Origin of the sequence: Aureimonas sp. AU40, from assembly GCF_001463785.1 — a bacterium.
Lineage (GTDB): Bacteria > Pseudomonadota > Alphaproteobacteria > Rhizobiales > Rhizobiaceae > Aureimonas.
In genome coordinates, this window is record NZ_BBWL01000001.1 from 113,304 (window position 1) to 168,094 (window position 54,791).

44 protein-coding genes and 1 pseudogene (1 of these 45 only partly in view) are annotated in these 54,791 nt (G+C 67.8%); 14 read left to right on the forward strand and 31 right to left on the reverse strand.

The window, feature by feature from the left end; all coding sequences use genetic code 11:
• Positions 1-1,244, forward strand: the 3' portion of a protein-coding gene (locus AUL32_RS00520) for a mannose-1-phosphate guanylyltransferase/mannose-6-phosphate isomerase (RefSeq protein ID WP_062110960.1). 178 nt of this gene lie to the left of the window's left edge; the window shows 1,244 of its 1,422 coding nt (coding positions 179-1,422); its start codon lies off the left edge, out of view; it ends in the stop codon at positions 1,242-1,244.
• Positions 1,245-1,330: 86 nt separating this feature from the next.
• Here AUL32_RS00520 and AUL32_RS00525 read toward each other — a convergent pair whose 3' ends face one another.
• From AUL32_RS00525 to AUL32_RS00580, 12 genes are all read right to left on the reverse strand, one after another.
• On the reverse strand, positions 1,331-2,737 hold the full coding sequence (locus AUL32_RS00525) for a phosphomannomutase (RefSeq protein WP_061974024.1): 1,407 nt from the start codon (positions 2,735-2,737) through the stop codon (positions 1,331-1,333).
• An 83-nt stretch (positions 2,738-2,820) separates the two neighbouring features.
• Complete coding sequence (locus AUL32_RS00530) at positions 2,821-3,033, reverse strand: hypothetical protein (protein ID WP_061974026.1); 213 nt, start codon at positions 3,031-3,033, stop codon at positions 2,821-2,823.
• Positions 3,034-3,178: 145 nt separating this feature from the next.
• The gene (locus AUL32_RS00535) at positions 3,179-4,396 is read right to left on the reverse strand and encodes an OpgC family protein (protein WP_244497564.1); all 1,218 of its coding nucleotides are present in this window, start codon (positions 4,394-4,396) and stop codon (positions 3,179-3,181) included.
• Between the two features lie 461 nt (positions 4,397-4,857).
• Positions 4,858-6,666, reverse strand: a complete 1,809-nt coding sequence (gene mdoH / locus AUL32_RS00540) for a glucans biosynthesis glucosyltransferase MdoH (RefSeq protein ID WP_244497567.1) — start codon at positions 6,664-6,666, stop codon at positions 4,858-4,860.
• Between the two features lie 170 nt (positions 6,667-6,836).
• Positions 6,837-7,178, reverse strand: a complete 342-nt coding sequence (locus tag AUL32_RS00545) for a hypothetical protein (RefSeq protein ID WP_062110962.1) — start codon at positions 7,176-7,178, stop codon at positions 6,837-6,839.
• The gene (locus AUL32_RS00550; RefSeq protein WP_244497569.1) at positions 7,160-8,797 is read right to left on the reverse strand and encodes a glucan biosynthesis protein; all 1,638 of its coding nucleotides are present in this window, start codon (positions 8,795-8,797) and stop codon (positions 7,160-7,162) included. Before AUL32_RS00550 ends, AUL32_RS00545 begins: the two co-directional genes overlap by 19 nt.
• Before the next feature lie 255 nt (positions 8,798-9,052).
• On the reverse strand, positions 9,053-9,565 hold the full coding sequence (locus tag AUL32_RS00555; RefSeq protein WP_244497571.1) for a MarR family winged helix-turn-helix transcriptional regulator: 513 nt from the start codon (positions 9,563-9,565) through the stop codon (positions 9,053-9,055).
• Between the two features lie 164 nt (positions 9,566-9,729).
• Complete coding sequence (locus tag AUL32_RS00560) at positions 9,730-10,338, reverse strand: anthranilate synthase component II (RefSeq protein ID WP_062110963.1); 609 nt, start codon at positions 10,336-10,338, stop codon at positions 9,730-9,732.
• On the reverse strand, positions 10,335-11,768 hold the full coding sequence (gene pabB, locus AUL32_RS00565; protein WP_062110964.1) for an aminodeoxychorismate synthase component I: 1,434 nt from the start codon (positions 11,766-11,768) through the stop codon (positions 10,335-10,337). Before pabB ends, AUL32_RS00560 begins: the two co-directional genes overlap by 4 nt.
• A 136-nt stretch (positions 11,769-11,904) precedes the next feature.
• Positions 11,905-12,546, reverse strand: coding sequence for a LutC/YkgG family protein (locus AUL32_RS00570; RefSeq protein ID WP_062110965.1), 642 nt, complete (start codon positions 12,544-12,546; stop codon positions 11,905-11,907).
• On the reverse strand, positions 12,543-13,961 hold the full coding sequence (locus tag AUL32_RS00575; protein ID WP_062110996.1) for a LutB/LldF family L-lactate oxidation iron-sulfur protein: 1,419 nt from the start codon (positions 13,959-13,961) through the stop codon (positions 12,543-12,545). Before AUL32_RS00575 ends, AUL32_RS00570 begins: the two co-directional genes overlap by 4 nt.
• Before the next feature lie 26 nt (positions 13,962-13,987).
• Complete coding sequence (locus tag AUL32_RS00580) at positions 13,988-14,764, reverse strand: (Fe-S)-binding protein (RefSeq protein WP_062110966.1); 777 nt, start codon at positions 14,762-14,764, stop codon at positions 13,988-13,990.
• Between the two features lie 160 nt (positions 14,765-14,924).
• Between AUL32_RS00580 and AUL32_RS00585 the strand changes: the two genes are divergently transcribed.
• Complete coding sequence (locus tag AUL32_RS00585; protein ID WP_061974041.1) at positions 14,925-15,191, forward strand: hypothetical protein; 267 nt, start codon at positions 14,925-14,927, stop codon at positions 15,189-15,191.
• Positions 15,192-15,353: 162 nt separating this feature from the next.
• On the opposite strand, the gene cobS is transcribed toward AUL32_RS00585, so the two are convergent.
• Entirely contained in the window at positions 15,354-16,127 is a 774-nt protein-coding gene (gene cobS, locus AUL32_RS00590; protein WP_062110967.1) for an adenosylcobinamide-GDP ribazoletransferase, read from the reverse strand.
• 318 nt (positions 16,128-16,445) lie between these two features.
• Here cobS and cobT point away from each other — a divergent pair, with 318 nt between their 5' ends.
• Complete coding sequence (gene cobT / locus AUL32_RS00595) at positions 16,446-17,462, forward strand: nicotinate-nucleotide--dimethylbenzimidazole phosphoribosyltransferase (protein WP_062110968.1); 1,017 nt, start codon at positions 16,446-16,448, stop codon at positions 17,460-17,462.
• 52 nt (positions 17,463-17,514) lie between these two features.
• Here the strand turns inward: cobT and AUL32_RS00600 are convergent, their stop codons facing one another.
• The 3 genes from AUL32_RS00600 to AUL32_RS00610 form a co-directional block, all read right to left on the reverse strand.
• Positions 17,515-20,337: a family 16 glycosylhydrolase gene (locus AUL32_RS00600; protein WP_062110969.1), complete on the reverse strand. Its 2,823-nt coding sequence runs from the start codon at positions 20,335-20,337 to the stop codon at positions 17,515-17,517.
• 170 nt (positions 20,338-20,507) lie between these two features.
• On the reverse strand, positions 20,508-22,568 hold the full coding sequence (locus AUL32_RS00605) for an acyltransferase family protein (RefSeq protein ID WP_192847399.1): 2,061 nt from the start codon (positions 22,566-22,568) through the stop codon (positions 20,508-20,510).
• Positions 22,569-22,823: 255 nt separating this feature from the next.
• Positions 22,824-23,633: a metallophosphoesterase family protein gene (locus AUL32_RS00610; protein WP_192847400.1), complete on the reverse strand. Its 810-nt coding sequence runs from the start codon at positions 23,631-23,633 to the stop codon at positions 22,824-22,826.
• 344 nt (positions 23,634-23,977) lie between these two features.
• Between AUL32_RS00610 and AUL32_RS00615 the strand changes: the two genes are divergently transcribed.
• Positions 23,978-25,447 carry an O-antigen ligase family protein gene (locus AUL32_RS00615; protein WP_062110972.1) on the forward strand — a complete coding sequence of 490 codons (1,470 nt, stop codon included), beginning with the start codon at positions 23,978-23,980 and terminating at the stop codon, positions 25,445-25,447.
• Here AUL32_RS00615 and AUL32_RS00620 read toward each other — a convergent pair.
• The 4 genes from AUL32_RS00620 to AUL32_RS00635 all read right to left on the reverse strand — a co-directional run bounded on the left by AUL32_RS00620 (position 25,432) and on the right by AUL32_RS00635 (position 31,232).
• The gene (locus AUL32_RS00620) at positions 25,432-26,349 is read right to left on the reverse strand and encodes a hypothetical protein (protein WP_062110973.1); all 918 of its coding nucleotides are present in this window, start codon (positions 26,347-26,349) and stop codon (positions 25,432-25,434) included. The two genes, AUL32_RS00615 and AUL32_RS00620, sit on opposite strands and share 16 nt — an antisense overlap.
• Before the next feature lie 18 nt (positions 26,350-26,367).
• A complete protein-coding gene (locus AUL32_RS00625) occupies positions 26,368-28,662 on the reverse strand; it encodes a polysaccharide biosynthesis tyrosine autokinase (RefSeq protein ID WP_192847401.1) in 2,295 nt (764 codons plus the stop codon).
• A gap of 252 nt (positions 28,663-28,914) precedes the next feature.
• Entirely contained in the window at positions 28,915-29,928 is a 1,014-nt protein-coding gene (locus AUL32_RS24905) for a hypothetical protein (RefSeq protein WP_062110975.1), read from the reverse strand.
• A gap of 95 nt (positions 29,929-30,023) precedes the next feature.
• On the reverse strand, positions 30,024-31,232 hold the full coding sequence (locus AUL32_RS00635; protein ID WP_062110976.1) for a polysaccharide biosynthesis/export family protein: 1,209 nt from the start codon (positions 31,230-31,232) through the stop codon (positions 30,024-30,026).
• A gap of 377 nt (positions 31,233-31,609) precedes the next feature.
• Between AUL32_RS00635 and AUL32_RS00640 the strand changes: the two genes are divergently transcribed.
• The 3 genes from AUL32_RS00640 to AUL32_RS00650 all read left to right on the forward strand — a co-directional run bounded on the left by AUL32_RS00640 (position 31,610) and on the right by AUL32_RS00650 (position 35,731).
• The gene (locus tag AUL32_RS00640) at positions 31,610-31,963 is read left to right on the forward strand and encodes a hypothetical protein (protein WP_062110977.1); all 354 of its coding nucleotides are present in this window, start codon (positions 31,610-31,612) and stop codon (positions 31,961-31,963) included.
• Positions 31,912-34,854: a hypothetical protein gene (locus AUL32_RS00645; protein WP_062110978.1), complete on the forward strand. Its 2,943-nt coding sequence runs from the start codon at positions 31,912-31,914 to the stop codon at positions 34,852-34,854. Before AUL32_RS00640 ends, AUL32_RS00645 begins: the two co-directional genes overlap by 52 nt.
• A 301-nt stretch (positions 34,855-35,155) precedes the next feature.
• The gene (locus tag AUL32_RS00650) at positions 35,156-35,731 is read left to right on the forward strand and encodes a transglutaminase-like cysteine peptidase (protein ID WP_061974065.1); all 576 of its coding nucleotides are present in this window, start codon (positions 35,156-35,158) and stop codon (positions 35,729-35,731) included.
• Positions 35,732-35,743: 12 nt separating this feature from the next.
• Here the strand turns inward: AUL32_RS00650 and AUL32_RS00655 are convergent, their stop codons facing one another.
• The 3 genes from AUL32_RS00655 to AUL32_RS00665 are packed head-to-tail and all read right to left on the reverse strand — an operon-like array spanning position 35,744 to position 38,924.
• Complete coding sequence (locus tag AUL32_RS00655) at positions 35,744-36,679, reverse strand: DUF6492 family protein (protein ID WP_062110979.1); 936 nt, start codon at positions 36,677-36,679, stop codon at positions 35,744-35,746.
• A 38-nt stretch (positions 36,680-36,717) separates the two neighbouring features.
• Positions 36,718-37,890, reverse strand: coding sequence for a glycosyltransferase (locus AUL32_RS00660; protein ID WP_062110980.1), 1,173 nt, complete (start codon positions 37,888-37,890; stop codon positions 36,718-36,720).
• Positions 37,887-38,924 (reverse strand): glycosyltransferase family 2 protein, encoded by a 1,038-nt coding sequence (locus AUL32_RS00665; protein ID WP_061974071.1) that lies wholly within the window; start codon positions 38,922-38,924, stop codon positions 37,887-37,889. Before AUL32_RS00665 ends, AUL32_RS00660 begins: the two co-directional genes overlap by 4 nt.
• Positions 38,925-39,188: 264 nt before the next feature.
• Between AUL32_RS00665 and AUL32_RS00670 the strand changes: the two genes are divergently transcribed.
• The 3 genes from AUL32_RS00670 to AUL32_RS00680 are packed head-to-tail and all read left to right on the forward strand — an operon-like array spanning position 39,189 to position 42,604.
• Positions 39,189-40,229 carry a glycosyltransferase gene (locus tag AUL32_RS00670; protein ID WP_062110981.1) on the forward strand — a complete coding sequence of 347 codons (1,041 nt, stop codon included), beginning with the start codon at positions 39,189-39,191 and terminating at the stop codon, positions 40,227-40,229.
• A 32-nt stretch (positions 40,230-40,261) separates the two neighbouring features.
• Positions 40,262-41,272, forward strand: a complete 1,011-nt coding sequence (locus AUL32_RS00675; protein ID WP_062110982.1) for a glycosyltransferase — start codon at positions 40,262-40,264, stop codon at positions 41,270-41,272.
• A gap of 12 nt (positions 41,273-41,284) precedes the next feature.
• Positions 41,285-42,604, forward strand: a complete 1,320-nt coding sequence (locus tag AUL32_RS00680) for a lipopolysaccharide biosynthesis protein (RefSeq protein ID WP_062110983.1) — start codon at positions 41,285-41,287, stop codon at positions 42,602-42,604.
• A 137-nt stretch (positions 42,605-42,741) separates the two neighbouring features.
• Here AUL32_RS00680 and AUL32_RS00685 read toward each other — a convergent pair whose 3' ends face one another.
• Entirely contained in the window at positions 42,742-42,993 is a 252-nt protein-coding gene (locus AUL32_RS00685) for a DUF2171 domain-containing protein (protein WP_061974080.1), read from the reverse strand.
• 84 nt (positions 42,994-43,077) lie between these two features.
• Complete coding sequence (locus AUL32_RS24375; RefSeq protein WP_082639179.1) at positions 43,078-43,254, reverse strand: DUF2934 domain-containing protein; 177 nt, start codon at positions 43,252-43,254, stop codon at positions 43,078-43,080.
• 568 nt (positions 43,255-43,822) lie between these two features.
• Here AUL32_RS24375 and AUL32_RS00690 point away from each other — a divergent pair.
• The 3 genes from AUL32_RS00690 (at position 43,823) to AUL32_RS26380 (ending at position 47,443) form a co-directional block, all read left to right on the forward strand.
• Positions 43,823-45,733: a potassium transporter Kup gene (locus AUL32_RS00690; RefSeq protein ID WP_061974082.1), complete on the forward strand. Its 1,911-nt coding sequence runs from the start codon at positions 43,823-43,825 to the stop codon at positions 45,731-45,733.
• A 170-nt stretch (positions 45,734-45,903) separates the two neighbouring features.
• Positions 45,904-46,182: a hypothetical protein gene (locus tag AUL32_RS00695; RefSeq protein WP_061974084.1), complete on the forward strand. Its 279-nt coding sequence runs from the start codon at positions 45,904-45,906 to the stop codon at positions 46,180-46,182.
• Positions 46,183-46,318: 136 nt separating this feature from the next.
• Complete coding sequence (locus AUL32_RS26380) at positions 46,319-47,443, forward strand: methyl-accepting chemotaxis protein (protein WP_062110984.1); 1,125 nt, start codon at positions 46,319-46,321, stop codon at positions 47,441-47,443.
• Positions 47,444-47,698: 255 nt separating this feature from the next.
• On the opposite strand, the gene AUL32_RS00705 is transcribed toward AUL32_RS26380, so the two are convergent.
• The 5 genes from AUL32_RS00705 to AUL32_RS00725 form a co-directional block, all read right to left on the reverse strand.
• Positions 47,699-48,538, reverse strand: coding sequence for a glycine betaine ABC transporter substrate-binding protein (locus AUL32_RS00705; protein WP_062110985.1), 840 nt, complete (start codon positions 48,536-48,538; stop codon positions 47,699-47,701).
• A gap of 55 nt (positions 48,539-48,593) precedes the next feature.
• Positions 48,594-49,454 carry an ABC transporter permease gene (locus AUL32_RS00710; protein ID WP_061974090.1) on the reverse strand — a complete coding sequence of 287 codons (861 nt, stop codon included), beginning with the start codon at positions 49,452-49,454 and terminating at the stop codon, positions 48,594-48,596.
• Positions 49,352-50,590, reverse strand: coding sequence for a quaternary amine ABC transporter ATP-binding protein (locus AUL32_RS00715; RefSeq protein ID WP_244497575.1), 1,239 nt, complete (start codon positions 50,588-50,590; stop codon positions 49,352-49,354). Before AUL32_RS00715 ends, AUL32_RS00710 begins: the two co-directional genes overlap by 103 nt.
• A 260-nt stretch (positions 50,591-50,850) precedes the next feature.
• The gene (locus tag AUL32_RS00720) at positions 50,851-51,915 is read right to left on the reverse strand and encodes a GlxA family transcriptional regulator (protein WP_244497578.1); all 1,065 of its coding nucleotides are present in this window, start codon (positions 51,913-51,915) and stop codon (positions 50,851-50,853) included.
• A 139-nt stretch (positions 51,916-52,054) separates the two neighbouring features.
• Positions 52,055-53,101: a glycosyltransferase family 4 protein gene (locus AUL32_RS00725; RefSeq protein ID WP_061974094.1), complete on the reverse strand. Its 1,047-nt coding sequence runs from the start codon at positions 53,099-53,101 to the stop codon at positions 52,055-52,057.
• A 123-nt stretch (positions 53,102-53,224) separates the two neighbouring features.
• On the opposite strand from AUL32_RS00725, the gene AUL32_RS00730 reads away from it, so the two are divergent.
• A complete protein-coding gene (locus tag AUL32_RS00730) occupies positions 53,225-54,403 on the forward strand; it encodes an NAD-dependent epimerase/dehydratase family protein (protein ID WP_062110987.1) in 1,179 nt (392 codons plus the stop codon).
• Between the two features lie 27 nt (positions 54,404-54,430).
• Here the strand turns inward: AUL32_RS00730 and AUL32_RS25510 are convergent.
• Positions 54,431-54,791: pseudogene (locus AUL32_RS25510) on the reverse strand (MFS transporter); the annotation flags it as partial.

Consider the following 54,791-nt stretch of genomic DNA (forward strand, 5'->3'; position numbering starts at 1 on the left):
TCACGCATTCCGACTTCCGCTTCACCGTGGCCGAGCAGCTCGCCCGCAACGGCATCGACGCCGACATCGTGCTCGAGCCAGAGCGCCGCGATTCCGCCATGGCCGTTGCCGTCGGTGCCGTGATCGCCAGCCGCCGGGACCCCGACGCGCTCTGCCTCGTGCTGGCCGCCGACCATGTGATCACCGACGGCGAAGCCTTCACGCGCGACTGCCTGACCGCCGCAGAGGCGGCGCGCGAGGGGCGCATCATGATGCTCGGCATCCATCCGAGCTGGCCCGCCACAGGCTATGGCTACATCGCGCCCGGCGCGCCGCTCGGCGGCAACGGCCGCCTGTTCGAGGTCGCCCGCTTCGCCGAGAAGCCCAATGCCGAGACGGCCGAGCGCTACATTACCGAGGGTTACAGCTGGAACAGCGGCAACTTCCTGTTCCCCGCCTCGCTGATGATCGCCGAACTGACGGCCAACGCACCCGAGACGCTGAAGGCGGCCGAGGAGTCGGTGGACGGCGCGCAGCGCGATCTCGACTTCCTGCGGCTCGACGCCGCGCGCTTCGCCAGCGCGCCGCGCATCTCGATCGACTATGCCGTGATGGAAAAGACCACGCGCGCCGGCGTGCTCCAGGCCTCGTTCGGCTGGTCCGACGTCGGCTCGTGGGACGCGCTCTACGACATCAAGACGGCGGATGCCGACCGCAACGTGCTGGAAGGGCCGGTCTCGGTTCTCGGCACCACGGGCAGCTTCGTGCGCTCCGACGAGGTGCTGACCACCGTGGTCGGCCTCGACAACGTCGTCGTCGTCTCGACCCCTGACGCGGTTCTGGTGGCCGCCAAGGACCGGGCGGGCGACGTCAAATCGCTGGTCGCACAGCTGCATGGCGAGGGCCGGCCCGAGGCCGGGCAGCACCACAAGATCCACCGCCCCTGGGGCTGGTACCAGCGTATCGACATCGGCGAGCGCTTCCAGGTCAAGCATATCTGCGTGAAGCCGGGCGGCATCCTCAGCCTTCAGCGTCACTACCACCGTGCCGAGCATTGGGTCGTCGTGCGCGGCACCGCCGAGGTGACGGTGGACGGCACGGTGAAGCTGTTCCACGAGAACGAGGCCGCCTATCTGCCGATCGGCTGCACCCATCGCCTGCACAATCCCGGCAAGATCGACCTGAAGCTCATCGAAGTGCAGGTCGGCTCCTATACCGGCGAGGACGACATCGTGCGCATCGAGGACATCTACGCCCGCAACTGAGCGGGCTGGACCCCTCGGCGCAAAAGCAAAGGGCCTCCCTCGGGAGGCCCTTTTTCGTATCGGGTGCCTGTTCGTCGGGGCGGGGGTCAGAGAGCGCGCGCCGCGCGCTCCAGCCCGTCCGCCACCAGGGCCTTGGCGGCCTCCGGCGTTTCGGCCTCGGCATAGCAGCGCAGCTCCGGCGCGTTGCCGGAGGCGCGGAAATGCATCGTGTTGCCGTTCGCGAGCGTGACATGCACACCGTCCAGCCGGTTCACCGCGCCGGGCGCGCCGAGCCCCTCGAAGAAGCTGGAACGGAACGTCTCGTCGTCGGCGAGGCGCGCGAGGAACGCGCCGCTCTTCTCGCTCGGCACGTTCTGGAGCCGGTGCGAGGCGGCGGGCTTGGCACCGATGCGCTCCACCAGAGCGGAGAGCGGCACGCCTTCCCGGCGGCTCGCGACCAGCGCGCAAAGAAGCGGCAGCAGCGCGTCGCGCGTCGGTAGGGCCGGGATGCGCCGCCCGTCCACCTCGGCATCCGTGCCCTGGATGAAGCCGCCATTGGCCTCGAAACCGGCGACGCCCTTGCGCCCTTCGGCGAGGGCCTGCTCGATGCCGGCGATGACATAAGGCGAGCCGACGCGGGTACGCAGCACCTTGTCCACCAGCCCCGAGCCCTCCAGCGCGGAGCCGGAGGTGACGGGCGTCACGATCGTGTCGAAGCCGAGATAGCCCGAAGCAATGAGGCCGAGAACGTCGCCTCGGATCACCTCGCCGCGCTCGTCCGCCATCAGCGGGCGGTCGGCGTCGCCGTCGGTGGAGAGGATCGCGTCGTATCCGTCCCGCCCGGCCTCACCGAGGATTGCGAGGTCTTCGGGCCGGTGTGCCTCGGTGTCCACCGGAATGAAGCTGTCGGCGCGCCCGAAGGGCACGGCCTCGCCGCCCAGGGCCTCGACCGCCTCGGCCAGGAGATCTCGCGCCACGGAGCTGTGCTGATAGATGCCGATGCGCGCGCCGCGCAGCGCTTCAGTGCCGAACGCGTCCACCGCGCGCCAGAGATAGAGCGCCCGCGCTTCCGACGTGGGCAGGCTGGCCGGGGGCGTTAGGCTTTCGGGCGCGACGGGGCCGATCGCTTCGAAGGCGGCGAGAATGTCGGCCTCGTCCTCCTTGGTGATCTCGCCTTTCAGCCCGTAGAACTTCAGCCCGTTGCGGTCCTCGGGGATATGGCTGCCGGTCACCATCACGGCGGGCAGGCCGAGACGGGCCGCTTCCAGCGCGAGGGCCGGCGTCGGCACGGCGCCGGCGTCGATCGGCTCGAAGCCCGCGTCGCGCGCGGCGGCCGCCGCAAGGCCAGCGATCTCGGGGCTGCTGGCGCGCAGGTCGCGGCCGATCAGGAGGCTCTTCGGCGCGCCGCGCTCGCTCATCACCCGCAGAAAAGCGAGCGTGTAGCGATAGCTCGGCTCGCCGAGGAGATCGGTGACGAGACCGCGCAAGCCGCTGGTTCCGAACTTCAAGCTCATGAAGACCTGTCCTGCCGTTGGTTGAGGAAAGAATGCCGGAAGCCGATGCGTCTGCGCCGGGGAAGGGGCGCGGGTCTGAGCTGTCAGCGCTCGCCAGGCGGAGGGAGCGGCGGCTCGTCGATCGGCTGGTAGGTGATGAAGAAGATCCAGATGCCGTAGGCCCCGATGCCAGCCGAGATCAGCGCCCATGTCTGGCTGCCGGCATAAAGCTCGACGCCCGCCCAGAGAAAGCAGACGGCCACCACGAGGACGCGCCGCCAGAGCGGACGAAAGAAGGGATGGTGCTGGTCCTTCATGGCAGGCCTTTCGCCCAAGTCCCGGGATCGGCCGCTCTTATAGCCGATCGCACGGGAAACACGACCGGCTTTCGCGCGGCGAACACGCTGAAGTTCCCTGTTCGCTCAGCCCTCCGCCCGAGAGCGGACGGAGGGCGCGGGGAGATCAGGTCGTGCGGCCAAGCGAGGGGGCGGGCCGGGGCTCGGCGGCGGGCCGCAGGGGAGGGGTGGCCGGTTTGGCGTCTAGCTTGGCCTGCCCGTCGCGCTTGGCGGGCGCGCTCGCTCCGCGCCACCATTCCAGAAACAGCGCCAGAGCGAAATGCATCGCGAGACCAATCGCGATCAGGGTCGTGTCGAACAGAAAGGCGGGTTCCCGGTCGAGGCGCAGCGCCTGCGCCAGGATCGACAGGATCGTGCCCGTGGCGAAGATCGGCAGCGAATGCCGCCCCACGAGGCAGAGCGGATTGTTCGCTCCGATCCGGCGGAACACCGAGCCATAGGGCGCGTGGACGAAGACATAGACCAGAGCCGCCAGATGCAGAAGGCGCGGCAGGGTCACGAAGGTCTTGTCGAAGCCGGTCATCAGGAACGGGCCGGGCACCATGGCGGACCAGTGCCAGAGCTGGAACTCCACGAACAGGAAGGACAGGAAGAGATAGACCAGAGCGATCGTGTAAAGCGCCGGATTGTAGGCGACGAGCGCGCGGCCGCCGGCCTTGGCGAGACCCGCCGCAAGCCCAATGGCGAAGATCAGCTGCCAGGCGAAGGGATTGAACTGCCAGCCGCCGGGATTGGGATGGTTGGGCAGGTTGAAGCCGGTCGTGCCCGCGATGGCCCAGAGCGTGGCCGAGACGATCAGCAGGCCGTAGAGCCCGACGCGGCGCCCGATGGCGAGCATGGCCGGCAGCATCAGAAGGATGACGCAGTACATCGGCAGGATGTTGAGATAGGCGAGCTGATGCATCAGGCTCGCGACGCCCGCCAGCGTCTCGATCGGCTGGGTCATGAAGTAGCCGATGCCGAGCTGCATGAGATAGCGCCCGTCGCCCGTGCCCATCGCCGCGAAGGCGAAGATCGAGACGGTGATCATCGTCAGCGTGATGTGGACGAGATAGAGCGTGCCCGCCCGGCGCAGCGCCTTGACGCTCGCGACCAGCGCTGAAGCCTGCAGGAAGGGCCGACCATAGGCGAAGGCGGAGGCGAAGCCCGCCAGAAAGACGAAAAGCTCGGCCGAGTCGGAAAAGCCGTAATTGCGCGAGGTCAGGTGTTCCCACATCACGCCGGGCACGTGATTGACGAAGATCGTCAGAAGGGCGAAGCCACGAAAGAAGTCGACGCGATTGTCGCGCGCCGAGCCCGGCGCGCCAACCCTGGCGGATGTCATGGTCAGTCGATCCACTCCTTGCGCGTTCGCGAATGCGGGGTTCGCCCGGTCCGGCCGAACGGTCGCCGACGGGCAGCGCGGCCGGATGGTTCTGCCGGTGCCCATGGGCATCTCGCAGCGCTATCCGTCCGCTCCCCGGCGAACCGTCATGGCCGAGCCCGGTCGAAACCGCGCAGGCGAACTTGGGGCCGACCCTTCCCGAGGGACGGCGCGTTCCTGCTCCCGACCGAGGGAGGTTCCACTCGATAGGAGAGATTTAGGACTAGAGCCCGCCGCCTGAACCCCTGCTGAACGTCTTTTCCGCCCCGAATGGGAGGCGGCCAAGCATTCGGCGGCGCGGGAGGGCAAGGAGGCTCGGGTTGCCGGGGCGCGAATGGGTGGCCCTCCACCCCGACGCAGAAGGCCGGCTGCGCGGGGAGCGCAACCGGCCTTGCGAGACGACGACGTATCCTGATGGGCGATCAGGCCGACACGAGCGTGGCGGGTCCTTGCGAGGGTGCCGCATCCTTGGAAGCGGGGAGGTCGCGCCCGATGCTCTCGTCGGTGAGGCGACGACGCCACTTCTCCGAGGCGCGGATCACAGGCTCGGGGTCGAGCTCGAAGGGCGTTGCGAAGACGCCGGACCGACGCACCGCGTCGCCCAGCGCCGGGTTGCCGGTGAGCGAGATGAAGACCGGCGCGATCAGAAGCGGGATCGCGATCGGGCAGACCCAGAAGAAGAGTTCGAACGCGTAGAAGAAGGTGAGGAACAGAAGGATCGCGCCGGCAATCACCATCCACCAGGAGGCCTGGAAGGCGGTCTTCAGCGGCAGACCCTCGTCGTCGCGATCAGTGGATGGCCAGCCGCTGTCAAGGCCGAGCAGGATCTCCGTCACTGCTTTGGACTGGAACATCATCATGATCGGCGCGAGCGCGCTGGTCAGCACCAGCTCGACGCCGCCGCCGATCAGCGTGGTGAGCGTGCCGCCGAAGGCGGTGGAGCGGCGCGTGAAGGCGGTGTAGCAGGCGATCAGCGTCTTGGGCAGCAGCAGCAGGAGCACGATGCCGAGCAGGAGCAGCAGCGCCTTGCCGGTTTCGGGCTGCGGAAAGACCGGGAAGAGCGAGTCGGCCGGGAAGTAGTTGGGCGCCGGGCTCAGAATCGGGTCGAGCAGGCTGACCACGAGGAAGAGCAGCCAGATCGGCGAGGCCGCATAGGCCATGATGCCGGAGATCATCGACACTCGGCTCCAGAGCCGCACATTGGGCGCGGGCACAAGGCGGCCGTGCTGCAGGTTGCCCTGGCACCAGCGGCGGTCGCGCTTGGCGTATTCGATCAGATTGGTCGGCGCTTCCTCGAACGAGCCCTGAAGGTCGGGATCGACGCGCACCTTGAAGCCCGAGCGCGCCAGAAGCGCGGCTTCCACGAAGTCGTGGGACAGGATGTGGCCGCCGAAGGGCGGCTTGCCCGAGAGGTTCGGCAGGCCGCAATGATCGGCGAAGGCACGGGTGCGGATAATGGCGTTGTGGCCCCAGAACGGCCCTTCGCGCCCCTGGAGCGAGGCGATGCCGCGCGAGAAGACGGGCGAGTAGAGCCCGGCCGAGAACTGCAGCGCGCGGCCGAAAATGGTGCGCCGGCCGATGATGAGCGGCTGCGTCTGCAGCAGCGCCAGCTCGGGATCGGCGTCCATGCGCGCGACCATCTCCAGCATGGTCTCGGGCCGCATCAGCGAGTCGGCATCCAGAATCAGCATGTAGTCGTAGGCGCCGCCGCAATTGGTGACGAAGTCGGCGATGTTGCCGGCCTTGCGGCCGACGTTCTTCTTGCGGTTGCGATAATAGAGATGGCCGCCGGCCTCCAGTGCCGCGGCGACCGAGAAGGTCGCGCGCCGCTCGGCCGCCACGGCCTCGGCCTTGGTGGAGTCGCTGAGGATGTGGACGTCGAAATGGTCGAGCCGGCGGATCGCCTGCAGGCCCTCGATCATGGCGGCGACGCGCGCCAGAACGGCGTCGGCGTCCTCGTTGTAGACCGGCATGAGAATGGCGGTGCGGCTTTGCGAGCGGCGCCCGTCGGGCGCGGCTGTCCAGCGCCGGCCGCGCCGGGAGAAGATGCCGACCACCGCCGTGTTGAAGCCCCAGGCGAGCCAGAGGCAGCACACGATCAGGAGCAGCACCTGCACCACATGCAGCCAGGTCGTGCCGTTCGCGGTGATGACCACGGCGAAGAGCACGCCCGCCACCACGGCGAGGAGAAGCGCGAAGAGCGCGAAGAACAGTCTACCCAATACGATCACGGATGCGCTCGCTCACAAGGATGTTTCGCGGGACGGGGACACCATCATTAGACCTTGACGGAATCATGGGAGCCAGGCCGGCCCGGCTCTGCTGCCCCGCCGATAGCACATCGGGCGAGGCCGCGCTGCGGCAACGAGGACGGCGGCCCGGGAGGCCGCCGCTGGATCGTCTAATGGCCTTCGCCGACGCCGTGCGTCAGGTGCTCGCGCAGGATCGGGCGCACCGGCATGGCGAGCGGCGAGCGCGGCTGGGGCAGCACCAGCTTGCGCAGGAAGGCGAGCGCCTTGCGCTTGCCCAGGCGCGCGGCCTCGATCACCACCTGCGGCTCCGGCCCGGTGCGCCCGTCGAAGGCGAGCCGCTCGGCGATCGCGGCCAGGACCTCCTCTTCCGACAGGTCCGGCCGGTTCACGAGATAGCCCACGGGCCTCGAATCGAAGAAGCGATCGGCCTCCGCCGTATTGGTGCGCACCGAGAGCGTCTTGTCGCGGCCGATCACGGGCGTCCCGTCCATTGATAGAGCCACGTCTCGGAGATGATGCGCTGGTTGAAGGAAAGCTTGGCGCGCAGCTCCACCGGGCTGGCGTTCAGCTTTTCCAGCTCGATCGACAAACGCCAGCCGCCGCCCGGCAGACGCGAGATGCCGCTATGCACGAGGCGTGCGCCGTCCGGCACGTCGATGATCGGCACGACGATCGCGTCGCCCGGCAGGTTCTCGGCCGTGCCGCCGGCGAAGTTGATCTCGAAGCGGCGAAGACCGGTGTCGGACGTGTCGGCCGCGTTGCCGCCGACGCCCGCGAAGGTTCCCGCCACGCTCGCCACATGGCTGCGCATCTCGTCGAGATAGCCCCAGTGCATGCGGTAGCGGAACTCGTATTGCGAGCCGGCCTTGGGCCGCTCCTCGGGAACCCAGAAGGCGACGATATTGTCGTTGGCTTCCGAATCGGTCGGGATTTCGACCAGTTGGATGATGCCCCGGCCCCAGTCTCCCAACGGCTCGATCAGGAGCGAGGGGCGCATCTCGTAATGGGCTTGGACGTCCTCGTAGTGCGAGAACTCGCGGTCGCGCTGCAGGAGGCCGAACATCTTGGGCGAGGTCTCGGCGAAGTAGGAGAGCGCGAGATCGTCCGGGTTCTTGAGCGGGCGCCACAGGCGCTCGCCGTTCGGGCGCTGGATGAACAGGCCGTCGCTGTCATGGACCTCGGGGCGGAAATCCTCGCGCGTGGCGTGGTCGTTCTCGCCGAAATAATACATCGAGGTCAGCGGCGCGACGCCCAGCCGCTCCACCTCGCCGCGGAAGAACAGGCGCGCCGTCACGTCGATGACGGTCTGCGGACCCGGCTTCAGCAGGAAGGCGTAAGCGCCGGTGAGGCTCGGCCCTTCAAGCTCGGCAAAGATTTGGACGGTTTCGTCGGCCGGCTGCGGCTTCACGATGTAGAAGGCGGTGAAGCGCGGGAATTCCTCGGCCGTCGTGGTCGCCGTGTTGATGGCGAGGCCGCGCGCCGAAAGGCCGTAGCGATTGTTCATGCCCAGCGCGCGGAAATAGGACGCGCCAAGGAAGGACACGAGCTCGTCGTAGAGATCGGGCCGGTCGAGCGGATAATTGAGGCGGAAGCCGGCGACGCCGGGAAGCTGGATGTTCTGGAAGACCGACGGATCGAGCGGCGCGAGGAACTCGAAATTGGCGCCCGAGAAGACCTGCGGCTGGAAATGCGCGCCGTCGCCCACGTAGATGCGGGTGATGGCCTTGTAGAGGAAGCCCGGGAAATAGGCCTGCATCTGGAAGTTCAGCGGCTCGTTCGCCCAGACCGTCTGGTCGCGGCGGTAGAGGATGCGCCGGTAATGGTCGTAGTCGAGATCCGTGATCGGCTGCGGCAGTTCATTCGGCGGCTCCTGATAGGGCTGGGCCGCGCGGTTGCGCAGCGCCGCCGACAGGGCGTCGAACGAGAAGGCATTGAGATCGACCGTCGTGGGCGGAGCGGCGGGCTGCGCGGGCGCGGCCTGCTGCGGTGCGGCAGGAGCCGGCTGCGGCTGCGGGTCCTGAGCTCGGGCCTCGGCCCAAAGCAGGGTGAACACACCGCCCAAGCCGTATTTCAACGCCGTGCGTCGGGAAAGATGCGAGGGTCTCGTCACGGGAATGGCGATCTTCTTCTCGTTGAGGGCGCGCGCGTTTGAGCATATGCGAAAAGGCTTGAATAGCCTAGCTTTCGCTCAACTCGCCAACAAGGTCACCAGCTTTAGCCGGCCACACGCGGCAGGATTTCCGCTTGCCGCTCGCCGTCGATGGGACGACGTGCCGCAACCCTGCCCGCTGACCCCAGCTTTTGGGCGGAAATGAGGACCGCCCCGCGAACCGGACCCACACCCCCACGCGCCGAGCTCGCGCGTCTAGCGAAGCCGGCGCAGGCGCGCGCTCAGGAGATGGTCGACCTGCTGGAGCGAGGCGAGAAGCCCCTGGCGCTCGGGTCCTTCCATGGAATTGCCGAGTTCGGTCTCGAGCCGCATCCAGAGCGTGCGCACGCGCTGCTTGGCCGCTTCCCCGGCCGGCGTCAGCGTCACCATGGTGCGCCGAGCGTCGCGGCTATTGGACTCGCGCAGGACGAGGCTCTTCTCGATCAGGCGATCGAGCATCTTGGAAACCGTGGAGGGCCGAACGGCCAGCTGTTCGGCCAGGGCCGAGACGCTGACGGACTCGCCAGGCGTCAGGCGAACCAGCAGCTGGTCCTGGCCGGGATGCAGATCAATCTGCGCCAGGAGAAGGGCGAGAAAGGCGCGCGTCGACTTGGAGATCGACAGGAGCGCCGTGACCAGTTGCGCTTCGTCGTCCACCGCATTCGAAGGAGGGGAAGAGGCCATCGTGTCCGGCACGCCCTGGCCCCGCAAACTGATACGCTCGTTCATGCGAAACGATATGCAAGAAGCCCTGACGTTTCGCATTTAAGTAATTATAAGCTGGCTGACGACCGAGGCGATAAAGTGGCCTTGTTTGATCGAGCGTTCAGCCCCATGGGGCGCTGTGGGGCTTCAAGCCTCTGAGACCTCTCGAAAAATCCGCAAAAACGGGGTCAAGCCCTCTGATCCGACGTGGAATCGACCCGTTTCCGACCAATCAATGTCCTGAAGTTGGCCAGTATCCGGCTGCCCTGCGGGGTCAGGACCGATTCGGGATGGAATTGGATTCCCCAGGTCGGATGGCCGAGATGTCGCAGGGCCATGATCTCGCCCTCCGGCGACCACGCGACCGCGCGAAGGCTCCGCTCCATCTCCGCCGTCGAGCGCACGATCAACGAATGGTAGCGCCCGGCCTCCATCGGATCGGGCAAGCCGGCAAACAGGGCGTCGCCCTCGTGGCGAAGCGGCGAGGCCATGCCGTGCATCGGGCGGAGAGCCGGGCCGACCACGCCGCCGAAGGCCGCGCCGATCACCTGATGCCCCAGGCACACGCCGAGCATCGGCACACGCCCCGAGAAGGCGTGGACGCAGGCGAGGCTGACGCCCGCTTCCGCCGGGCCGCAGGGGCCGGGAGACAGGACGATGGCATCGGGTGCCAGCGCCTCGATCTCGCCGAGCGTGATGCGGTCGCTGCGCACGCTGCGGACGCGAAGGTCGAAGCGTTCGAGATAGCGCGCGAGATTGGCGGCGAAGCTGTCGTAATTGTCGAGAAGCAGGATCACGGCGGGCTTCCGTCCCCCGGCTCATTGGCCGCCCCGGCCGCATAGGCGGCGAAGGCGTCGAGAATGCGCTGGGCCTTGGTCGCGGTTTCCCGGAACTCCGCTTCGCCTTCGGACAGGATCGTCACGCCCCCGCCCGCGCCGAAGCGCGCCCGGCCGGCTTCGAACTCCACGGTGCGGATGGCGATCGACAGATCGGCCGCTCCGTCGAAGCCGAGATGGGCGATGGCGCCGCAATAAAGGTCGCGCCTGCGCCCTTCGAGCTCGGTGATGATGTCGCAGGCGCGGATCTTGGGCGCGCCGGTGATGGAGCCGCCGGGAAAGCTGGCCCGTAGAAGCGATCCGATCCCCTCCTCGGGGCGCAGCCGGGCGCGAACCTCGGACACGAGATGGTGGACGCCTGCAAAGCTCTCCAACGCGCAAAGCGAGGGAACTTCTACGCTGTCGGGCTCCGCCACGCGCGACAGGTCGTTGCGCAAGAGATCGACGATCATGACGTTTTCCGCCCGGTCCTTGGCCGAGGCGAGCAGCGCTCTCGCCGCCTGAGTGTCCTCCTCGGAATCGGCCATCCGCCGCGCGGTGCCCTTGATGGGTCGCGTTTCCACATCGCGGCCGCGAAGGCGCAGGAACAGCTCGGGCGAGGCCGAGGCGACCACCCGGTCCTCCATGTCGAGATAAGCCGCGAAGGGCGCGGGGTTCACCCGGCGCAGGACGCGGTAGAAGCCGAACGGATCGAAACCTTCCGGCAGATCGGCCTCGAAGCGGCGCGCGACATTGGCTTGATAGATGTCGCCGGCGCGGATGAAGTCCCGCACCCGCTCCACCATCGCGGCATAGGTCTCCACCGTGCGATCGGAGCGCCAGACAAGGGCCTGCGCCGGCGCGGCCGGGTCCGGCGGGGGCGGGGTCGCGAGCGCCTTGCGGAGTTCACCGATCCGCCGCCTCGCCTGCGCCTCGCGCAAGGTGAGCGGCGAGGCGGCGTCGAGCTGGGCGGAAAAGCCGCTGGAGACGATCTCGCCGCGGCCTGTCTCGTGGTCGAAGACGAGGGCGGTATCGTAGAGACCGAGCGCGATCAGGGGTCTTGCGGGCTCGAAGTCCGGCGTCCGGCGCAGCTGCTCAGTGAAATGGCCGGCCTCGTAGCTGATGAAGCCGGCGAGGCCGGGGCCGAGCCGCGTCTCGTCGCCGCCCTCCACATGGTAGCGCGCCAGCACCTGGTCGATGGCCGCGAAGGGGCAGCCCGAGAAGTGCTCCGCCCCGAGGGTTGCGCCCTCGAGCGATGCGGTGAAGCCGGCAAAGGGCGCGGCCAGAACGGCCGAGCGCCGCCCGTTCGGCCCGCCGGGCGCGGCGCTGTCGAGAAAGGCGAGGCGGCCGAGCGGGCGCAGGCGCCGGGCGGCCTCCGCCGCATCGCATCCCTCGAACGCTTCGCGCCACATACCGGCCTGTTCCCCCTGCTCGTTGCCGCTCGCCCGCCTGCCCGAACGGCGGCGGGCTCAGCGTCTCGCCTCCCGATAGAATCTGGCGGCCGGCCTGTCGATCCGAAAGCAGACCTGCGAACCAGCGTCGCTGCCTTCAGTCTTCGATCAGGAAGATGTGCAGCGTCGCGGGGCCGTGGACACCGATCACCAGACTGCCCTCGATGTCGGTCGTGCCGCTCGGGCCGGTGACAATCACGAGATTGCGGCTGCGGGCGAGGTCGAAGCGCGCGAAGGCCTCTTCCAGATGCGGCACGATGTCGGACGCGCGCAGCGCGACGAGGTGATGCAGCGGCAGGAACGCGTCGAGGATCGCCATGTCCGCGCCGGAGCGGATCACGAGGCTCGCGGTTTCCGCGATGGCGCATTCGGCCATCGACAGGGCGACGCGATCGTCCACCTCCTCCGACAGCGCGACGCCGCTGTCCGCCCAGGAGAGGTTTTGCAGGGCGGGGAGCGGCTGGAGCTTCAGCGTCGGCTCGCGGCCCCGCCGCGCCAGATGCGCCGCCGCCGCGCCGGGCAGGGCCGCCAAGCCGGCGACGCGTTCCGACGAGGCGCCGGGCGGCAGCCGTGTCACCGCCGCCTCGAACAGCGAAACGAGATCGCCTTCGGGCAGGCGCGGGCGCACGCGCTCCGGCTCGGCCAGCAGCGCGTCGGCCTCGGCCTGGATCGCGGCAGCGGACTTGGCTGGGCCGAGCGCCCGGCCGATCGCCGAGAAAATGGCCTCCCGCGCGCTCATCGCCGCGCCGCCTTCTGTCGCGCGGCTTCGGCCTGTAGAAAGGTCGGGCCGGCGGGAGGCACCGGCATGTCGCGATGGCGCGTCCAGGCGCCGCCGACCAGCGGCAGCGAGGCGATGCGCCCGCGCGCGCCGCCCATGAGATGCAGCGCCCGCGCGGCAAGGCTCGTGGCCGGCCGGTAAAGCCGGGGATGCGTCGCCAGCCAGCGCCAGAGGCCGAGCCCGGCGCGCATGGTGCGCGGCTCCAGCCCTTCGCGCCAACTCGCCGTGCGCCAGCCCTTGAGCAGGGTCGGCAGCGGAATGTCCACCGGGCAGACCTCGCGGCAGCGCCCGTTCAGCGTGCAAGCATGGGCGAGGTCGCGCGTCTTGTGGGTCAGCCCGTCGAAGATCGGCGTCAGCACCGCGCCCATCGGGCCGGGATAGGTGCCGCCATAGGCGTGGCCGCCGATCTGGTTGAAGACGGGGCAATGGTTCATACAGGCGCCGCAGCGGATGCAGCGCAGCATGGCGCGCATCTCCTCGCCCGCCAGCATGCGCGTGCGCCCGTTGTCGACGAGCACGATGTGGAACTCCTCCGGCCCGTCGAGATCGCCCGCGCGCTTGGGGCCGGTGTGGAAGGTCGTGTACTGCGTCAGCGCCGCGCCCGTGGCCGAGCGCACGAGAAGCCGCAGCATCATCGCGGCATGGGCGGCGGAAGGAACGAGCTTTTCGATGCCGGCCGTCGCGATGTGGATGCGGGGCGGCGTCGTGGTCATCTCGGCATTGCCCTCGTTCGTCACGGTGCAGACGCTGCCCGTGTCGGCGATCAGGAAATTGGCGCCGGAAATGCCGATATCGGCGTCGAGAAACCGCTGCCGCAGGTGCCGGCGGGCGGAGGCCGCCATGGCCTCCGCCGTTTCCTCCCGGTGCGGGTCGGCATGGGCGGCGCGGAACAGCTCGGAAATCTGCTCGCGCGTCTTGTGCATGGCGGGCCAGATGATGTGGCTCGGCCGCTCGCCGGCGAGCTGCACGATATGCTCGGCGAGGTCGGTCTCGACCCGCTCGATGCCGGCCTCCTCCAAGGCGTGCGGCAGGCCGATCTCCTCGCCCAGCATGGACTTGGAGCGCGTCACGCTTTTCGCGCCCGCCTTGCGGCAGATGTCCACGACGATGCGGCAGGCCTCGTCCGAGGTCTCGGCATAATGAACCACCGCGCCGCTGGCCCGGGCATTGCGCTCGAACTCGGCGAGGTAATGACCGAGGTTCTGAACCACGTGATCCTTGATCGCCTTGCCGCGCTCGCGCGCCACCGCGAAGTCCGGCCATTGGCCGACGATCGCGGCCCGCTTGGTGCGCGCCGTGCCGGTGGTGCGGTCGATCGCCGTCTTCAGCCAGCGATCACCCAGCGCCCCATCGGCCCGGGCGAGGAAGTCCGGCATGGCTTCGGAAGCGGACGCGGGCGCGCTCACGGCTTTTCTCCGATCGCGGGTCCGCCAAGCCGCCCGGCCACGGCCTCCACCGTGTGGAAGACGCGCACGGCCGAGCCGCGCCGTTGCAGCTTGCCGGCCATGTTCATAAGGCAGCCGAGATCGCCGCCGAGCAGGATCGCCGCGCCCGTTGACTCTACGGCCTCGGCCTTTTCCTCCACCACCGCATTGGCGATGGCGGGATATTTCACGCAGAACGTGCCGCCGAAACCGCAGCAGACATTGCTGCCCGGCAGGGGCACGAGATCGAGCCCCTCGGCGCTTTCGAGCAGGCGGCGCGGCTGGTCGTGCACGCCGAGCTCGCGAAGGCCCGAGCAGGTGTCGTGATAGGTCGCCTTGGCGGCAAAGCGCGTCCGAGCGGGCTGGAAATCCATGACATCCACGAGAAAGCTGGTGATCTCGTGGGTGCGCGCGGCAAGCTCCTCCGCCCGGCGCAGCCACGCGGGATCGTCCCGGAACGTGTGGGTGTAGTCGTGGCGGATCGTGCCGGCGCAGGAGCCGGACGGCGCCACCACATAGGCATAGCCCTCCAGCGCCTCGATTTGGTGGCGCGCCATGGCGCGCCCGCCCATCTCGTCGCCGGAATTGAAGGCCGGCTGGCCGCAGCAGGTCTGCTCCAGCGGCACCTCCACCTCGCAGCCCGCCGCCACCAAAAGATCGCGCGTCGCCTCGGCGATGCCGGGCCGCATGACGTTGACGAGGCAGGTGACGAAGAGGGCGACGCGGGGCCGCTCGGGTTTGGATCGCTCTCCCATGGCGGCCTCCTTGCCGTCTTGGCTTGTGCCCCACCTTTGCGACGGCGCGCGCGCGGGCGCAAGGCGGCGTGACGCGGCGGGGCAGGGTGCCCGCGAAGGCGCTTGGCAGCGTCGAAGACTCGTGCTTAACTTTTCCTCAATCCGAACGGAGGCCTAGAAAATGTACGTAGTCCGTATCGATTGCGAAGATGCCCGCAAGTTCCAGGTCTTCACGAAGCTGCGCGACGCGCGCGTCTTCGCGCGGGAAGCGGGCGAAGGCGAGGGCGTGGAAGATGCGCCCGTCATCTTCGAAGTGCCCGGCACCGAGGACGCCGAGATCGCCGTGATGGCGGTGCGCGACGGGATGGGGCTTCCCGTGATCGAGCCCGAGCCGGACGCAGCGGTGATTCTGGCCTCCATGGGGCTGGGCACGGGGCTGCGGATTTAAAGAACTCGGGAAAGCCCGCAGGGGTCGGTGAGCTGGATCTTTCGCGCGCTCATATCAGAGCGAAGGCTTGGCGATGCGCTCTCGCATGAATCGATCTTCGCTCCTTGCGAACCGGCGAGAATCCCTTGGCCCATCCTGCGTCCGCAGGTCTTGGCCCGGCTTCTAGCGCGCGATCGCGAAGCCGAGCAGCAGGAGGATTTCGCAGATCTGCTGCGCGGCGCCCAGCGTGTCGCCCGTGGTGCCGCCGAGGCGGCGCAGGAGAAAGGCGCGAAACAGGCAGAGGCCACCGACGCCGAGGAGCGCCGGCAGCACCGCGCCCGCGACGCCGCCGATGGCCGCGCCGGCTAAGGCCGCGATCGCCAACGCGGCGAAGGCGGCCCACCGGCCCGCCCTTCGGCTCGGCGCCTCCATGCGGCTCGACAGGCCGCCTGGCCGGGCCGACGGCAGGCTCGACCAGATCCAGGCCATGGCGCCCCGGCTGGCGCCGGCGGCCGCGATCAGCGCCAGGGCGGCGAGCGAGGGCGCGTGGCCTGCGAGATCGCCGAGCAGCACGGCGCGGGCGGCCATGCTGCCGATCAGCGCCAGCGCGCCATAGGTGCCGATTCGGCTGTCCTTCATGATCTCCAGCGCGCGCTCGCGCTCGGCATGGCCGAACAGGCCATCCGCCGTGTCGGCCAGCCCGTCTTCATGCAGCGCGCCGGTCAGCGCGATCAGACAAAGAAGGGCGAGCAGCGCGGCGGCGAGCGGCTGCAGGCCCAGGGTCGCAAGGCTCAAGAGCAGGAGGGCCGGGGGCAGGGCAATGATAAGGCCGACAATGGCGAAGGCCGAGGCGTCGGCCCCCAGCGGCGGGGGGCTGCCGTCGAAGACGTGCGCGGGGGCCGGCAGGCGCGTCAGAAAGGCGCTCGCGCGCCAGAAGCGTCCCCAAAGCTGATCCATCGGCTCCCATCACCCCTTGCTCGAAGCCCGTCCCGTGAACCCTTGGCTCAGAGGTGGCGCGCCCTTTTTCGCCTTGCCGCGAGAAGCATTGCGGCTCGGCGGGAATGTCCTTCCGGCGAGCGTCCCGTTTGCGCGCGGCCGGCTTCTTCCTTAAGGAGCTTCGCGTCGATCCGAAACGGGGCGCGGCGCCGGCCAAAGGCGCGGTTCGGCCCGGACGATCCGCCCGCGCGCCTTTGGCCGGCGGCTTCGCCTCGGTTCGACGCCGGCAGCGGACGGCCCGTTCCGCCCGGCCCGCATCGCTTCGAGGAACCGCTTTCCATGTCCGCCACCGGCCTGCCCTTCGACGATATCCGCGCGCTGATCGCCCAGATGCCGGGACCCGACATCCGCGCCCGCCACGACGCGCGCCACCGGCAGGAGGAACTGACCAAGCCCTCCGGCAGCCTCGGCCGGCTGGAGGACATCGCGGAATGGATGGCGGCGTGGCAGGGCCGCGCGCCGACCGTCAACCGGCCGGTGGTCGCCGTCTTCGCCGCCAATCACGGCATCGCCGCCAAGGGCGTCTCGGCCTTTCCGCCGAGCGTGACGCAGGCGATGGTGGAGAATTTCGCGGCCGGGGGCGCGGCGATCAACCAGATCTGCGCGACCTTCGATCTCGGCCTCAAGGTCTTCGATCTCGCGCTGGACTATCCCACCAACGACATTTCGGAGGAGCCGGCGCTCAGCGAGAAGGACTGCGCGGCGACCATGGCCTTCGGCATGGAATGCCTCGCCGACCAGCCCGATCTTCTCTGCATCGGCGAAATGGGCATCGGCAACACGGCGGTCGCCGCCGCTCTCTTCGCGGCACTTCTGGGCGGCGAAGCGGCGGACTGGGTCGGGCCGGGCACGGGGCAGGACGCGGCCGGCATGGCGCACAAGCGCGCCGTGGTGCAGCAGGCGATCGATCTGCACCGCGCGCATTTCGGAAATCCGCTTGAAGTCCTGCGCCGGCTGGGCGGGCGCGAGATCGCGGCGATGAGCGGCGCGATCCTGGGCGCCCGGCTGCAGCGCGTGCCGGTGATCGTGGACGGGTTCGTCGCGACGGCGGCGGCCGCCGTGCTTCATGCGCTGGACCCGACCGCCCTCGACCATTGCCTGTTCGGCCATGTCTCGGCCGAGCCCGGCCATCAGGCGGCCTTGGCGCGGATGGGCAAGGTGCCACTCCTGGCGCTCGGCATGCGCCTTGGCGAGGGCACGGGCGCGGCGCTCGCGGGCGCCATGGTGAAGGCCGCCGTCGCCTGCCACAACGGCATGGCGACCTTTGCGCAGGCCGGCGTGCCGAACCGCGACTGAACGACGAAAGGCGGAGCCGCCGGGCTCCGCCTCGTTCGTATGGGCTCCGGCTTCAGCCGAAGACGTGATGGTCGGTCAGGTCCTTCACCGTCTCGTTGAGGAAGGTCACCTTGTCGCCGCCGTCGAAGAAGACCACGACCGAGCTGCCGGACTGCACCATCGCCGGCAACTGGCCGTGATGGCCATAAGCCGACCAGTCGACCCGGTCCTCAGCCGCGTTGAAGTCGGTGATCGTGTCCGCGCCGCCGCCGGGGCCGAAGACGAAGAGATCGCGCCCCGAGCCGCCGGTCAACCAGTCGTTGCCGCCGCCGCCCCGGATCGTGTCGTCGCCGGCCTTGCCGTCGATGATGTCGTTGCCTGCGCCGCCGGTGAGGACGTTCCCGACCGCGTTTCCGTAGAGCGAGGCGGCCGTGTCGCCGGCCGTGCCGCGTACGGCCGAGCCGGTCAGGATCAACTGCTCGACATTGGCGGGCAGGGTGATGTCGATGCTGGAGATCACCGTGTCGCGCCCTTCGCCGGGCCGCTCGATGACGAGGTCGAGCGGATTGTCGACATAGTAGATGTCGTCGCCCGTGCCGCCGATCATCGTGTCCGCGCCGGCCTTGCCGTCCAACTGGTCGTTTCCGCCGCCGCCGATCAGGATGTTGTCCAACGCGTTGCCGTGTAGGACATTGTCGAGATCGTTGCCGGTGGCGCGCAGGGCGCTGCCGGTGAGGACGAGCTTCTCGACATTGTCGGGCAGCGTGTAGTCCACGGAGGAGTTGATGCAGTCGGAGCCTTCGCCCGCCGCTTCCACGACCTTGTCGCCGGCATTGTCGACATAATAGGTGTCGTTGCCCGTGCCGCCGGCCATCGTGTCCGCGCCCGCGCCGCCGTCCAGCACGTCGTTTCCGGCGCCCCCCCAAAGGGTGTTGTTCATGGCGTTGCCGAGAAGCGTGTTGTCCAGCGCGTTGCCGGTGCCCCGCAGGGCGCTGCCGGTCAGCGTCAGATTCTCGACATTGTCGGGCAGGATGTAGTCGATCGAGGCGGCGACGGTGTCACGCCCTTCGCCGGGCTTCTCGACCACGAGATCGCCCGCATTGTCGACGTCGTAATAGTCGTCGCCCGTGCCGCCGATCATCGTGTCGGCGCCGCCCTGGCCGATCAGCGTGTCGTTGCCGGCGCCGCCGATCAGCATGTTGGCTTCCGCGTTGCCGAACATGCGGTTGGCCTCGTCGTTGCCCACCACCTTCAGCGCGCCCGACAGGAGGACGACGTTCTCGACATTGTCGGGCAGCGTGTAGTCAACCGAGGTGTGAACCGTGTCCGTGCCGCCGCCGGCCTTTTCCAGGATCGTGTCGCCCGAATGGGTCACGACAAACGTGTCGTCGCGCGCGGTGCCAACAAGCGCTTGGAATGCGGGCTTGGCCGGCGTGGCGACCAGCGAGTTCGTCGGCACCGAGGCGAGCGGGCTGTTGGCCAGGCTATAGGCGCGGATATAGTCCACCTTGAGGTCCGCGCCGTTGAAGGTCGAGGCATCAGCCGTCTTGTCGATGGCCAGATTCACCAGCATGTACATCGGCCCGTGCATGTCGGCCGGCGTCGCGACGGACTTCACCGCCGTTCCGTCGAGATACCAGGTGACCTGGCTGGCGGTCCAAAGCACGCCGTAGGTGTGGTAGCCCGTGGTGAGATCGGGCGTGAAGATCGTGCTGGAAAGCTGGTTGTCCTTGCCGGTCGAATGGTCGTGGGTCGTCGCGGTCCACAGGTCCGTGCCGTGGCTTTCCATGACGTCGAGCTCGGAGCCGCTCTTGCTCGTGGTGTAGAGCCAGAAGGCGGGCCAGACGCCCTGTCCGGCGGGCACGTCCATGCGCGCTTCGAAATAGCCGTAGGTCTGGGCGAAGCTGTCGCGCGTGGTCAGGAGGCCCGACGTGTACTGGTAGCCATAGAGCGCGCCGAGCTTGGCGTCCGGCGTCTTGTCGGCATGGATGGTGAGCACGCCGTCCTTGACCTTGAACGGGTCGATCGAGACGGACTTGCCGTATTTGTCGACCATGGAGGTGTCGACATAAAGCTGCTTCTCGCTGTTGGCGGGAAGCGTGCGGGCGGCGACGCCGTTTCGATCTCCGCCCCAGCCATAGTCGGTGCGCCAGGTGCCGCCGTTCTGGCCGTTCGACAGGTTGAGACTGTTGAAGTCCTCGTTGAAGGTCTGCTTGAACTGCGAAGTGTCGAGCTTCAGATGGAAATTGTCGGCGCTGAAGTCGGCGACCTTCGTGTCGAGGATCTTCACGGAATCGGTGGCCGACATCTTCAGGACGACATCGTTGCCGACCTGCGTCATCGCCGCCTTCACCTGCGAGAAGCTGGTGAAATCATAGCCGCTGAGGCGGATCGTGTCCGGCAGGATGGAGGGGCTGGAGGTCTTGCCGGGGTGGAAGTCGGTGATGACGTCGTAGCCAGACTTGGCGCTGAAGTCGAAGATGTCGCCGCCACCGCCGCCGGTCAGCACGTCGTTGCCGGCGCCGCCATTGATGATCTGGCTCTTGGCGTTGCCGACGATGTAGTTGGCGAGCGAATTGCCGAAGACGCCGTCGGCATAGCCGACGAAGGCGTTCTCGACATGGTCGGGCATCACGAAGCTGCCGCTGAGATAGACCGAGTCGATGCCGCCGCCGGCCTTCTCGACGATCTTGGTTCCGGTCTGAACCTGATAGTAACGGTCGTCGCCGTTGCCGCCGATCAGGGTGTAGTTGCCGACGCCGACAGTAAACCCGTCGTTCTCGTCCGTTCCCGTCGCCGTGCCGTTCACCAGTTTCGAGCTGGTATAGGCATTGCCGGCTTTGACATAACCGCCGCTGAGCTTGACGGGGTTCCCGAAGAAATCCTGAAGCGCCATGTTGCATCCCTCTGAGCTTGGAAGGATGCTACGCGGGGAGTCCTAACTCCTCTGGGTTATGTCATTTATGATTTTAACGACTTGGGCTCTTGCGGGAAATCAGGCAAGCAAAGCAAATGGATCGTTCTAATCGCGCGAAGATATAGTTCAAATCCGAGCCAATCCTGCTCTCACGCCTTGGGGCCCAGGGCCTTGCCGAACAGATCCGCGATGGCGAGTCCGCCGCTTCGGCTGAGATGGTTGTCGTCGGCATAGAGCGGGGTCGCGTCCAGCAGCATGGGGCAGCCGCGCTCGGGCGAGCAGAGCCGCGCCCCGACATCCACGATGCGGAACGGATGGGCGCGCGCCACCTCCGCCAAGGCCTGGCGCAGCGGCGCCTGCCGGGCCTCGTGGACGGAAAGCGGCAGGCTCGTCTCCGAGGGACGGCCGAACAGCGCATGGAACATCAAGGCGCGCGGAACGTCGAAGCGCTGCTCCGGCACGAAGGCGAGGAGCGTGACGTCGAGCGGCCTCAGCGCCTCCACCATGCGCGCGAGGCCGCGGCGAAACACGGCGGCGTTTTCCGCGTAGCCCGGTGCGGGCGAGGCGTCGTCGGTGATGAACCAGCCCTCTCCACGAAGCTGGCCGAAGCGGTTGCCGAGGAGGGCGCTGGTCCAGCGCGCGGTGACAATGGCCTGCCCGAGTTCGGGATGGCTCTTCACGAAGGCGAGCGCGGCGTCCACGAAGTCGCGGCATTCCGGATTGTCCTGCCGAACGCCTGCCAGCGGAAAGCAGCCGCTATGGACGAGGGCATAGCCCTTGCGCCCGGCCCTGCGCGCGGCCTCGTCCATGGCCGGCATTTCGGCGTCGGCGAAACTGTCCCCGATGAAGACGAAGCTCGGCGCCTGGGCGCCGGGGTCGCCGATCAGGCAGGCCTCGCCGGCCCGGAGCCGATCGATCGCGATCCGGTCGCATTCGCCGCGGCGCGGGTTGGTGTCGAGGGCTGCGGCGGCGTAGCTGCGGGCGGGCTCTGGGAAACGCCCGGTGAAGCCGCCGGTGACATGGGTGGCGAGGGTGAAGGCCAGCGTCAGCGCGCCGAGGGCGGCGGTCGCCCAGAACAGGCGCCGCTGCTGGCCGGGCCAGGCATGTCGGAAAGGCTGCTCGATGAAGCGCCAGGACAGAACCGCGAGCACGCCCGTGGCGCCGAGCGCGAGCGCGCCCTCCGTCGGGGTCAGCTCGCGCATCAGCAGGTAGCGCGCGCCGACCAGAACCGGCCAGTGCCAGAGATAGAGCGAGTAGGACACGAGCCCGACGAAGACGAGGGGCTTCAGCGACAGGAGAGCGCTGATCCGGTTGTCCCCGTGCCGGCCGGCCTGGAGCAGCAGCGCGGCGCCGAGGCAGGGCGGCAGGGCGCTTTCGCCCGGAAACAGCATTCCATCGTGATACAGAACGAGCGATCCGAGGATCAGGAGAAGGCCGGCGAGGCCGCAAAGCTCGGCCCTGCCGCGCGTCGCGGGCGCGTGGGGCCAGAGCGCGACCAGCGTGCCGGCGAGGATCTCCCAGAAGCGCGAGAAGGGCAGGTAGAAGGCCAGCGAAGCGTTGACGCGCACCAGCCAGACCGACAGGGCCAATGACAGGAGGAACCCTGCCAGCACGAAGGCGAGCCGACGCGCGGCCGGCATGCGCCCCATCAGCATCGCCGCCAGCGGGAACAGGACGTAATACTGCTCCTCCACCGCCAGCGACCATGTGTGCAGGAGCGGCGCGGTCTCGCTGGAGGGATCGAAATAGTCGCCCTTCAGATAGAAATAGAGATTGGACAGGAATCCCGCCGTCGCGGCCATGCTCTTGCCCATGATCTTGTAATCCATGGGTGTGGCGAAGAGCGCGAAGACGAGAGCGGTCGCCCCCATCACGGCGGCGAGCGCGGGCACGATGCGCCGGATGCGGCGCTCGTAGAAGCGCGCGATCGAGAAGTCGCCCGCATCCACTTCGCGGAAGATGATGCGCGAGATCAGGAAGCCGGAAATGACGAAGAAGATGTCGACGCCGACGAAGCCGCCCGGCAGCATCGCCGCGTGAAACAGAAGCACCGAGAGGACGGCGATCGCGCGCAGCCCGTCGATGTCGGCGCGGTAGGGCTGTGGGGCTCGGTGAGAGGCGCTGGACCGGGGTGCGGACGGGGCGCCTGGCCCCGCCTCGGCGGTAGGCGCAAGACCATGTGCAAGTGTCGAGACGATCTTACCTTGCACTGCGGTATGCCTGTCATGCGTCCGGGTTTTCCTGACATACATCCTCTAGAGGATTGGACAAGATGCTAGAACCGCAGGGTTGTTCTCGAATAAAGAGAATAAAACCCTCGGTCGAAAATGAGATAGGACAGGTGTACCGGCGGATATTGCAGCGCAAGGCCTACGGGGAAAGGGTGGGCTTGGTCGGGTTATGAACCCGCGACACACCCCATCGAGAACCTCGTCGAAAATCCTTGCGCTCCGATGCCGCAGACTTCAGACCGAAAGAACCTTCACGCCCTCGCTCGCCAGGCGCGCCACGCTGAGCTTGCCGCCCCGGCAGGCGTTCGTGTCGACGCCGATCCGGTAGCGCGACAGGAAGGGCAGCTTGGTCGGCGTGTGGCCGTGGATCACCGTGCGCTCGAACGGCGGGCCGTCGTGTTCCAGGAAGGGCCCGCGCACCCACATCAAATCCTCGTCGCTCTGCGCCTCCAGGGGCACGCCCGGTCGCGCCCCGGCATGGCAGAAGAAATAGCGCGGCGTGGACAGGACGACGGGAAGTCGTTTCAGAAAGGCGAGATGGCTCTGCGGGATCTCCTGCGCGAAGCGCAGCATGATGTCGGACAGGGCGCGGCGGCGGTTGCCGGCCAGGTGCTGGAGATCGTAGCCGTAGGAGAATAGCGTTTCCGTGCCGCCGAACTCCAGCCACCATTCGGGGTCGACCGAACCCTCCACGAAGCGCAGCATCATGTCGTCGTGGTTGCCGCGCAGGCAGACGCGGCGAAAGCCCTCGGGCGGCGGGGCGATGAGATGATCCAGCACGCCCGCGCTGTTCGGCCCCCGGTCGACATAGTCGCCCAGCATGACGATGAGCTTCAGGCCGGGCGTGCGCTTGCCGTCGGCCACGATCCGCTTTTCCAGCTGCTGCAGCTTGTCGAGGCAGCCATGCACGTCGCCGATCGCGTAGATCAGGGTCGGCTCGCCCGGCAGCGCGAGCCGGGGAAGAGGCTCGCGCCCCGGTTCGCTGCGCGAAGGCTTGGCGCGTCCGTTCGAAAGCGCGCGCAGCCGCTTGCTGAACCAGTTCACCATCCTCCGCTTCACCGTTCTTGCCAAATCGCTGTTTCCCTCATGCGGGCCTCGTTATAGGGAAGAGCGGCGGACCGTGCGACGGGTTTGAGGCTAGAGCTTGTTATGAACCGAGGACGCGCCCCAGCTGGGGGCAGCCAAGTCCGGCACAGCTCCAGCCTCAGGGTGTCCAGCGTTTCGCAGGCACCGAACCGACCGGACAGGCAACGCCGCGCGGCCCGATACGCTCCCCGAAATCGCCACTGGTTGGGAGAGGTCGGCGGACCGCTTTGCGGCTTTTCAGAGCAGGTTGCGCGGCTCCGTCGCGAAGCGGAGCGGAGCTCAATGCACACGAGGCGGATGCGATGGCCGGCTTGATCGGCGCCCGGCTCGACCCGCGTCGGCTGGGGCGCCTCGCGTTCTGTCTGGTGCTGGCGGCCGGCTTCGTTTGGAAGGCCGCCGCGACGCCCATTCCGGCTCTTCTGTCGGCGCTCGCCTTCGCGCTTCTGGCCCTCTCTGCGGCGTTCTGCCGGCCGGCCGGCGGGGCGGGCCGCCTGTTCGACCGCGCGCTTCTGATCGGCGGCGCTCTGGCCCTCTTCGCGCTGTTTCAGGCGTTTCGCGTCGAGGGAAATCCCTTGGCCCACCCCGTCTGGAGCGAGGCCTCGCCCTTTCTGGGCGCGCTGCCCGGCGCCATCTCCGTCGCGCCCTTCGCGACGCTTCAGGCCATGCCGACCGCGCTCGCGCCCTTTCTCGCCTTCGCCGCGACGCTCGCCTTTTTCCACGACGATCGCTCGGCGACGCGGCTGCTGCGCCTTCTGGCGCTGCTCGGCGGGGCCTTCGCGGCCTTCGGCCTCGTGCAGGTGACGCTCGCGCCGGGCAGCCTGCTCCTGTTCGAGAAGCAGCATTATCTCGACAGTCTCTCCGGCTTCTGGGTGAATCGCAACGCGGCCGGCGCGCTGCTCGGCGTCGCCAGCCTTGCCGCGCTCGCCTGGCTGGTGGACGCGATGAAGGGGCTCGATCTCAGCCCCAGAAACCGGCTCCTGCCGGAGGACGGCGCCTTTTCGATTTCGCCCGACCGGCTGCTGCCGGCGGGGATTCTGGTGCTCTGCGTGCTCGCGCTGTTTCTCAGCAAGTCGCGCGGGGCGCTGATGGCGACGGTCGGCGCCTATGCCGTGGTTCTGCCGCTGATCCTGCACGATCTCGGCAGCCGGCGCGGTGCGGACGATCGCGGTAGGCCGGCGGATCGGCCGAGCCGCGTCCGGCGCTTCCTGTTCGCCGCCGCGTCCGGCCTGCTTCTGGTTGGTCTCGTGGTCGGCCTGTTCGGCGGTCTATCCAGCGCGCGCCTCGCGCAGGAAGGGGTGGACGACGGGCGCCTGTGCTTCTACCGCGCGGCGCTGGAAGCCATTCGCGATCGCCCCGCGTTCGGCTTCGGCCTCGGCACGTTCGACTGGGTCTTTCCCGCCTATCGGCAGGCCGACTGCGCGGCGCTGCCCGTCAGCGTTTCGCGGGCGCACAATGTCTATCTGGAAGCGCTGGTGAATCTCGGCCTGCCGTTCCTGCTTCTGGCTTTGGTGCTAGTCGGCGCGCTTCTCCACATGCTGCTTGCGGGATACCGCGCCCGCATCCGCCGCCGGCATGTGCCGATCGTCGGGCTGGGCGTGGTGATCCTTCTGGCGCTGCACGGCCTCGTGGACTTCTCGCTGCAGGTGCCCGGCATGGCTCTGTATGCCGCCGCCTTTTTGGGCGCGGTCGGCACGATCGGCTCACGGCGCGCCGCCGTGCGGGGCGCAAGGCGCGAGACCGCGCGCGCGAGCGAGACTCAGCCCGCCGTCTGAAGAAAGCGCACGGGCTTTCGCGGCGAAGGCGGCAGGGGGTGGCGCGCGTCGAAGCCGCAGGCTTCCACGGGAAGCGGGGGCGCCTCGGCGGCCCGCGCCAGAAGCTCGGCGGCTTGAGCTTGTTCGAGCTTGGCCGCGCGGGTCAGGAGAGGCTCTCGCCGATCGAGGGGGACAGCGCTGAGCACGCCCACAAGGCCAGCCCGCGTCTCCGGCCGGTCGAGCGCGGTGAGAAGCGCCAGGCTGTCGTCCGGCGCGCCGCCGGCCAGGAAACGGCAGAGATCCACCCGCAGGAGCGGATCGGCGAGCTGCTCCGCGAGATCGGGGCTTTGGGCCAGCGACACCCAGCGCAGCGCCATGGCTGCGCCCTCATAGGGGGTCTGGCGCGCGGAAAGGCGCATCATCGCGCCGTAACGCACCGGCTCGAACGCGGCCAGGAATTCCAGCGAGGCAAGGCGCGCCCAAGTCTGCCCATCCAGCGGCGCACAGGCGAGCGAGGCGCGGGCGGCCGCGTCCGCCGCCTCGAAGCGCTGGAGGCGCATGTCGAGATCGACCCCGTCCGCCACGTCGCGCTCGAGCAGGAACAGAGCGGCGCTGAGCCGGGCGCGCAGCGGGCGCTCGGCGCAGCCGGGGCCGGCGGGCGCGGCTGCCTCCAGAACCGCGCGCGAAGTGGGCGCGATGCGGGGCAGGGCGCGCGCCGCCTCCAGCGCCTCGGCCGTGCGCGTCAGCGGCAGAGCCGAAATCTCCGCCTGGAGAAAGCCGAGCGAGAGCGCGCCGACCAGGGCCGCGAGCGCCAGCGCGATCAGGCTCGGACGTCGCCGCGCTAGGCGCTGGCTCGGCGAGGACGGGCCGGGCTCCCGGTGGGCCTCTGTGCCGCCCGATCGGGGCGAACGTTCCCTCGGCATCGAGCGGCGCTCCGCCCGTCAGTTCCGGTAATATGCGTCGTAGCGCGAAGAATAGTATTCCGACGAGCCATAGGCGCGGTAGAGCTTCATCTTGCTGCTGTCGGACTTGGTGAGGACGATGCCGAGGCACTTGGCGGCGACCGTCGGATTGTTGCGCAGGATGCTGCGCACGACATGGCGCGCCGTGCGGCCCCACTCCACCACGAAGACGAAGGCATCGACCCGGTGCGCGAAGGCCTTGGCGTCCACGATGGCGCCGAGCGGCGGCAGGTCCACCAGCACATAGTCGAAATGGGCGCGGGCTTCCTTCATCAGGGCGCCCATGCTGGCCGAGCTCAGAAGCTCGCTGGAATGCGAGATGCGCTGCTTCATCACGGCGGGCAGCACGGCCAGCCGACCCGAGGCATCCCACAGGAGATGCGGCGCGGCGTCGCCCCGCCCGTCGAGAATGGTTTCCACGAGGCCCGTTTCGGGCCGGGTGGCAAGGCTGCGGGTGAGGCCGGGATTGCGCAGGTCGCCGTCGATCAGGATCGTGCGCCGATCCTGCGAGGACAGGAGAACGGCAAGGTTGGACGAAGTCGTGGACTTGCCCTCGGAGGGCAGGCAGGACACGATTCCGATCACCTTGGAGCGCTCGTCCGGCAGGCTGACATCGGCGGCGATGCGCACGTTGCGCAGCGTCTCGGCGAAGGACGACATGGGGTGGTCGCGCGTGTGCGCGGCGATGGCCCCCGGCGCCCAGAGGACGCCGCCCGCCGCCAACGCGCCGGCTTCCGAGACCTGTCGCGGATTGGGCTTGACCAGCGGCAGGTAGCCCAGGAACTCCAGGCCCGTCTCGCGGATGACCTGATCGCCGACGCGGAAGAAGCGATCGCGATACTCGCGCCAGGCGCCCGCCGCCGTGCCGGCGCCGATGCCGAGAAAGGTGAAGAAGGCCAGCATCAGCGGCTTCTTGGGCGCGCTCGCCTTCTGCGGCACCTCGGCCCGGGTGATGATGCGCGCCTGCGTGACCGGGAAGGACTGCTGCTGGATCGTTTCCTGGTAGCGCTGGAGGAAGGTCTCGTAGAGCGTCTTGAAGGCCTGCGACTGGCGCTCCAGCTCGCGCAGGCGCACCTGCGTCGTGTTGGCGTCGGCGTTCACCGCAAGGGACTGCGTGAGGTTGGCTTCGAGCGACTGCTCGCGCGCCAGCGCCACCTTGTAGGCGTTGCCGTAGCTTTCCGAGATGCGGCCGAGCTCGGCGAAGATCAGCCGCTCGTAATCCTTCATCTGGTCGCGCAGGCGCACCGCCTGCACGTGGTTGGCGCCGAGCTTGGCGCTGATGTCGGCCTCGCGGCGCGAGGCCGAGAGATATTGCTCGCGCAGGCTGTTGATCGTGGTGCTGACCAGCGCGTCGTTCACCACCGCGTCGGTCCGTCCGCTTTCCATCAGGCCGCGAATCTGGTCGTATCGCGCCTTGGCCTCGGCGGTTTCGGCCTTGGCCGTCACCAGCTGCGAGCTGACGCCGGTCAGCTGCTGCTCGCTGACGAGTTGGCCGTTGCTGGCGATCAGATTGTTGTCGGTGCGGAACTTCTCGACCGCGAGATCGGCGTCGTAGGACTGGCGCTGCAACTCGGCGATGCGGTCCTGCAGCCAGTTTCCTGCCCGTCGCGTCGCGTCGTACTTGGCCTCGAGCTGGTCGTCGAGATAGGCGTCGGCATAGCCCTGCGCGATCTGCTGGGCGAGAACCGGCGTTCCCGCCTTGTATTGCAGGTTCAGCACATAGGTGCGCCCGACGCGCTCGACCTCGACATTGCGCACGAGGCGCGAGGCGGCCTCGGCGATCCGCTCCTCGTCGGAGCTCGGGTCGATCTCGGGCGACCAGAACAGGCTCGGCAGGAAGGTCACGAGGCTCTTCACCGCCCCGGTGATGCGCCCGATGACCGAAGGCGAGGCCTTCATGAAGGCTTCGTTCTCGGCGAGATGCAGCCGCTTGGCCACGCTTTCCGCCAGATGGGTCGACTTCAGAAGCTCGACCTGGCTCAGCATCTGCGCCTCGTCCTGAAGGATCGCGGTCGGCTCGCTGAACTGGTCCGTCAGGCGCGGCGCGCCCTTGTCGATGAAGATATCGGCGGAAGCGGTGTAAACGGGAACGGCGGTCAGGATATAGGCGACGCCGAGAAGCAGACCGCCCAGCGCACAGGCGATGACGAGCTTGTATTGCCGGCGAACGGCCGAGAGAATCCGCTCGAAATCGATCAATCCACCCAACTGGTGATCGTCCGCCGCCTCGGACGATCGAACGTCGGGGGCACGGGTCTCGGGGAAATGCAGCACGGGGCGATCCTGTTCGAAACGGACGGGGCCGATCCTACCCCGTTCCGGCGCATTCGCACATGCAATAAAGTTTAAATTATGTAGGTTTCGCGTTCCGCAGGCCGCCATTCAACAGGTTTGGCCGGCTATGGATCGAAGCTGCTGGCGAGTTGCGCGAGGCGACACAGCACTTTGCCTCGGCGTCTCGGCGAAGGGATTGTTGCGGTGCAGCGATAACCTGGGGTGGCGGGGCGATCGGGTCGCCCCCGACCTTCAGCTCGACGGGCTGGCGTCCCGGTTTTCGGTGACGGGCGGCAGCGTCGTCGGCGCGGTGGTGATGTTGGTCGTGTTGGTGGTGTTGTTGATCGTCGTGGTGCCGGCGGGCGCGCCGAGAAGTACGAAGCTCGTGCCGCCGGACCCCGAGCCTTCGGTGAAGGACAGCGAGGTGGAGGGGCGCGAGGCGCTGGAGCCGGCGTCCGTGTTGGCCACCGTGCTGTTGCTGCCGGCGCCGTTGGAGGTGCCCGCCGCGCCGCCGCCCGAAAGCGAGCCCGCGCCGCCACCGGCGCCGCCGCCGGCCGCGCCACCACCCCCGCCGCCACCGCCCGCCGCGCCGAGCGCGGCCGTGGCGGGCTGGGCCAAGGCGGTGGTGAAGGCCGCGATCAGCGCCGGGTTGGCGGAGGCTGCGACGGTTTCCTGAATGAAGGCGGCATAGGACGGGGCGATGGACTGTCCGGCCTGCGCGGCGCGGGCGAGCCCGGCGCCGATCGCGGCGCGCTGCGACGGCGACAGGCCATCCCCGGTGGACAGCGTCAGAAGCGCCGGCAGCGCCTCGGCCGAGGAGGCCGCGAGGCGGCGCACCTGGTTGGCCATGGCCGCGCCGCCTTCGGGATAGGTCGAGAGCATCTGCGCGGGATTGTCGAGAAACGCCCGCAGTTCGATGTCGCCGACCCTACCGGGGCCGGTGAGATAGGCGGACGGCGGCGTCGCGCCGCTATTGGGCGCGAGCGCGGCGACTTCCTGCGGCGCCGGGTTGCCTGCCGGGGCGCCGGTTGGCGGCGTGGCCTCGGCGGTGGGGCTAACATTGGCCTGCGGCTCGGCTGTCGTTGATGCTGCCTGGGAGGGCGCTGCCTGGGAGGGCGATCCCTCGGAGGGCGATCCTTGAGTGGGCACGGGCGACGAGGCTGCGGGCGATGCGGGCGCGCCTGCGTCCTGCGCCAGCGCCGGGAGGTTGAGGCCGAGCGTCAGGGAAAGGGCTGCCGAGGCGGACAGGAGAAGGGAGCGGGTCATGACGGCATTCGTCCTATGGAGGCGGAATGCCTCGGCGCGGAATCGATTGGCCCGGACGCCGGCGAGACGTTCCGGGCCGCTGATGCGCTAGGGCCTCAGCGCAGGGTTCTCTCGGCGTTGCGAACCAGCACGGCATCGGTCGCCGGGCCGGCGACGCCGGACGTCACCGTGTTCACGACCGCGAGGAACTTCGTCACCTCGGCCGAGTCGGAGTTCGAGATATAGAGAATGTCCTTGTCGCGCATCCCGAATTTCTGCGCGAGGAACAATCCGTCAGGCTTGCGCAGGTTCAGGCGGAAGATCACCGGGAACTGCCCGTCGCCGCCCTTGGTGACGCCGGTCTGGACGCCCATGCGCGTCAGTGTCTGCGCGTCCACGAGACGATACAGGAAGACTTGGGCCGGATCGGCGCGACTGTCGAGCAGGCCGCCGACCTTGCCGATCGCCTCGGCCAGCGTGAGGTTCGACTCGTCGAAATCCACACGCCCCGACAGGCCCGAAGCGCCGAAGGCCAGGAAGGTGCGACGCTCGCGGTTCACGTAGACCACATCGCCTGGATACAGGAAGATGTTCTCGCGCGGATTGGACAGCAGTTCCTCGAAGGGCACCGTCGCCGTGGTGCTGCCGCGCTGGAGCGTGACGTAGCTTTCGCGGCCCGGCGCGCTGAGGCCGCCGGCCCCGGAGATCGCGTCCAGCACCCGCTCGCCGTTCGGATTGATCTCGATCTTGGCCGCCCCGTTCACGTCGCCCAGAACGGAAATCTGGCTGGACCGGCTCTGCACGAGGTTGATGACGACCTGCGGCTCGATGGCGCGGTCGGCGAGGCGCTGCTCGATATCGGCGCGAATCTCTTCCGGCAGGCGGCCGGCGGCACGGATCGCCCCGGCATAGGGCACGTTGATCTGGCCGCGCGTGTCGACCGTCTGGTTCGGCAGGGTGATGAAGTTGCCCGGGCGGCTGCCCGCGTCGGCGGGAATGAACAAGCCGCCGGCGGCGGACTCGAACAAGGTGATCGACACCACGTCGCCCACGCCCAGCGGCAGGCTCGGCGGCCCCTTGCGGCTCGGGCCGAAACCCGTGCTCAGCGTCTTGTTGGCTTCCAGCGGGAAGAAGCCCAGAACGTTGGCGGTAAGATCCACCAGCGCGTAGGGGGTCTGCTCGGTCTTCTGGGCGGCGAGGTATACGGAAGCCTGCCGCTCGATCGCCTGATCGTCCGGCCCGGAGCGCGGCAACGTCGAGCAGCCCGACAAGGCGAGCAAGGCTGACGCAACGCTCGCGAAATAGGCTTTGCCGTAAGACCGCATACAAAACCTCTCATCCCGTCCGACGGCTTGCTGCCGTGCATCACGGTGCTTGGACCCGCTTCTCGCTTCGCGGAAGAACCGCGCCGCAGCGCCAGACCGCCCCTCCCGGCGAGGCTTGCGGGCTCACCGTGGTAAAGGGCCGCTTAACGCGGCGTCATTTTTCTTCGGACTCAGATACCTAAAAAAGCCGGGTCAAGCGAATCTTCTCGCGATTTCGGGTGAAGAACCCTGTGGGTGATGTCGCACCGCAACAGAATTCAGGGTTCCGGGCACCTTCGCGGAGGTCGAAAAGCGGCCTTCTTATCCCCGATCTTTCCTCGATTTATCCCCCTCGCGCGCCGAGCCCCTACTCATGGGCTTCCCAACCCGGAGGTCCCATGCGAGCGTTTATCGAGAACTTTCCCTTCAGCTCCAATCGGCCAGCGCTGGCGCCCGTCTTTCCCGACTATGTGGAGGAGGTGAAGCTCAGCGCTGACACCTCGACCCTCGTTCCGCTTCCCGAAAGCGCGCGCTTTGCGCTCTTCTCGTTCGACGGCCATGTGCGGGTGCGCCTCGGCACGAAGACCACGAGCCTCTCCGATCCGCGCACGACCAGCGACGGCTCGGGCGCGGAGTGGAACCCGGCGGCGCGCCGCATTCCCGAATTCCTGCCCGACGGCGTGACGCGCCCGACGCATCTATGCCTTCGCGCGCCGGCCGCAACGGTCGGCTCGGTCTCGTTCTACGCATGAACGCGCTGTTCCGCTCTCCCGTCAGCGCCCGCCCGTTCGGAGCGGGGCTCCTGTCGCGCGCGCCGCGCCTCATCTCCGCCCTGCTGCCCGACATGGCGTCCGGCCTCCCCTCCTTCACGTCCTATGGTTTCGGCTCGGCCAACCATCTGGAGGAGGCCGACCAGCGCGGGCTGCTCTTTCCCGCCGGCGCCTCGGCCCTGCCGCTGGTGACGGAGGACTGGTTTCAGGGCTTCTTCTTCAGCGTGGACGAAATGCTGCGCCAGCAGGCGGTGAACTTCGTTCTAGCCGCCAAGGGCGCATCAGGCAGCAGCGACGTGTCGCGCATCACGCTGCGCGGGGGCTTCGAGGCCGGCGGCCTCACGCCGCTCAGCGTCCTGGTTTCGGCGCAGAATGCCATCACGCGGGGCTGGGGCACGGGCCTCAATCGCAGCGCCAGCCTGGAGCGCGGTGCCGACTATCTCCTGGTCTACGGCCAGAAGGGCAACCTGCCGTTTCAATGCGTCGTGCGCGTTTCCGCCGACGGCGAGGCCGCGCCGGACCTGACCTCGCTTCAGGTCGGCACGCCCAACGATGGGCCGAGCTCCTGGCGCTATCTCGACCGCAACAGCACGCAGCCGGCCTGGACGGCGGCCGGGTCCTACGAGTTCCTGTCCGGGCTCGGCGGCATCGTGGATATCGCCGACGGCGGCAATCGCTTCGCGGCCGGCGGCACGGTGGCGGGCTTCTTCAATGTCTGGGGCTCGTTTCCCTTCCGCGACGGGTTGCCCGACGGGACCACCCTGTTGGAACTGGCTGGCGGCACGCTGGACCCGGCGGGCCTCGCCGCGCGCCTGCCCGGCACGCTGCGCTTCGCTGCCGATCTGAAGGGGCCGGGCGATGTCGCGGCCGATCCGCGCGGCGCGGTGACGCAAGCCATGGTGGAGACGGGCAAGGCCCTGCTGGCTCCGCCCTATGCCGCCGCGCCGCTGCGCCAGCCGCCCGCGCTGCGCCTGCGCCCCTTCGGCGATCGGTTCGTTCTGCCGCTGCGCGACGCGACGCGGATCGGCACCGTGCCGTTCAGCGGCACCTATGCGGGGGAGGCGCCGGCGGACGGGTTCGAGGTGCGGCTGCTGCGCGCCGACACGGGCGCCGAGCTCGTCGGCTGGACCGCGCTGAACGCCGAGATCGACAAGACGGCGCGCCGCTTTTCCGGCACGCTCAAGGACGTTCCCGCCGCCATCGCCTTTCGCCGCGAGATCCGGCGCAAGGGCCAGCCGTCGAGCGTGGTGAACGGGGGCGACCGGCTCGCCATCGGCCTCGTTCTGGTGGATATCGGCCAGTCGCAGCTGGCCTATCAGGGCTATGCGATGGACGACACGGTGGGCGGCGGCGGCGGGCGCCAGCTGGCGCCGACGCTGGACCCGAACCTCTTCTTCTCGATTCTCAAGCAGCCCTCCTCGCTGCATGGGCAGGCGCAGGGCTTCGGCGGCCCCAAGGGCTCGGTCGCTCTGTTCCAGCCCTACAAGGCGGACCAGCACGGCGACGGCAACATCGTCACCTTCGAGGCGATCCGTCGTCTTGCCGGCCTGCCGGTGATGATCGTCGACACGGCCGTGCCCGGCTCCCATCCCAATGGCTGGAGCTTCGACCGCAAACGCTTTGCCTATGCCACCCTGTTCACCCCGGACGGCGCCGCCACGGCGTTCACCTTCACGCCCACGGCCGCCGGCCTGTCGGGCGAGGGCTTCAACCCGGCGCCGGCCCTGGTGCCCGGCTCCTTCGCGATCCGCGTCGGCACGATCGATATCGTGGACGATGGGGCGGGCAATCTGACGGGCAGCGGCGTGACGGCCGGGACGATCGACTATGCGACGGGCAAGGTGTCGAACCTCATCTTCGCGGCGGCGCCCGCCAGCGGAACCGCCGTCTCGGGCTCGTTCCGCTTTTTCGCCACCGCGCCCGAAACCAGCCAGACCATCGCGGCCGGTCGCTGGTCGCTCTGGGGCGAAGAGGGTATGCCGCTCGACCGAACCAACCGGACCGGGCGCCTTCAGGTGCATCTGGCGCGTCTGCGCGGCGTCGCCCCCTCGCTCTATCGGATGTACTGGTACACCTCGATGGAAAGCGCGGCCGGCAACGCCGGCTTCCCTGCGGTGATGGATCGGTTCAAGGCGCGGCTCGACGCGCTTTATCCGCAAGGCGCGGACACGCTTTGGGGCCTCGCCTTTCCCGGCCGCTCCGCCTCCGCCGAGGAGCGCCTTACCTACCGGCCGATGGCGCTGCGCCAGCGGCAATGGGCAGCAGTGCGCCCCTTCGTGCGCTCGCTCGGCGACACGCTCGACCTGGAACTGGCCAACAACATGGGCCCGCACCCGTCCGCGCGGATCGGCAGCCGGACCTTGGGCGAGCGGCTCGGCGTCGGCTGCGCCGCGCTCTTCACGCCGGGGCTTGGCGCCGAAGGGCCGGTTCTGCGCTCGGCCCGCTTTACCGACAGCGGCCGGCAGGCGATCGAGCTGCGCTTTGATCTGGCCACTGGGCGCGCGCTGGCGAGTGCCGACGGCAGCACCTCCGGCCTTGTCGGCTTTCGCGTCGCGCCTCCGGTCGGCGGCTCGGTGCAGGTCGGTTCGGGCTGGCTGGAGACCGGCTTCTCGGCCGCGATCTCGGGCGCGGACCGCATCACGCTGACGGCGTCTGGCTCGCCCTTCGTCGCCGGCCAGCGGATCGCCTTCGGCAACGGCTCGCCGATCTTCACCGGCAGCGGCGCGACGCAGGAGGCGGTCGACAACGCGACGCTTCTCAAGATGCCCGGCGACGACGACCGCTTCTTCGCCGGCATCGACAAGTTCGAGCGCAGCGGACGGCGCGGCAATCTCTTGCGCCCGTTCGATGACGTGACCGTCGCCGAAGCCTGAAGCTCAAGGAGGAGGGCTCCGGCCCTCCTTCCGACCTTGGGCAGCGGCGCGGGGCCGTCCGCCCGTGTCCCGCATTTGCGGAAAATGCGCCACAAATGCCCGCCGAATTCAACTCAAAACAAGCCTGCTTTCGCGGCAAATTCGGAGAAAATCATCTTCTGCTTGTCGATGATGTATTGTCGATGCGTGCGGATATACATCCAAAAATGCGGTTTTAATAAAATGCAAAGGTGCGGTTGAACCCTCTGTCGGGAGGCGGCGTGGTGCCATTGGGCAAAGAACAGCGGAAGGAGTCCCGCCTGTGTCCCGAGCCTCGTTCCTCACCTTGACGGGTGCGCTTCTTCTGTCCATCGCCGCGTTTCCCGGCGAGGTTTCGGCCGTGGAGGGCAAGGCGACGCGCGCCTCCCACGTGCCGGCCGGCGCCGGCGCGCTGGCGCCCTTTCCCTATATCCAGTTCTGCCTCGCCAATGCGGGCGACTGCGCGACCGCCAGCGGCGTCGCGGTGATCGACTGGACGCCCGCCAACCGGGCGCTTCTGACCAACACCAATCTTGCGGTGAACCGGCGCATCAAGCCGGTGCGGGACGCGGTGGACATCTGGCGCGCCGATGTCGCGCAGGGGGACTGCAACGACTACGCACTGACCAAGCGACGCGCACTCCTGCAAAAAGGCCTGCCCCCCGGCGCGCTGCGCATGGCAGTAGCCACCACGGCGGAGGGCGAGTGGCACGCGGTGCTGGTGGTCGCCACCACGGCGGGCGACATGGTTCTCGACAATCGCTTCGGCCAGTTGAAACGCTGGAACGAGACCGATCTCCACTGGTCGAAGATCGCCTCGGCGGAGGACCCGCGCGTCTGGCGCGCCGTGTCGCGCTGACGCCGGCCGGCGTCAGGCGCCCGTGCTGGGGCTGGCCTCGGCCGGCACGCGCGCCTTGATGGCGGCAATGGCGGCGCGACGCTTCTCGATCGGGATCGGGTTGGTGGATTGGATCAGCATGGCGACATGCTGGGGCTCGACGGTGGCCACGATCGCCTCGATATCCACCGTTTCCTCCGGCGACCAGACGGAATTGTAGAGCTTGCGATCGGCCGCCGCATGGCCGCTTGGCTCGGCCAGCCCTTCGGCCACGAACTCGCCGTAGAGAATGTATTCCGACACGGTGCGCGCCTTGGTCAGCGCGCGCTGCCAGGTCTGGCCGGTGACGGTTTCCACCCGGGCGAGCAGCGCTTCCAGCACCGGGCGGCGCCAGATGATGAGCACGCCGATATAGTTGAAGGCTTCCTCGGCCTTGGGCTTGGTGACGCCCAGCAGGCGATGGGCGGTCGCGCGCCAGCCGCGATGCGTGTCGAGATCGCGGCCCTGCACATGGCGCTGGAGATGCAGCGCGTCGCCCAGGCGCAGCATGTCGAAGGTGAAGGGGCGGAACAGATGCACGTCGCTGTCGGCGAAGATGAAGATGTCGGCCTTCGAGAACTCGGCGGCCGAAAGCTTCACGATCTGCTGCACCAGCCAGCCGCTGATACGCCCGGCGCCTCGCAGGTAATATTGCTCGCGCAGCCGACGCGACTTGCCGAAGGGCAGGGGAATGCGGGTCGGCAGCGGCAGGCGGTGAATGCCGTGGCGATGCAGGATGCTTTCCGGCGTCAGGATGCGCCGGTTGGGCCCGGCCAGCGGCGCGAACAGCGCTTCGTCGCGCTTGGGCACGATCAGGATATGCTCGTGGTCGAAGCGGACGAACTCGTCGACGCTCCGGCAGAGAGCGCGCGCCAGTTCGAAATCGTTGCGATAGGACGGCGTGATGATGGCGACGCGCGGATTCGTCATGGCGGACGGACTTTCGCTGGAACGGGCAGGGGGCTGGGTCACCGCAGCGCGGCTCGCTCGGTGATCGCGCCCTCGTAGACGCGGCGGGTGGCAAGGCCGATCTCGGCCCAGCTTTCGCCGGTGCCGGCGGGCCGGGGAGGGGGGCGCCTGAGGAAGGCGTCGGCGAGCGCCGAACTCAAGCTCTCGATGTCTTCGGGCGGAACCAGCGTTCCGCCTTCGCCCTCAAGGATGTCCTGCGCGAAGATGCCGACGCGGCTCGCCACCATCCATTTGCCGAGGGGCTTGAGAAGGAAATAAACGCCGCTGGCGTCGATCTGGCGATAGGGAAACACGAAGCCGTCGGCCTCGTGGAAGAGATCGGCCATGGCCTGCGTGTCGAGCCGGCCGAGGCGCAGCTCGAGCGAGGCGCCGAGGCCCAGCGCCTCGGCGCGCGCGGTGATCGGCGCCATGTCCATCATCGCGGCTCCGGCCACGATCACCCGCCCCTTCGCGCGCAGCGCCGGATCGAGCCGCCCCAGCGCCTCCACCAAGAGGTCGAGCCCCTTGTAGGGCTTGATCTGGCCGAACAGGACAAGCGTGAAGCGGGGATCGCGCGCCCTCGCGAGCGCGGCCGCGCCCGGCTGGGCTTTCAGGGAGAGAGGCCCGTGAGGGATCACGTGGATCTTCCCGGGGACAAGTCCGCGCTCCAGAAGATTGCCTCGTGCCGCCTCGGTGTGGACGATCAGCCTGTCCGCTACTCGCAGCGGCAGGTCGAAGCCCTTGTTCTGCATGAAGGAAATGCGCTCGCCGTTGAACGGCACGGTGTCGTGAACGGTCATCACCACGGGGCAGCGCCGGCGCAACGCCAGGATCGCCGCCGCGTCGAAGGCCGGCAACACCGCCCATTGCAGGTGAAGGACGTCCGGCCTCTCCCGCCCTGCGCGACGTACTAGCGCGGCCAAATCGGCCAAATGCGATGCGCCCTTGGCGAGCGCGCGCAGCTTGGCGCGGGCGGGCGCGATGCGCTCGACGCGGCGGTAGAAGGCCGGCTCGCATTCGGCGGGGTCGAGTTCGGCCTCCTCCCCGGCGCGCAAGGGGCGCGTCAGCCAGCGCGGGCGAACGCCCGCCTGGCGAAGGCCGCCGGAGAGACCGGCATCATAGGCCGGCGTGAAGAGCGAAGGGTCGAGAAGCAGGGCGTCGAGCGAAGGCGCGCCGGTGGGCGCGTCCCTCATGCCGTCTTCGCCAGGGTTTTCGCATCGTCGGGTTGCCAGCGCTCCTCGCGCGTCTTGATCAGCCCGGTGTAGAAGCCGCAGGCCCAAGCCGCATGCATGACGCCCGCCACGGGTCCGGCCAGAAGGCCGCAAAGCGAGCGGTGCTTCCACATGATCTGCAGCGAGGTCGCCGCCAGCGCCGCGAGATAGACCAGCGGCAGGAGCAGCCATTCGGCGCGGAAAGGCGAGGCGAGAAGGCAGGCAAAGCAAAGCGCCAGGAAACTCGGCACCGCGAACTGGCGCGGGCGCAGCGAGGTCGGATGCCGGCGCACGGTGCGCGAGCGGCCCTTGCCGTAGTTGAAATATTGCCGCCAGAGGCGGTGGAAACTATCGCGTGGATGATATTCCAGCCGAATGCGACCGTCGAGATAGATCGTGCCGCCGAGCGCCCGCAGGCGGCAATCGAACTCGGCGTCCTCGTTGTGTGTGAAGCTTTCGTCGTAGCCGCCGACGCGCCGGAACAGGTCGAGCGAGATCAACGCGTGGTGGCCGTGATCGACGAAGCCGCTCCTGCGCCCGCCGCGATGGGCCGATCCGCCCGAGCCGACGAGGCTGTCCGACACCCAGGCGACGGCCTTCTGGAAGCGCGTGCAGCCGATCGAATCCATCGGCACCACGACGGAACTGGCAGCGGTCTGGGCTTGCGTTCGCAGGAGGCGGCGCAGGAAATCACGGGGGTAGTTCGCGTGGGCGTCGCAGCGAACCAGCCAGCGCGCGCCCTCGCCATGAAGGGCGACCGCGAGGTTCACGCCAGCGCTCTGGATGCGCCGACTGTTGCATTCCAGAAACACGAAAGGGTGCTGCCGGGCGTAGGCGCGAACGAGCTCGGTGGTCCCGTCGGTACTGCCGCCATCCACCACGCAGACACGCAGGTCATATCCCTTGGGGGGATTGCGGGTCAGCCGCTCGAGGACGCCGATGATGGTGTTGGCTTCGTTCAGGGCCGGTATCGCAAGCAGAATCGCTTCGCGAGCCGGCGGCGTGCCGTCGTTCATCGGATGTTGCTCCGGCGTGGAAATTCGTTAGGGCGACAGGCCCGATCAGCCCTTCGGCAGCGAGCAGTGGAACCTCAAGCGTTGCACACCATGAGCTGTCTCAATTTTGCTTCACCCAAACTATGTAGGATATAAGATAAAAGTCAACCGTTTGCCGTTGCGCCGCAGCAATGTCATGAACAGGGCCAAGAACCGGCGGTTTTGCCCCGCCGAATGCGCGATGGGCGCGGCGGGGCGCTTCTCGCTCCAAGGGTATGATGGCGCATGAAGATCAGCATGTTTCCGGGAAACATGGCCCGGAACGACTACGTCACCCTGGTTCGCCAGGGCTTGGCGGAAAGCGGGGTCGAGGCGGCGGATTTCCGGTTGCTGCGCGACGGGCTCATGGGTCGCGAGATCGCCGCGGTCCACGTCCAGATGCTGGAGGTGCTGTTTCACCGCCGGCCCTATCGCTATGTCGATGAACTGGCCCTTGGCTGGCTGAAGATCTTCACGCGGGGCATGGAGAGGCTGCGCGCGCGCGGCGGACATTTCGTGTGGACGGCGCACAATGTCGTGCCGCACGATCGGCTGACGGACCGCTTCCCCAAGGCCTGGCGCCATTGGCGCGAGGAAACGACGCCGCTGGTGGACCGGGTCGTGGCGCTCAGCGCCGACTCCATTCCACAGGTGCAAGCCGCCTGGCCGAGCCTCGCCCAGGCGCGGTTCGACGTCATTCCGCATCCGCATTATCGCAGCATCTACACCAGCCGGCGCCCGCGTGCCGAGCAGCGCCGCCAACTCGGCCTGCCGGAAGACGCGCTGGTGCTGGGCTCCATCGGCACGGTGCGGCCCTACAAGGGGCTGATCGAGCTGATCGAGATCGCGCGGCGCGTCTTGCTGCCCGAGCACCGTCTCCTGATCGCCGGCCATTGCTACGACGAGGTGCTGGACGGGCAGATCCGCGCCGCGATCGATGGTGACGAGCGCATCGTCTACGCGCCCAAGCCCTTGGAAAACGACGAATACGCCTCGATCCTCGGCTGCGTCGACATCAACGTTCTGAACTACCGCAACATCCTGAACTCGGGCAGCGTTTTCGCCTCGCTGTCGCTCGACGTGCCGGTGATCGCGCCCAATCTCGGCAGCATCGCCGCCCTTGCGCGCGAGATCGGGCCGCCCTGGGTGCGGGTCTTCGACGACACGGTCGAAGAGCCGATCCGCGCCTTGATCCACGAGGGCGCGCTCTCGCCCGGCGCATCGGTGGATCTGTCGGCCTACGACCCCGCCCGGGTCGGTGCCCTGCACGCGCAGACCTATCGCTGATGGCCTCCCCGCCTCCTGCAACGGAATCGCCCATGAACGCCCCGTCTTCCACCGCCTCGGCTCGAAGCGGGCTCGCCGTCGGCCTGTGCACCTACAAGCGCCTCGACTCTCTCCTGCGCCTGCTCGACCACATCGCGGAGAGCGCCAAAGCGCTGCCCGAGCGCCCGACGATCATCGTGGTCGACAATGACGGGCAGGACCCGGCCGTGGGGCTCGCCATGGGCGCCTTCGCCAGCCGCACGGGGCTGGACCTGCGCTATCGCATCGAGGCCCATCCCGGCATTTCGGCCGCGCGCAACGCCGTGTTCGACGAAGCGGAAAAGCTGCGCGTGCGCTTCGTGGCGATGATCGACGACGACGAATGGCCCTCGCCCGACTGGCTCGCCGCGCTCCTGCGCCGGCAGGCGGAGAAGGGGGCGGCCGTGGTCGGCGGCCCGGTGCGCCCCGTTTTCCCGGACGACGCCGCGCGTCTTGAGCGTTATGCCCGCTACTGGTCGGTGCAGAAGCAGTTTCTCGAAGGCAAGCCTTTCGTCTTCTGCACCTGCAACTTCCTGATCGACCTCGATGCGGCCGGCTCCGTTCCGCGCCCCTTCTTCGACGAGGCCTTCGGCCTCAGCGGCGGCGGCGACACGGTGTTCTTCCGCCGCCTTTTCTATGCCGGCCTTCCCATGGCGTGGTCGGAGGAGGCCTTCGTCTACGAGGAGGTGCCGCCCTCGCGCGCTTCGCTCAAATGGATGCGCCAGCGCCGCTTCCGGGTCGGCAATCATGCCGTGCGCTGGGAAAGCCTCGATGCCGGACCCCGGCGCTCGCTGGCCAAGACGCTGGGGCTCACCGCCCGCCTCGCGATCTATCCGCTGCTGCGGCGCGAGCCCGAATCACCGTTTCTCGGCTGGCTCTTGGAGATGGACAAGGTGCGCGGACGCTTCAAAGCGCATCTGGGCGGCGTCTTCGTGGAATATGCGCGGCCAAAACCGGCGGAGGGCGCTGCCGCTGCCAAGCCGGGCGGCCCGCCTGCCCACGAGAACGACCATGCCTGCGGCTGAGGGGCAAGCGCGATGCGGGCGCTGAAGCGGCGGCTCGGCCCGTTGGCGGCGCAGTTGGAAAAGCGCTTCCGCCTTCTGACCTTCGCGGGCACGCTGCTGCCCACGGTGTCGGCGCTGGGCGTGCAACTCGTGGCCTTCGCGCTGACGGCGCGCAGCCTGGGGCTGGAGCCGTTCGGCGTCTACACCGCGCTTCTGGCGGTTTCGGTGCTCAGCGTCGAGCTGGTGGGTCTGGGCGGGGCGGACCTCTTGGTGCGCGGCGTCGCGCATGAGCCGGCGCGCTTTCCCGCTCTGTTCGGCAATCTTCTGATCCTGACTGTGCTGACGCTGCCGCTGGTTGTGCTGGGCGGCGTCTTCGTGGCGCGCGATCTCATGGGCACGCCGCTCGGGTTCCTACCGGTCGCGCTGGTGATCGGCGGCGAGATTCTGGTCGGCCGAGCGGCGGCCTCGCTGGAGCTCATCATGGTGGCCCATCGGCACACCGTGCGCGCCGGCGCCATCCGCTTCGCCACGGCCTCGATCCGGCTGCTGACGGCGGCGGTCTTCTTTCTCGCGCTCGGGCGCTCCGATCTCGGCGGCTGGATCTGGGCGGCGTTCATCCAGTCCGTGGCGACGACGCTGGTCTATGTCGCGCTCGCCATCGGCCTTTATGGCCGACCGAAGCCGGTGCTGTTGACCGCCGACTTGAAAGCGGGCTTCGCCTTCTGCGTCAACCAGGCCTCGCGCTCCTCGCAGGGGAGCCTCGACCGGATCGTGCTCAGCCGCTTCGCGGACGCGGCCAGCGTCGGCATCTACGGCGCGGCGTCTCGGGTTCTGGCGCTCGGCCTGTTTCCGATCCAGGTCGTCACACGAATGACCTATCCCAACTTCTTCGTGCACGGCAAAGGCGGCATCCGGGCCAGCCGGCGCTACGCCCTGCGCGTCATGCCGGTGATGCTTCTGGTGGGGCTCGCCGCCAGCGCCGCCGTCGCGCTCGCCGGCTGGTTCGCGCCCGATGTCCTGGGGCGGGACTTCGAGGGCATGGTCGGCATCACCGCCGCGCTCGGCCTCAGCCTGCCGCTGATCGCCATTCAGTATCCCGCCGCCGACGCGCTGACGGGGGCTGGGCGACAGGGGCTGCGCGCCATTCTCTCGGTGATCGCCGCCTTCGGCTTCGGCATCGTCATGGCGCTCGGCGCGCGGCTGGACGGGATCGAAGGGCTCGTGATCGCCTTTCTCGCGAGTCACGCCCTGTTCGCGCTGGCGCTTTGGACGGCGGCGTTCGTGGCGCAGGACAAGCCGGCGACGCGGGCCGAAACCGCCGTGGTCTCGGAAGCGGACGCCGCTTCGGCTTGACCGACTCTCGGCTGGATGGGCCACCGGCCCTCAAAATGCCAATCGAGCGGAAGACAGGTTCGCCGTCTTCCGCTCGATTCGCGAATGCACCGATTTTTAACAGGCGGCCTTCGAGGCCATCGGGAGGAGGAAGGCGATCAGGCCGCCTTTCCGTCCTCTTCTTCCTCGAAGGTCACGGCGACGTCGGCGTTGGCGGACAGGCGCACCTTGTCACCCTCGACCTCGGCCACGAGGCCGCCCGAGATGAAATGGTGATGGCCTTCGTGATGGCCCTCGCCGCTGTCCTTCTTGGTCAGCTTGATGCGATCGCCCACGACGCGGTCGACCGTGCCCACATGCACGCCGTCCGCGCCGATCACTTCCATATGTTCCTTGATCCGATCGAGCATAGCTTCTTTCCCTGCGGTTGGATCAGGGAAACGCGCCAGGCGCGATCGGGATGCATGCCCGAGGTCGATCTTTCGAATCGCTAATCAGCGCGCCACGAATCGATTTTCGCGCACAGGCGCCTCGAACGGCTCCTCGCCCTCGACCGTGCGTGCCGCCTCGGCCCAGAAGTCGTGCTCCTTGCCGGTCGGGCGTCCCGCCTTTTCCCAGAGGAAATAAGCCAGATTGCGGATTTCCTGGTCCCTGTCGGATGCTGTCGTCATGTGATCCTCGCCTTCCTCCCCGCCAATCCCTTCGCGTCGACCTCGCAACCGGTCTCTACGGGAACGGAGCGGGGGAGGCGCATGAGCAGGTCTTCCCTTAAGACATATCCCCTGTAACCCTCACGAACAGTCACGAACGTCATATGATCGCTAATTTTATTGGCGTGAGGACGAGACGAGGGCGGGATAGCACCCGAACATGTTCCGGGCCTGTGCCTTCCTTTGTGCGGCTAAAGATGAGAGCGGATGGAGGCTTGCCGAGATCGCGGGAGACGAAACGGCGCTAGGCGTAGGCACGAGCCACTGCAGCGGAGCCGTCCGGCCGGTTGGTCAGGCAGGCTTATCTCCGGTGCTTCAAAGGGTTGCGAAGGGCCGCGACGGCGTCGCCCTTTGCCTTGTCTGCGTTCCGTGTTAGACGCACGCGATCTTATCGTCGGAGTTCGGGCGTGTTCCACCCGCAGCTCTTCTTCCATGGAACTGTGGTCGCGGCCGCTCCAGGTCGCCCGGAAGTCGGCGCTGCGCTTTTCTGCTCCATGATGTCCATTCCACCGGAGGCCTCGTCAGAGGAATGATCAGCGGCGAAGCGGCCTCCACGGCCGAGACGACAGCGCACGGCCATGACGGTCACGCGCGCAAGAGCCTGCCCGTCGTCGTCCTCGGCAGCATCGGTGTCGTTTACGGCGATATCGGGACAAGTCCCCTCTACGCGATGAAGGAATCGCTGCTGCATGTCGGCGGCGTTCCCTCCGCGTCCGAGATCATCGGCATCGTGTCGCTGTTGGTCTGGTCGCTGGTGATCGTCGTCACGGTGAAATACGTGATGCTGGTCCTGCGCGCCGACAACCAGGGCGAGGGCGGGGCGCTGTCGCTCATGGCGCTGGCGCAGACCGCCTTGAAGCGGCCCAACCGCGTGATCCTGACGCTCGGCATGATCGGCGCCGCGCTGTTCTACGGCGACGCCATCCTGACCCCGGCCGTGTCGGTTCTATCGGCGGTGGAGGGCCTCAAGGTCACGACGCCGGGGCTCGATCCCTATATCGTGCCGATCGCGCTCGCCATCATCATCGGCCTCTATGCCGTGCAGTCCTTCGGAACGGCCAAGGTCGCGGTGTTCTTCGGGCCGATCATGGCGGTCTGGTTCGTCACGCTGGCGCTGATGGGCCTCTCTCATATCGGCGACGCGCCGCAGATCCTCCACGCCCTGAACCCGGTCAACGGCTTCTGGTTCATGACCTCGCACGGCATTCTCGGCTTTACAGTGCTGGGCTCGGTGTTCCTCGCCGTGACCGGCGCCGAGGCGCTCTATGCCGACATGGGCCATTTCGGGAAGCGGCCGATCCGCATCGCCTGGCTCGGCTTCGTCGGCCCGGCGCTGATCCTCAACTATCTCGGCCAGGGCGCCTTCGCGCTCAACAATGCCGAGGCCCTGCCCAATCTCTTCTTCCTGTCGGCGCCCGACTGGTTCCGGCTGCCGCTGGTGATTCTCGCCACGCTCGCCACGATCATCGCCGGCCAGGCTGTCATCACCGGCGCCTTCTCGCTGACCCAGCAGGCGATCCAGCTCGGCCTCCTGCCGCGCCTCCAGATCGAGCACACATCCGAATCCGAGCGCGGACAGATCTATCTGCCGACCGTCAACTGGCTGATGCTGGTGGGCGTGGTGATCCTGATCGTCTTCTTCCAGGACTCGTCCTCGCTGGCCGCAGCCTACGGCATCGCCGTGACAGGCACGATGATCATCACGAGCCTGCTCGGCATCGTGGTCTTCGCCTATGGCTGGGGCTGGGGCCTCGGGCTTGCCGTCCTCGTGGTCACGCCCCTTATCGCGATCGACAGCGCCTTCCTGGCGGCCAATCTCCTGAAGCTCGCGGACGGGGGCTACCTGCCGCTGGTGATCGGCGGCTGCATTATGGTGCTGATGGCCATCTGGGTGCGGGGCACGCGGCTTCTCAACACCAAGGCCCAGCAGCAGAACCTCTCGTTGGAGACCTTCATCAAGGCGATGGAGACCTCCTCCGTCACCCACGTCTCCGGCACGGCGATGTATTTGACCTCGACGCCCGAGACGGTGCCTTCCGCGCTTCTGCACAACCTCAAGCACAATCGCGTCCTGCACGAGAAGAACGTCATCGTCACGATCCGCACTGCCGACGTGCCCTATGTCTCCTCGGCGGACCGGCTGACCTACCATCCGCTTTCGCCCGCCTTCGCGCGCGTCGAGCTGCATTACGGCTTCCTGGACGAGCCCAATCTCCTGCAGGCGCTGATCCAGCTGCGCGAGCTCGGCGTAAAGTTCGACGTCATGTCGACCACGTTCTTCGTTGGCCGGCGGCGCATCAAGGCGGCGGCGCGCAGCGACATGCCGCGCTGGCAAAGCCAGCTCTTCATCAAGATGGCGCGCCATTCCTACGATGCGATCGACTATTACCGCATCCCGGCCAACCGCGTGGTGGAACTCGGCACCTACGTCACGCTCTAGCTGTCCGGCTTCAGAGGGGTCCCGCCGCATGGCGGGACGCCTCGTCGCACTCGTTGTTTGGCGTGCCTGCCCTATGTGAATTCTGACGTGGTCTTCTCTGGCCGCGCCGCCGGACGCCACAGCCGCATGATGCGGCCATGCGCGGGTTCCGGCCAGACAGGGGCACTTCCATGGACGCGCAAACCTCGACCCAACAGCGTGAAAACACGCGTCTTGGCGACATCGCGAACCGTTCGGAGAAGGGAACCGCGCTGACGCTGATCCGTGCCGAAACCAAGGCGCGCGACGAGAAGACCGCTCGCCTCAAGGCCATGCGCCTCGCCCAGGAAGCAGAGGCTACCGTGCTGGCCGAGCAGATCGCGGCCGCCGCGCCCAAGCGCAAGACAGCCAAGTCGTCCACCAAGGTTGCGAAAGCTGCCCCCAAGCGCAAGGCCGCCTCGGCGGCCTGACAAGCGCAAGGTTTCCGCCCGCAGATTGGGGGGTGCAACGACAAGTTTTGTTGGCCGCCTCACATTGCTTAAAAATCTAACCGTTTCGCAATTTGTTGTGGGCTAATCTTCTCTGGTCACCAGGGAGAGCCAAATCATGACCGCCCGCATCGATCTTCTGAATCGTCTCGAGTTTCTGCAGCTCGACGAGGCAGCGCTTCAGAAGATCGGGTCCAAGGCGGAACTGATCAGCGAAGCGACGGCGAGCGGCATCGCGGCCTTTTACGAGCAGATGGTGAAGGTGCCGGAGCTTCAGGCCTTCTTCGCCAACGAAGGCATGCGCCAGAGCGCCGAAACCTCCCAGAACAAGCATTGGGCCAAGATCGCGAGCGGCCAGATCGACGACAGCTATGTCGGAGACGTGGAGCGGATCGGGCGCACCCATGCGCGGATCGGGCTGGAGCCGCGCTGGTATCTCGGCGGCTATGCGCTGATCCTGGAAGAGGCGATCAAGGTCATGCTGCCGCGTCTCCTGAGCGGCGGCCTCCTGCGGCGGGGCAAGGTGGACGAGGCGGCCGCTGTCCTCGGCCTTCTCGTCAAGGTCGCCATTCTCGACATGGACTATGGCGTTTCGACCTATCTGGAGGCGCTCGCCGCCGACAAAACGCGCATGGAGTCCGAGCGCGAGCATGTGGCGAGTGAGCAGGCCCGCGCGCTCGGCGACGCCTCGGCCGCCATGGAAGAGATGACCGCCAATATCCGCCAGAACGCGGACAACGCCACCACCACGGAAAAGATCGCCGGCCAGGCGTCGATGAACGCCGATCGCGGCGGCGATGCCGTGGGCAAGGCGGTGGAGGCGACGCGCACCATCGCGGGCAAGATCCAGGTCATTCAGGAAATCGCGCGCCAGACCGATCTTCTGGCCCTCAACGCCGCGATCGAAGCGGCGCGCGCGGGATCGCATGGCAAGGGCTTCGCAGTGGTCGCTTCGGAGGTGCGAAAGCTGGCCGAGCGCGTGACGATCGCGGCCGGCGAGATCGGCGAACTCTCCGCCCGCTCGCTGGAAGTCTCGGAAGAAGCGGGCGGCGCCCTGCGCGCCCTGGTCCCCGACATCCGCCGCACGGCGGAGCTCGTCTCTGAAATCTCGGCCGCCTGCCGCGAGCAGTCGATCGGCGCCGAGCAGATCAGCCAGGCCATCAACCATCTCGACCGGACAGGCCAACAGTTGAGCGCCAAGCAGAGCGAACGGGCGGGGCCGCGCCTGCGCAAGGCGGCCTGACGAAGCCGCAGGGTCGCGGCGCCGGGGTCGGGAGTGCGCGGTTGCCCGGTCTTCCGTTTCGGCTGAGCGCATTGGACGGCTGTGGTTTCATGGCTGACCGCACCGTCTCTCCGCTACCTTCAAAGCGAGGGGATCGAGACGAAACAGGGCCGGCCTTTCGGCCAGCCCTGTTTCGTTAAACCTTCGTTCGAGGTTTGTAGCCCAATCAACGCCGTGCTCCAAAAGGGGCGCTGGCGCTGACAGAAGGGCTTCGGCCTACTTGGTCCAGGCCGCGACCTTGTCCGGGTTGGCGGCGATCCAGGCCTTGGCGGTGGCGGCGGGATCGGTGCCCTTCTGCTCGTTCTGCAGCATCAGCTTTTGCTCGTCGTCGAGCGAGAGCTTGAAGTTGGTCAGGATCTTGTGAACCTCCGGCATGTCCGTGGCGAGACCCTTGCGGGCGACCGTGTTCACCGTTTCCTCGCCACCGAAGGAGCCCTTGGGGTCGGCGAGATATTTCAGGTCCCAGCGGCCGAACATCCAATGCGGCGTCCAGGTGGTGACGACGATCGGCTCCTTGCGGTCGATCGCGTCCTTCAGCGCGGCGGTCATCGTGGCGTCGGAGCCGTCCACCAGATTGACGGAGGACAGGTCGTAGTCCTTGATCGCCTTTTCCGAGGCCTGCATCAGCCCGGCGCCGGGGTCGATGCCGATCACCTTGTTCCCGACCTCGCCGCCCTTGGTCTTTAGGTCCTCGACCGACGAGATGTCGACATAGGCGGGAACGGCCCAACCGATCTTGGCGCCCTGAACATTGGGGCCGACGAGATCGATCTGGTTCTTCAGCTTGGCGTAATAGGCCGCGTGTGTGGCGGGCAGCCAAGCGGCGACCATCGCGTCCGCCTCGCCGGTGGCGACGGCCTGCCACATGGCGGCGGCCGGCAGCGGCGTCAGCGTGACGTCGTAGCCTTTGCCCTTCAGGGTCTCGGCCAGGAGATTGGTCGCGACCACCGCGTCGGACCATTCTACATAGGCGAGGTTCACCTTCTTCTCCGCGGCCGAGGCGAGGCCCGTCATGAGGGTTGAGGCGAGAGCGGCGGCTGTCAGGATCTTCAGCATGGGTCTCGGAACTCCGTCGAGAGAAAAAGGGGACTTGCGAAAAGAGGAGAAGGGGTCAGGCCGGGCGCGTGCGGCGCGCCATGGCCTGGGTGACGCGGTCTAGCACCACGGCGAGGATGACGATCGCGATGCCGGCCTGGAAGCCCGAACCCGCGTCGAGCCGCTGGATCGAGCGCCAGACCTCGCGGCCGAGGCCGCCGGCGCCGATCATGGAGGCGATCACCACCATGGACAGGCCGAGCATGATGGTCTGGTTGATGCCGGCCATGATCGTGGGCAGGGCGAGCGGCAGCTGCACCTTCACGAGCTTCTGGACGGGCGAGGTGCCGAAGGCGTCGGCCGCCTCCGTCAGGTCATGCGGCACGCCGCGAATGCCGAGCGCCGTCAGGCGGATCACCGGCGGCATGGAGAAGATGACGGTGGCGAACACCGCCGAAACCGAGCCGAGCCCGAAGAACGGAATGGCCGGAATGAGATAAACGAAACTCGGCATGGTCTGCATCATGTCGAGCGCAGGCGACACGGTTTTCCAGGCGCGCTCCGACAGGGCGCAGCCGATGCCGATCGGCAGACCGACCAGCAGCGCGGCAAGCGTCGAGAGCGTGACCAGAACCAGCGTCTCGACCGTCGCGCCCCAAAGCCGGAGGTTCCAGAGGAAGAGGAAGCCGATGAGCGCCAGCAGCCCGACGCGCCGCCCGGCCAGGAGGAACGCGCCGCCCGCCAGCGCCACGATCAGGAGCCAGGGCGGTATGAAGAGAAGAAGCTCGGTGCCCGTCTGAATCCAGGCCGCGACGAAGGCCGAAAGGCCGCGCGTCAGTGACGAGAGATGGAGGGTGAGCCAATCGAGGGCGTTGCTGGAGATGTCGTCCAGAGGGAATTTGCGGATGCTTCCATCGTCGGTGAGGAGCCATTCCATGCGGTATCCCTTTCCTCGTTCGGCCGCTGGCCCGACAGGGCGCGCAGGGCGGTTTCGCGGGTGAGAAGGCCAAGAAAGCGGTTGTCGTCGTCCACCACCGCGATGCCGTGCGGCTCGCTCGCCAGAAGCGGGAGAACGCTTTTTAGAACGGTGCTGGCCGGGGCGCGGGCGATGCCGCCATCCATCAGCCGGTCGAGCCGTTGGCCGCGCGAGGCGGGGGCGGTAAGCCGGTTCCGGTCGATGCGCCCGACCGGCGTGTCGCGCTCGCAGGTGACGACGAAGATGTCCTCCGCCCTGCCACCGCGCGGCTCGACCAGCGGCCAGGCGTCCTCGGCCGCCGCGCCCTCGAAAAGGCGCGGCTGCGGGCGCACGAGGCGACCGAGCGTCACCACGGAGGACACGTCGATATGCTCCACGAAGCGCCGGACATACTCGCCCTGCGGATCGAGCAGGATTTCCTCCGCCGTGCCGCTCTGTGCGATGGCGCCGTCCTTCATCAGGACGATGCGGCCGCCCAGATGAATGGCCTCGTCGAGATCGTGGCTGACGAAGACGATGGTTTTGCGCAGCTTGCGCTGCAGCGCGCGAAGCTCGTTCTGCATGTCGCGGCGGATCAGCGGGTCGAGCGCCGAGAAGGCCTCGTCCATCAGGAGAATGCCGGCGTCGGCGCAAAGCGCGCGAGCCAGACCCGCCCGCTGCTGCATGCCGCCCGACAGCTGGCGCGGCACCTTGCTGTCCCAGCCCTTGAGGCCGACCAGCTCGATTGCCTCCAGCGCGTGCTCGCGGCGCGTCTTGCGGTCCAGCCCCTGGATTTCCAGGCCGTACTCGACATTCTCGGCGATGGTGCGGTTGGGAAACAGGGCGAAGTGCTGGAACACCATGCCGAAGGTCTCGCGGCGAAACTCGCGCAAAGCCTTGGTGGAAAGGCTGGTGACCTCGGTCCCGTCGACCCGGATGGAGCCGGCGGTGGGCTCCACCAGCCGGTTCAGGCAGCGCAGCATGGTGGACTTGCCGGAGCCCGACAGGCCCATGACGACGAGGATTTCTCCCTCGTTGACGGAAAAGCTCACGCGGTCGAGCCCCAACACCGAGCCGGTCTCGGCCAGGATCTCGGCCTTGCTCGCGCCCTCGTTCAACCGGGCAAGCGCGGCCTTCTCACGGTCGCCGAAGAGCTTTACGATGTCGGAAACGCGAATGCGCTCCGTAGCGGGGGGAGAGGGGACTTGCGTTATCGAACCGTCCTCCGTCGCGGAAAGCCGATCCTTTCTAAGAACGGCTCCAAATGGCGATGGAGGGATCGTGACGAGAGTGCGACGGGGTTACGATGTCGATCCAGACATTCACCTGTAGAAAGCCGACATCCCTTTATTCGTGATGACTATTTGTTAGGCCCTGTTCAGATGCGTGGCATCGGCGGCATAGGCGCGTCGATCGAGGTCGCCGGATGCGCGCCGGCCATCAGGGGCGTATCGGGCGCGCGCATGTCGCGCGGGGCAATGCCGAAATGGGCGCGGAACTGGCGGGCGAAATGCGCGCCGTCGCAAAAACCGGCCTCTACCGCGATATCGGTAACGCTCTTGCGCGTCGTCTGCAGGAGGCGCTTGGCATAGCCCAGGCGCAACTGGCGATAGGCGACCGCGGGGCTGACGGCGAGCGTTTCCTGGAACAGGCGCTCCAGCTGGCGCGAGGAAAGCTGCAGGCGCATCGCGATGGTTTCTACCGAAAGCGGCTCGGCCATGTGCTGCTCCATCAGGAGAATGGCGCGGCGCACGCGGTCGTCGCCGCCGGACGAGCCGGTTGCGGCATGAGGCTGGGCGTCGCTTCCCTGCCGCCGGTTCTGCAACTGGAGCACGTGCAGGCTCTTCTGCGCGGCCGAGGCGCCGACATGGCGCTCGATCAGGAAGGCTGCGAGATCGGCGACGCCCGAGCCGCCGGCACAGGTGATGCGGTCGCGGTCCACCACGAAGAGCTGGTCGGCATCCGGCACGATGTCGGAAAACTCCGCCTCGAAATCGGCATGGTGATACCACGAGACGCAGCAGCGCCGCCCCCGCATCAGGCCGGCACGCGCCAGCACGAAGGAGCCGGTGCAGACGCCGACGAGCGGCACGCCCGCGCTGGCGGCCGAACGCAGATAGGTGACGGCCGCCTCTTCCATCTGGTCGCCGGCATGGAGAAGGCCGCCGACCACGACGATATAGTCGAACTGACGGGCGTCGGTGAGCGGCGCCGTGCGCGACACCTGCACGCCGCAGGACGAGCGCACCGGCTCGGGCCGCGCGGCCATGACGCTCCAGCCGCAGCGGATCGGGCGAGAGCGATCGCCTTCGTCGCCTGCGAGGCGCAGCGCGTCCACGAAGAGGGAAAGCGCCGACAGGGTGAAATTGTGCGCAAGAACGAAGCCGACCTTCAAGGCCGGCGTTTCAGGCGTGGAGGCGCGGCCGGCGGACAAGCGGTTCACGAGGCGATCTCCCTTTTCACCATGCTAACGCAAGCATCATGGCGAAAATTGCGGCAAGCGCCAAGTGTTTCGTCCGCCTCCCGGCGCTTGCGCTGAGATCAGGCGGAAGACCCGCCGGGGCGGGCCTCCCCCAAGCGGCTCAGGCCGCGAGCCGCTGCCAGACGGAGGGCGGGATGGGCACGAGATTGCTTTCGAACTCGCGCGAGCATTGCTCCCAGGAATAGGTCTCGGCATGGCGGCGGCAGCCGGCGCGGTCGATCTCCAACGCCTGGAGCGCGGCGCTGCGCAGATCCTCCGACAGGACGGCGTGCGGCGTGCCGCCCACGATGTCCATCGGGCCGGGCACGGGAAGGGCCGCCACAGGCGTTCCGCAGGCGAGCGACTCCAGAACCACGAGACCGAAGGTCTCGAAGCGCGAGGGGAAGACGAAGACGTCGGCCGCCGAGAAATGCTCGGCCAGCGCGCGCCCGGTGCGGCGCCCGAGGAAATGCGCCTTGGGATAGCGGCTCTTCAAGCCCTCCATCGCCGGCCCGTCGCCCACCAGGACCTTGGAGCCCGGCAGGTCGAGGCCGAGAAAGGCGTCGAGATTCTTTTCCGGCGAGATGCGGCCGAGATAAAGGAAGATGGGGCGCGGCAGGCGTAAAAAATCCGGGTCGAAGCCCGGTTCCAAACGGCAGGGAGTGAAGAGCTCGGTGTCCACCGCCCGGCCCCAGCGGCGGATGTTGCGATAGCCCCGCTCCGCCAGTTCGTGCTCCAGCGTCTCGGTCTGCACCATGATGCCGTTGCCGCCATTGTGGAACCAACGCTGGAACCCGTAGGCCAGCGGCGAGCCGACGCCGAGGCGCTTCTCGAAATAGTCGCCGAACCGAGTATGGAAGGACGTGGTGAAGGGAATGCCGCGCCGCCGGCAATAGTGGCGGGCGGCCAAGCCGATCGTGCCCTCCACCGGAATGTGGATCGTGTCGGGCTGAAAGTCCTCGATGATGCGGCCGAGCGTGCGGCCGAGCGTCAGGGCCAGGCGCACCTCGGGATAGCCCGGGGCGGGCAGGCTGGCGGAAAAGTCCGCCGGGCCGACCAGCCGGACCTCGTGACCGAAACGCCTCAGCCAGTCGGCCGTGGTGTCGAGAACCCGGACCACACCGTTGATCTGCGGCGGGGCGGCATCAGAAGCAATGAGAATACGCATGTCGCGCTCTTTTGGTCCCGAGAAAGTTTCGGTCCGTTTCTCTCGGACCTACGCAATGCTAGAGCTTGCGCCAGATAGCACCGTCAAGATGCATGCGGGAAAAATGTTCGAGGTGTTCCGGTCATGAAGGTAATCGTTCTAGGAGGCGACGGATTCTGCGGGTGGGCCACCTCGCTTCATCTTTCGGCCGAAGGCCACGACGTGACGATCGTGGACAATCTGGTTCGCCGGCGAACCGACGAGGAGCTGGGCGTGCAGAGCCTGACGCCGATCCGGCCCATGGCCGAGCGGCTCCAGGCCTGGCGCGAAACGCGCAACTCGCCGATCGAGTTCGTTGAGCTCGACGTCGCCAAGGACTACGACCGGCTGGAGGCGCTGTTCGCCCGCGTGCAGCCGGACGCGATCGTGCATTTCGCCGAGCAGCGCGCCGCGCCCTATTCGATGAAGTCGCCCTGGCACAAGCGCTACACCGTGGACAACAATGTCAACGCGACCAGCGCGGTGCTCTGCGCCATGGTCGAGGCCTGCCCGGAGGCCCATCTCGTACATCTCGGCACGATGGGCGTCTATGGCTACGGCAAGACCAAGGGCATGACGATCCCGGAAGGCTATATCGAGGCGACGCTGCGCTCGGCCGGCCAGGAGGCCAATGTCGAGATCCTCTATCCCGTGGACCCCGGCTCGATCTACCACATGACCAAGACGCTGGATCAGCTCCTGTTCCAGTATTACGCCAAGAACGACGGGCTGAAGATCACCGACCTGCACCAGGGCATCGTTTGGGGCACCTCGACGCCGGAGACCGATCTCGACGAGCGTCTGGTCAACCGTTTCGACTATGACGGCGACTACGGAACGGTGCTGAACCGCTTCCTCTGCCAAGCCGCGATCGGCCATCCGCTCACCGTCCATGGCTCGGGCGGGCAGACGCGCGCCTTCATCCACATTCGCGACACGGTGCGCTGCATCGGACTGGCGCTGCGCTCTGCGCCCGAGCGGGGCGAGCGGGTGCGCATCATGAACCAGATGACCGAGACGCACCGCGTCAGCGACCTCGCCGAGATGGTGTCGCGCATGACCGGCGCGCCGGTGGAGCATCGCGACAATCCGCGCAAGGAAATGGCCGAGAACGATCTCGTGGTCGCCAACGACACGCTGATCAAGCTGGGTCTGGAGCCGACGCGCCTGTCGGACGGGCTCCTGGACGAGGTGGTACGCGTCGCCGAAAAGCATCGCGACCGCTGCGACACGAGCCGCATCGTCTGTTCCAGCCTCTGGGTGAAGCCGATCGCCGCCGAATAGGGCGTCGATCGGGTCCGCCCGCCGGGCCTATTCGGCGGGGTTGCGAGCAGTGGCGGCGGGCAGGGGCTCCGAAGGGGCGTCGGGTTCCTGCTCCACCCGGCGCAGGGCGCTCGGCACCACGCCGATGGCGGCGAGCGCGGTCGCGAGACCAAGCGCCGCGCCGATCGCATGGTCGGGCGCGAGGCCGAAGATCACCGCGAGAAGCGCCACGCCCATGGACTGGCCGACGAGACGCGCGGTGGACTGGATGCCGCTCGCCCCGCCAGCGCGCTCGCGCGGGGCGCTGGTGACGAGGATCTTGTTGTTGGGCGCCTGAAACATTCCAAAGCCAAGGCCCGCGACGACGAGGCGCCAGACCAGATCGAGATCGGCGGGCTGTGCCGGCAGG

Bases quoted from the DNA above. Each gene is read 5' to 3' on its own strand.
- AUL32_RS00525 (WP_061974024.1), bottom strand. From the start codon at position 2,737: ATGAGCTTGAAGTTCGGAACCAGCGGCTTGCGCGGTCTCGTCACCGAT.
- AUL32_RS00530 (WP_061974026.1), bottom strand. From the start codon at position 3,033: ATGAAGGACCAGCACCATCCCTTCTTTCGTCCGCTCTGGCGGCGCGTC.
- AUL32_RS00535 (WP_244497564.1), bottom strand. From the start codon at position 4,396: ATGACATCCGCCAGGGTTGGCGCGCCGGGCTCGGCGCGCGACAATCGC.
- AUL32_RS00545 (WP_062110962.1), bottom strand. From the start codon at position 7,178: ATGGACGGGACGCCCGTGATCGGCCGCGACAAGACGCTCTCGGTGCGC.
- AUL32_RS00555 (WP_244497571.1), bottom strand. From the start codon at position 9,565: ATGAACGAGCGTATCAGTTTGCGGGGCCAGGGCGTGCCGGACACGATG.
- pabB (WP_062110964.1), bottom strand. From the start codon at position 11,768: ATGTGGCGCGAAGCGTTCGAGGGATGCGATGCGGCGGAGGCCGCCCGG.
- AUL32_RS00570 (WP_062110965.1), bottom strand. From the start codon at position 12,546: ATGAGCGCGCGGGAGGCCATTTTCTCGGCGATCGGCCGGGCGCTCGGC.
- AUL32_RS00575 (WP_062110996.1), bottom strand. From the start codon at position 13,961: ATGCCGGACTTCCTCGCCCGGGCCGATGGGGCGCTGGGTGATCGCTGG.
- AUL32_RS00580 (WP_062110966.1), bottom strand. From the start codon at position 14,764: ATGGGAGAGCGATCCAAACCCGAGCGGCCCCGCGTCGCCCTCTTCGTC.
- AUL32_RS00585 (WP_061974041.1), top strand. From the start codon at position 14,925: ATGTACGTAGTCCGTATCGATTGCGAAGATGCCCGCAAGTTCCAGGTC.
- cobS (WP_062110967.1), bottom strand. From the start codon at position 16,127: ATGGATCAGCTTTGGGGACGCTTCTGGCGCGCGAGCGCCTTTCTGACG.
- cobT (WP_062110968.1), top strand. From the start codon at position 16,446: ATGTCCGCCACCGGCCTGCCCTTCGACGATATCCGCGCGCTGATCGCC.
- AUL32_RS00600 (WP_062110969.1), bottom strand. From the start codon at position 20,337: ATGGCGCTTCAGGATTTCTTCGGGAACCCCGTCAAGCTCAGCGGCGGT.
- AUL32_RS00615 (WP_062110972.1), top strand. From the start codon at position 23,978: ATGGCCGGCTTGATCGGCGCCCGGCTCGACCCGCGTCGGCTGGGGCGC.
- AUL32_RS00620 (WP_062110973.1), bottom strand. From the start codon at position 26,349: ATGCCGAGGGAACGTTCGCCCCGATCGGGCGGCACAGAGGCCCACCGG.
- AUL32_RS24905 (WP_062110975.1), bottom strand. From the start codon at position 29,928: ATGACCCGCTCCCTTCTCCTGTCCGCCTCGGCAGCCCTTTCCCTGACG.
- AUL32_RS00635 (WP_062110976.1), bottom strand. From the start codon at position 31,232: ATGCGGTCTTACGGCAAAGCCTATTTCGCGAGCGTTGCGTCAGCCTTG.
- AUL32_RS00640 (WP_062110977.1), top strand. From the start codon at position 31,610: ATGCGAGCGTTTATCGAGAACTTTCCCTTCAGCTCCAATCGGCCAGCG.
- AUL32_RS00645 (WP_062110978.1), top strand. From the start codon at position 31,912: ATGCCTTCGCGCGCCGGCCGCAACGGTCGGCTCGGTCTCGTTCTACGC.
- AUL32_RS00655 (WP_062110979.1), bottom strand. From the start codon at position 36,679: ATGACGAATCCGCGCGTCGCCATCATCACGCCGTCCTATCGCAACGAT.
- AUL32_RS00660 (WP_062110980.1), bottom strand. From the start codon at position 37,890: ATGAGGGACGCGCCCACCGGCGCGCCTTCGCTCGACGCCCTGCTTCTC.
- AUL32_RS00665 (WP_061974071.1), bottom strand. From the start codon at position 38,924: ATGAACGACGGCACGCCGCCGGCTCGCGAAGCGATTCTGCTTGCGATA.
- AUL32_RS00670 (WP_062110981.1), top strand. From the start codon at position 39,189: ATGAAGATCAGCATGTTTCCGGGAAACATGGCCCGGAACGACTACGTC.
- AUL32_RS00675 (WP_062110982.1), top strand. From the start codon at position 40,262: ATGAACGCCCCGTCTTCCACCGCCTCGGCTCGAAGCGGGCTCGCCGTC.
- AUL32_RS00680 (WP_062110983.1), top strand. From the start codon at position 41,285: ATGCGGGCGCTGAAGCGGCGGCTCGGCCCGTTGGCGGCGCAGTTGGAA.
- AUL32_RS00685 (WP_061974080.1), bottom strand. From the start codon at position 42,993: ATGCTCGATCGGATCAAGGAACATATGGAAGTGATCGGCGCGGACGGC.
- AUL32_RS24375 (WP_082639179.1), bottom strand. From the start codon at position 43,254: ATGACGACAGCATCCGACAGGGACCAGGAAATCCGCAATCTGGCTTAT.
- AUL32_RS00690 (WP_061974082.1), top strand. From the start codon at position 43,823: ATGATCAGCGGCGAAGCGGCCTCCACGGCCGAGACGACAGCGCACGGC.
- AUL32_RS00695 (WP_061974084.1), top strand. From the start codon at position 45,904: ATGGACGCGCAAACCTCGACCCAACAGCGTGAAAACACGCGTCTTGGC.
- AUL32_RS26380 (WP_062110984.1), top strand. From the start codon at position 46,319: ATGACCGCCCGCATCGATCTTCTGAATCGTCTCGAGTTTCTGCAGCTC.
- AUL32_RS00705 (WP_062110985.1), bottom strand. From the start codon at position 48,538: ATGCTGAAGATCCTGACAGCCGCCGCTCTCGCCTCAACCCTCATGACG.
- AUL32_RS00710 (WP_061974090.1), bottom strand. From the start codon at position 49,454: ATGGAATGGCTCCTCACCGACGATGGAAGCATCCGCAAATTCCCTCTG.
- AUL32_RS00725 (WP_061974094.1), bottom strand. From the start codon at position 53,101: ATGCGTATTCTCATTGCTTCTGATGCCGCCCCGCCGCAGATCAACGGT.
- AUL32_RS00730 (WP_062110987.1), top strand. From the start codon at position 53,225: ATGAAGGTAATCGTTCTAGGAGGCGACGGATTCTGCGGGTGGGCCACC.